Below are 55,424 nucleotides of genomic sequence, written 5' to 3'. Positions count from 1 at the left end.
TTGCAGCGCTATCCGTACGGCTGCACCGAGCAGCTGGTCTCGACGGCCTATCCGCTGCTCTACGCCCAGACCTTCTCGACCGATCCGAAGCTGAAACGCACGCCGGCGGCCCTCGCCGGAGCCGTGGGCAAGCTGCTGGATCGCCAGACCCTGGACGGCGCCTTCGGCCTGTGGCGGGTCGGCGACGGCGAGGCCGATCCGTGGCTCGGCGCCTATGTCGTCGACTTCCTGCTGGAGGCGAAGGCGCAGGGCGTGGCCGTGCCCGACAACGCCATCGACAAGGCGGTCGGCGCCATGCGCCAGGTCAGCCGGCCCGAGGGCTTCTCGTCGGTCGCCTACCGCATGGAATATCCGGGCTGGTGGGCGAGCAACGAGGACGCTTCGAAGAAGGCGACGGAGCGGATGCGCCGCCGCGCCTCGGCCTACGCCCTCTATGTGATGGCCAAAGCCGGCAAGGGGGATCTGGCCCGCCTGCGCTGGTGGCACGACGTGCAGATGAAGGACGAGGCCCAGCCGATCGCCAAGGCCTATGTGGCGGCCGGCCTGGCCCGCATGGGCGACAACGCCCGCGCCCGCTCGGCCATGCGCCAGGCGGTGTCGAGCCTGGGCTACAAGGACGAGCAGGACTGGTACCAGACGCCGCTGCGCGACACGGCCGTGCTGACCGCCCTGGCCGCCGAGTCCGGCATGATGGATGTCGCCCGCCAGCTGCAAGGCCGGCTGGAGAACGTCAGCAAGGATCCGGACGCCCTGAACACCCAGGAACAGGCGGCGCTGCTGCACGCGGCCAACGCCCTGATCCAGGCCTCGGGGCCGATCTCGATCACCGCGACGGGCGCCAACCCGCTGCCCCCGGCCGGCGGTGCGCCGCGCTGGGCGGTTGGCAAGCTGGCCGACGCCCACTTCGTCAACGCCGGCAAGGGCGCGATCTGGCGGACGGTCAGCGTGCGCGGCACGCCGGTCGCCGCGCCGGGCGCGAGCGCGAGCGGTCTGTCGGTCTCCAAGCGCCTGCTGTCGATGGGCGGCGGCGCGATCGACCCGGCGACCATCCGCCAGGGCGACCGGATCATCGTGCTGGTCTCCGGACGCTCGATGCAGGCCCGCTCGACCGCCCTGGTCGTCGACGACGCCCTGCCGGCCGGTTTCGAGATCGAGACGACGCTCGGCGCCGACGACGCCCAGAACGGTCCGTTCAAGTTCCTCGGCGAGCTGACCGCCGCCGATGTTCAGGAAAGCCGCGACGACCGGTTCATCGCCGCGCTGGACCTGGAAGGGAACAAGGGCTTCGCCCTGGCCTATGTGGCCCGGGCCGTGACGCCGGGGAGCTTCTTCCTGCCCGGCGCCGTGGCCAAGGACATGTACCGTCCGGCGGTCAATGCGCGCTCGGAAGCCTCGCGCGCGACGATCGCGCCGGGGCAGTGATGATCGGAAGCTCTCCCTTCCCCCTCGATGGGGGAAGGGCGGGGTTGGGGGTGACAGCGCGTCAGGATAGGGCGCGTCGTTGATGCCGTCCGATCCCTTAGTCACCCCCACCCCCGGCCCCTCCCCCATCCAGGGGGAGGGGAGAATTCGGCTGATCACCAAAATCCTCGTCGCCGTGCTCGCCGCCGAGGTCGTCCTCGCCACCCTCGGCGCCGTGTTCCCGCCGGACATGACCCGCGCCAGGCATTCCTCGCCGGTCACCCTGGATCGTCGCGGCGCCTGGCTGCGGGCCCTGCCGGTCGAGGAAGGCCGCTGGCGGATCCGCGCCGACCTCTCGCGCACCGACCCCACCTTCCAGAAGCGCCTGATCCGCACCGAGGACGCGCGGTTCTGGTGGCACCTGGGCGTCGATCCGCTGTCGCTGGTCCGCGCCGTCGGCTCCGCGGTGGTCCATGGCCGCGTCACGTCCGGCGCCTCGACCCTGACCATGCAGACCGCGCGCCTGCTGGAGCCGCGCCCGCGCAATCTGGGCTCGAAGCTGATCGAGATGGTCCGCGCCGTGCAGCTGGAATCGCGGCTGTCCAAGCGCGAGATCCTGGCGCTGTATCTGACCCTGGCGCCCTATGGCGGCAACCTGGAAGGGGCGCGGGCGGCCAGTCTCAGCTATTTCGGCCACGAGCCGACCAGCCTGACCGACGGCGAGCAGGCCCTGCTGATCGCCCTGCCGCAGTCGCCCGAGGCCCGCCGTCCCGACCGTCGTCCCGACGCCGCCAAGGCCGCCCGGCGCGCGGTGCTCGACAAGCTAGTTCGTTCCCACACGATCACGGAGGCGGCCGCCTTCGAGGCCGAGAACGAGCCGCTGCCGCGCCGCGCGCCGTTCCCGGCCCTGGCCTGGCACGCGGCCGGTGAGCTGGCCCGCAACGCGCCGCAAGGCCAGGCCAGCGTGGTCTCGACCCTCGACGCCGACCTGCAGTCGCGGCTGGAGCCGATGGTCGCCGCCGTGGCGGGCGCGCAAGGTCCGGACGCCACCGCCGCCGTCCTGGTGGTCGAGATCAAGGGCCGCGCCGTCCGCGCCGCTGTCGGTTCCGCTGGCCGCGACCGGGCCGGCGGCTGGGTCGACATGACCCGCGCCCTGCGCTCGCCGGGCTCGGCCCTGAAGCCGTTCATCTACGCCATGGCCATGGACGACGGCCTGGTCGCGCCCGACACCCAACTGCAGGACAACGCCACCCGCTTCGCCGACTACCAGCCCGAGAACTTCGACCGCGTGTTCCACGACAAGGTCACGGTGCGCGAGGCCCTGGCCCATTCGCTGAACGTGCCGGCCGTCGCCACCCTGGAGAAGCTGGGCCCCGAGGCCTTCGCCGGCCGCATCGAGGCCGCCGGCGCGCATCTGGCGCGGCCCAAGGCGCAGCTGAAGGAAGCCGGCCTCGCCCTGGCGCTGGGGGGCGAAGGCATCACCTGGCGCGATCTCGTCATGCTCTATGCCGCGCTGGGCGACGGCGGGATCGCCAAGCCGCTGGCCTGGACGGAAGAGGACGCCAAGGCCCGCGAGCGCTCGGTGGGAACGCGGCTGGTCCGGCCCGAGGCGGCGCGGCAGGTGCTGGATATTCTCCGCGAGGCCCCGGCGCCGCGCGGCCGCGCGCCCTCGGCCCTGACGCGCGGCGGGCCGTCGATGGCGTTCAAGACCGGCACCTCTTACGGGTTCCGCGACGCGGTGGCGGCCGGGGTGGTCGGCGGCTATGCGATCCTGGTCTGGACGGGCCGGGCCGATGGCGGCGCGCGCGGGGGTCTGACGGGCCGCGACGCGGCCCTGCCGCTGCTGTTCGACGTCGCCGACGCCATCGGAACCCAGTCCTCGGCCCCGCGCCCGATCGCGCCGAAGCTGGCGCCGCTGGCCTTGCGGAAACTGCGCGCCGCCGACGAAGGCCCGCGCCTGATCTTCCCGCCCGACGGCGCGTCGGTGCAGGTCGACGCCTTCAATGCCAAGGCGCGGGGCCTGGTGCTGGCCGCCGAGGGCGAGGGCCTGACCTGGTACGTGGAAGGCCGGCCGCTGGACCTGGATCCGGTCAGCGGCCGCGCGATCTGGAGGCCGGCCGCGCCGGGCTTCTACAAGCTGTCGGTGGTCGACGCGCAAGGGCGCAAGGCCCAGGCGCGGGTGCGGATCAGGGGCGGTTAGAGTCCGCCATCATCCGCTCGTAGTCCGCCAGGCTGCTGATGCCGATGTTGAGATCGTTCACCAGGCCGTCGTGCAACGAATAGACCCAGCCGTGCACCGACAGGTCCTGGCCGCGCGCCCAGGCGTCCTGGACGAAGACGTCGGCGGCCACGTTGCGGACCTGGCGGGCGACGTTCAGCTCGGTCAGGCGGTCGAGCATGGCGCGCTGCTCGGGGATCGCTTCCAGTTCGTGCTTGTGCTCGGCGTGGATCTCGCGGATCGGGTGCAGCCAGTGATCGACCAGGCCCCGGCGCTGGCCGTCGATGGCCGCCGCCACGCCGCCGCAGCCATAGTGGCCGACGACCATGACGTGCTTGACCTTCAGCACCTCGACCGCGAACTGCAGCACGGACAGGTAGTTGGCGTCCTGCGGCGGGGCGAGGTTGGCGACGTTGCGGTGGACGAACAGTTCGCCCGGATCCAGGCCGACGATCTCGTTGGCCGGTACGCGGCTGTCGCTGCAGCCGATCCAGAGGTATTCCGGGCTCTGCTGGCCTTCCAGGCGCTTGAAGAACTCCGGATCGACCTGGGTCTTGCGTTCCGACCAGGCGGCGTTGTTGGCTTTGAGGTCCTCAAGCATCTAGCGCTCCGGATGGTGGTCGGGATGGGCGGCTTCGATGGCCGGGTGCCTGGCCGCGCGGGCGGCGGCGGCGACGATCGAAGGGAAGGGCGACAGGTCGAGGTTGAAGCGGCCGGCGTTGAACACCTGCGGCACCAGCAGACAGTCGACCAGACCCGGCGCGTCGCCATAGGCGAAGCCGCCGGAATGCGCGGCGACCATCGGCTCCAGGGCCCGGAAGCCGTCGCTGATCCAGCGGGCGACCCAGGCGTTGCGGTCGGTCTCGCCGATCTCCAGCGCGGTCAGCTGGCGCAGGACGCGCAAATTGTTCAGCGGATGGATGTCGCAGGCGATGATCTCGGCCATGCCGCGCACGATGGCCCGTTCATAGGCGGTGTGCGGCAAGAGGGCGGGCTCGGGCGAGACCTCGTCCAGCCATTCCAGAATGGCCAGGCTCTGGGTCAGCGGCCGGCCGTCGACCTCCAGGGTCGGGACCAGCTCCTGAGCGTTGAGCGCCCGATAGGCGTGTTCATGATGGCCGTTGGCCACCAGGTCGACGGGGCGCAGTTCGTACGCGAGGCCCTTCAGGTTCAGGCCGATGCGCACCCTGTAAGGCGCGCTGGCGCGCTTGGCGCTGTGCAGGACCAGCTTCACTTCCAGCTCCTAGACGAGCGTGAATTCAAGGCGGCCGACGCCCTCGACCTCGCCGACGATCTTGTCGCCGCGGGCGATGGGGCCGACGCCTTCGGGCGTGCCGGTGAAGATCAGGTCGCCGGCGGCCAGGGTCCACAGTTCGCTGGCCTTGGCGATCACCTCGCCAACGTTCCAGATCATGTCGCCGACCTCGCCGCGCTGGCGTTCCTGTCCGTTGACCGACAGGGTGACGGCGGCCTCGGGGGGCGGGGCGTCCATCACGCGGATGGCGGTGATCGGCGCGCTCTCGTCGAAAGCCTTGCCGGCCTCCCAGGGATGACCCTTGGCCTTGGCCGCGCCTTGCAGGTCGCGGCGGGTCAGGTCGACGCCGACGGCGTAGCCGAACACGGCCTCAAGGGCTTGGTCGGGGGTCAGGTTCGCGCCGCCGCTCTTGAGGGCCACGACCAGCTCGATCTCGTGATGCAGGTCGTTGGTGGCCGGCGGATAGGCGATCTGGCCCTTCAGCGGCGCCACCGCATCGGCGGGCTTGCTGAAGAAGAACGGCGGATCGCGGGTGTCGGCGCCCATCTCGCGGGCGTGAGCGGCGTAGTTGCGGCCCACGCAGAGGATCCGGCGGACCGGGAAGACCGCGTCCGATCCCTCCACCGGAACCGTCGGGATGGCGTGCGGGGGAAAGGCGTAGGTCGTCATGGCGCTTCGTTTAGACCCAAAAGCCGCCGCCCAAAACCCCTGTGCGGTTCAAACAGCGCCGGCGAACCCCAAGAGCCGCAAAGTGGCCGCTGTTCAGAAATCCCGCGGTTGAACCCATGGCCTAAACGTTCTTTCACTTGCCCCAGTCGTCACCGTCGAGTCATGTCGGCGCTGGGGTAGTGGGCGCGTTTATATTCGGGGGCCGTTATGCTGATCATCGAGAACCTGACCCATGTCTATGGCAACGGCGTGCGCGCCCTGGATGAGGTCAGCCTGACGATCCCCCGCGGCATGTACGGGCTGCTCGGTCCGAACGGCGCCGGCAAGTCGACCCTGATGCGCACCATCGCCACCCTGCAGGCCCCGACCTCGGGCCATATCCGCTTCGGCGACATCGACGTGCTGAAGACGCCTGAGGAACTGCGCAAGACGCTGGGCTACCTGCCGCAGGACTTCGGCGTCTATCCGCGGGTCTCGGCCTACGACATGCTCGACCATATGGCGGTGCTGAAGGGCATCGCCAGCGCCAAGGATCGCAAGGAAACCGTCGAAAACCTGCTGAACCAGGTCAATCTGTGGAACGTGCGCAAGAAGGCCATCGCCGGCTTCTCGGGGGGGATGCGCCAGCGCTTCGGCATCGCTCAGGCCCTGATCGGCGATCCGCGCCTGATCATCGTCGACGAGCCCACGGCGGGCCTCGACCCCGAGGAGCGCAACCGCTTCCTGAACCTGCTGGCCGAGATCGGCGAGAACGTGGTGGTGATCCTGTCGACCCACATCGTCGAGGACGTCTCCGATCTCTGCCCGGCCATGGCCATCATCTGCGACGGCCGTATCGTGCGCGAGGGCGCGCCGATGGACCTGGTTGGCCAGCTGAAGGGCCGGATCTGGAAGAAGCTGATCGACAAGACCGAGCTGGAGGCCGCCAAGGCCCAGTACAAGGTCATCTCCACGCGCCTGCTAGCCGGCCGCACGGTCATCCACATCCTGTCGGACGATAATCCCGGCAATGGCTTCACGCCGATCGAGGGCGGGCTGGAGGACGTCTACTTCTCCACCCTCTCGACCACCCGGCGGGCGGCCTGACGGGGAGCGACGGCATGTTTCGCAAGATCGCGGGCTTCGAGCTCCGCTACCAGCTGAAGTCGCCCGTCTTCTGGGTGGTGGCGGTCATCTTCTTCCTGCTGACCTTCGGGGCGGCGACGATCGACCAGATCCGCATCGGCGGCGGCGGCAACATCCACAAGAACGCCCCGTTCGCGATCGCCCAGACCCACCTGATCCTGTCGATCTTCTACATGTTCGTGACCACGGCCTTCGTGGCCAATGTGGTGGTGCGCGACGACGAGACGGGCTTCGGGCCGATCCTGCGCTCCACGCGAATCCGCAAGTTCGACTATCTGTACGGCCGGTTCACCGGGGCCTTCCTGGCGGCGGCGATCTCGTTCCTGGCCGTGCCGCTGGCGATCTTCATCGGCTCGTTCATGCCGTGGATCGACCCCGAGCGCCTGGGCCCGAATGACCTGCACGCCTACCTGTTTTCCTATTTCGCCCTGGCCCTGCCGTCGATCCTGCTGACCTCGGCGCTGTTCTTCGCCCTGGCCACGATCACCCGCTCGATGATGTGGACCTATGTCGGCGTGGTCGCCTTCATGGTGCTGTGGATCATCGCCAACATCGCGCTGGACAAGCCCGAGTTCGAGAATATCGCCGCCTACTGGGAGCCGATGGGCACCGCGGCCTACGGCCTGGCGACCAAGTACTGGACCGCCAGCGAGCGCAACGCGGTGATCCCGCCCTTGGCCGGGGCGCTGCTGTTCAACCGCGCACTGGCGGTCGTGCTGTCGGCCGGCTTCCTGACGCTGGCCTACAGCCTGTTCCGCTTCCAGTCGGCCGATCTTTCGGGGCAAGCCAAGGTCAAGAAGGGCAAGGCCGAGGACAAGGCCGCGCCGGTCCTGATCGCCGGTCCGCTGCCGCAACCGAAGTTCGACCGCGCCACGGCCTGGGCCCAACTTGTGGTCCGCACGCGCCTGGACATGGGCCAGGTGTTCAAGAGCCCGGCCTATTTCGTGCTGCTGTTCCTGGGGCTGGCCAACGCCATGGGCGCCCTGTGGTTCGCCACCGACGCCGGTCGCTACGGCGGGGTGATCTATCCGGTCACCCGCGTGCTGCTGAGCCCGCTTCTGGGCTCGTTCGGCCTGATCCCGATGATCATCGCCATCTACTATTCCGGCGAGCTGGTCTGGCGCGAGCGCGAGCGCAAGACTCACGAGATCATCGACGCCACCCCCGTGCCCGACTGGGCCTTCGTGGCGCCCAAGACCCTGGCCATCAGCCTCGTCCTGGTCTCGACCCTGCTGGTCAGCGTGTTCGCGGCCATCCTCAGCCAGATCTTCCACGGCTATTTCAAGCTGGAGCTCGACAAGTACCTGATCTGGTACGTGCTGCCGCAGGCGGTGGACTGGATCCTGCTGGCCGTGCTGGCGGTGTTCCTGCAGACGATCAGCCCGCACAAGTTCATCGGCTGGGGCCTGATGGTGATCTATCTGGTCACCACCATTACGTTCGTGAATCTGGGCTTCGAGTCCAAGCTCTACAACTACGGCTCGACCACCGACACGCCGTTCTCGGACATGAACGGCCTGGGCAAGTTCTGGATCGGGGCCTGGTGGCTGCGGGCCTACTGGACGGCCTTCGCGGTGGTGCTGCTCGTGCTGGCCTACGGTCTGTGGCGTCGCGGGACCGAGAGCCGCCTGTTGCCGCGCCTGCGCCGACTGCCGCTGCGCCTGCGCGGCGTCGCGGGCCTGCTGATCGGCGGCGCCCTGGTCGCCTTCGTCGGCCTGGGGGCGTTCATCTACGTCAACACCAATGTCTGGAACGACTACCGGACCAAGATCGACAACGAGAAGTGGCAGGCCGACTACGAAAAGACCCTGCTGCCGTTCGAGAACACGCCGCAGCCCAAGATCGTCGCCATGACCCTCGACGTCGACCTGAAGCCGCACGAACCCAGCCTTGAAACCAAGGGCTCGTACGTCATCGAGAACAAGACGGGCGCGCCGCTGAGGGAGATCCACGTCCGCTTCGACCGTGACCTGGCGGTCAAGGGCCTGTCGATCGAGGGCGCGCGACCCAAGAAGACCTTCGAGCGCTTCAACTACCGCATCTTCGCCTTCGACACGCCGATGCAGCCGGGCGAGCGGCGCAAGATGAGCTTCATCACCCTGCGCTCGCAGCGGGGCTTCCCCAACAGCGACCAGGAAAGCCGGGTCGTCGACAACGGGACCTTCGTCAACAACCTGGAGATCGCGCCGATCCTGGGCATGGCCCGCGACGGCCTGCTGCAGGACCGCGCCAAGCGCCGCAAGTACGGCCTGCCGCCCGAGCGCCGCATGGCCAAGCTGGGCGACGTTCCGTCCCGCCAGTTCAACGGCCTGCGCAAGGACGCCGACTTCATCACCTCGGACATCACCGTCACCACCGAGGCCGACCAGACCCCGATCGCGCCGGGCTACAAGGTCTCGGACACGGTCAGGAACGGTCGCCGCGTGGCCCGCTTCGTCACCGAGGCGCCGATCATGCCGTTCGTCTCCATCCAGTCGGCCCGCTACCAGGTCGCCGAGGAACGCTACAAGGGCGTGAAGCTGGCGGTCTATTACGACGCCCAGCACCCCTGGAACATCGAGCGCATGAAGACCGCGATGAAGCGGTCGCTGGACTATATGGGGACCAATTTCAGCCCGTATCAGTTCCGGCAGCTGCGCTTCCAGGAGTTCCCGGACTACGCCCAGTTCGCCCAGTCGTTCGCCAACACCATTCCGTGGTCGGAGGGGATGTTCTTCATCTCCGACTATCGCGACCCGACCAAGATCGACATGGTCACCTATGTCGGGGCGCACGAGATCGGCCACCAGTGGTGGGCCCACCAGGTGATCGGCGCCGACCAGCAGGGCGGGGCGATGCTTTCGGAGACCTTCGCCCAGTACTCGGCCCTGATGGTCATGAAGCGGAGTTATGGCGAGGCTCAGATCCGCAAGTTCCTGAAGTTCGAGCTGGACAGCTATCTGCGCGCGCGGGGCGGCGACGTCATCGACGAGCAGCCGCTCTACAAGGTCGAGAACCAGCCTTACGTCTATTACCGCAAGGGCTCGCTGGTCATGTACCGGCTGCAGGACCAGATCGGCGAGGAGACGGTCAACCGCGCCCTGCGCAAGCTGATCGCCGACCACGCCTTCAAGGGCGCGCCCTATCCGATCACCACCGACTTCCTGACCGCCCTGCGCGCCGAGGCCCCGGCCGACAAGCAGGCCCTGATCACCGACCTGTTCGAGAGGATCACGCTCTACGACCTGAAGACCAAGAGCGCGGCGGTGAAGAAGCGGGCGGACGGCAGGTTCGACGTGACGATCACGGTCGACGCCCAGAAGAAATACGCCGACGGCAAGGGCAAGGAGACCAATGCCGCGCTGAACGAGACCATGGATATCGGCCTGTTCACGGCCAAGCCGGGCGACAAGGGCTTCGACGCCAGGGACGTGGTGGTCTATGAGCGCCGGCCGATCCACTCGGGCGTCCAGACCTTCACCTTCACGACCGCCAGGGCGCCGACGTTCGCGGGCGTCGATCCGTACAACACGGTGATCGACCGCAACGGCGACGACAATACGGTCAAGGTCGGCGGATGAGCGGGCCGGCGATCCGGATGGACGCGGGGGCGCTGAACGCGTTCCTGCGGTCCGCGTTTCCGGAGGCCGACGCCGAGCACATGCCCTCCGTCGTGGAGGTCGAGGCCGGACGCGTCCTCTTGAAGCTGCCGTATCAGACCCGGCAGTTGCGGCCGGGCGGGGTGATCTCAGGACCGACCCTGATGACGCTGGCGGACACCGCGGCCTATGCCCTGGTCCTGGCGCATATCGGCGAGGTGGCCATGGCGGTGACCACCTCGCTCAACATTCATTTCCTGAGAGGTTGCCAGCCTGGCGATCTCTACGCCGAGGGGACCCTGCTCAAGCTCGGCCGCCGCATCGCGACGGCCGATGTCCTGATGTGGACGGAAGGGCGCCAGCGGGCCGCCGCCAAGGCGACGGTCGCCTACGCCATTCCCTGACCGTTACTGACGGGCCTTGGCGACGTCCTCGCCGGTGTCGAAGCCCTTCTTCAGGCCCTCGGCCATGTTCAGGTGTTCCTGGACCTTCGGGGCCGTGGCGGCGGCGAAGGCCTTGATGGCGGCGGTGTCGCCGTCCTGGGCGTAGCGCTGCAGCAGGTTCAGGGCCGACTGGTGAGCGTCGACCTGGCCGTCGGCGTACTTCTTGTCGAAGTCCTTGGCGTCGGCCTTGGTCAGGTCGTCGATCTTGCCCTGGGCGTCTTCCGACAGGACGGTCGGCAGGGTGATGGCCGCGCCCGAGGCGGCGATGGCCGACTTCAGCTCGGCGCTGGTGGCCATGTGGGCCTTCTCCATCGCGGCGGCGAACTTCTTCACCGACGGATTGGTCGAGCGCGTGGCGGCCAGCTTGGCGGCGGCGATCTCGAACATGTCGCTGTCGGCGGCCTTCATGGCGAAGACGTCGGCCTTGGTCTCGTCCGCCGGGGTCGGGACGGTGGCCGCCGGATTGGCGTCCGGGGTCGCGGCCTGTTCGGCCGGGGTGGCGGCGCCCTTGGTCTCTTCGGCCTTCTGGCCGCAGGCGGCCAGGCTGAGGGCGGCGATGGCGGCGGCGCCGAACATGATATGACGGTTCATGGCTCTGTCTTTCCCTGTGCGTTTTTCTTAGAGGTTGGTGGACAGGCGACGCGCGCGACGCCGTGTGACCAACAAAACTTCACGGGGCCGTGAACGGTTCCGGCAAGGGTGGGGGAAGAATCGCATGACGCAGGGTCCGCTAGCCGGATTGCGGGTGATCGAGATGGGCTCGCTGATCGCCGGGCCGTTCTGCGGTCAGGTGCTGGGCGACTTCGGGGCCGAGGTCATCAAGCTGGAGGATCCCAAGGTCGGCGACCCCATGCGCCAATGGGGGCGCTCCAAGCCTCAGGGCCTGTCGCCCTGGTGGCCGGTGATCGGCCGCAACAAGAAATCCGTCACCGTCGATCTGCGTACGGACGAAGGCCGGAACATCGCCCGCGCCCTGATCGCCAAGGCCGACGTGGTGGTCGAGAATTTCCGCCCCGGCACCCTCGAGAAGTGGGGGATGGGCTATGAGGCGCTGGCCAAGACCAATCCGGGTCTGGTCATGGCGCGGGTGTCGGGCTTCGGCCAGACGGGGCCCTATGCCAGCCGCGCCGGCTACGCCCTGGTCGGCGAGGCCATGGGCGGCTTGCGCCACATCACCGGCGAACCCGACCGGCCGCCGGCCCGGGCCGGAATCTCCATCGGCGACAGCCTGTCGGGCCTGAACGCCGCGCTCGGCGTGATGATGGCCCTGCACGCCCGCCAGAGCACCGGCAGGGGCCAGGTGGTCGACGTGGCCATCTATGAGAGCGTGCTGACGGTGATGGAGAACCTGATCACCGAATACGACCTGACCGGCTATGTCCGCGAGCGCTCGGGGGCGGTGCTGCCCGGCATCGCGCCGTCGAACGTTTATCCGACCAAGTCCGGCGAGTTGGTCCTGATCGGCGCCAACCAGGACACCCTGTTCAGGCGGCTCTGCGACCTGATGGGCCGGCCGGATCTGGCCGACGATGTCCGCTACCGCGACCATGCCGCGCGTGGCGCGCACCAAGCCGAACTCGACGCCCGCATCGCCGCCTGGACGGCCGACCAGGAGATCGACGACCTGCTGCCTAAGCTAGAGGCCGCGGGCCTGGCCACCGGCCGGATCTACCGCGCGCCCGACATGATCGCCGATCCGCAGTTCGCGGCGCGGGAGTCGATCGTCACCACGCCGCACCCGGTGTTCGGGCATATCAAGATGCAGAACGCCTTCCCGAAGCTGACGGAGACGCCGGGCGGGGTGCGCTGGACCGGACCGACGCTGGGCGAGCATACGGAGGCGGTGTTGACGCAGGTGGCCGGGATGAGCGCGGAGGCGGTGCAGGGGCTGCGGAAGCGGGGCGCTATCTGAGGGCCCGTCCTCGCCCTTCGACAGGCTCAGGGTGAGGACTACTTTCGGGGCGGTTCAGTAAGAAACCTCATCCTGAGCTTGTCGAAGGACGAGGTGTCGGTCCCGCTGATGATCAAGCCCGCCCCGTGACCCCCGCCACGGCCCGCGCGATCTGGTGCACGTTGTAGGGCTTGCGCACGATCGGGGCGTCGAACCCCATCGGCGCGGCCTTGTCGGCATAGCCCGTGGCGAACACGAACGGCCGGCCCATGGTGCGCAGGATCTCGGCCACCGGCGCGACCGACTGGCCGTTGAGGTCGGCGTCCAGGACCGCGACGTCGAAGTCCATCTCGACCATCGACAGCGCCTCGTTGAGTTCCGCCGCGCAGCCGACCACCACGACACCGGCGTCCTCCAGGCCGGCTTCGAGCTCCAGGGCCAGCAGCAGCGAGTCCTCGACGATCAGCACCTTCAGGCCGGCGATGGCGCCCGGACGAACGGTCTCGTCGGCGGCGACCACGGTTTCGACGATGCGTTCGGGAGCGACCTCGGCCGGCTCGATCGGCGGCGCGTCGGCCAGGGCCTCGGCCGCGCCCTGGATCATGGCGGTGACGCCGCTGGAGCGGTAGTTGATCTTGGCCGACCCGCCCAGTTCGCGGCCGGCGACGTCCTCGATCAGGGTGGCGCCGAAGCCCTTGGCGACTGGCGCGGTGGCCGGCGGACCGCCGGTCTCCAGCCATTCGAGGGCGAAGCCGCCCTCGGGCGTGCGCCGCCAGACGACCTCGACCTTGCCGTTCTCGGTCGAAAGCGAACCATAGCGCATCGCATTGACCGCCAGTTCGTGCAGCGCCAGCGACAGGGCCGAGGCCGCGCGCGGCGTCAGGAACAGTTCCGGCCCGTCCCAGCGGGTCTGGGTCGGGGCCAGACCGCCCAGTTCGGCGGCGGCGATCCGCGCCAGGGTCGCGCCGCGCCAGCGGGCGGCGGTCAAGAGGTCGTGAGCCGAGCTCATCGACTTCAGCCGCGCGGCGAAGGTCTTGAGGAACACGTCCAGCGAGGCCGACTTGCGCGCCGACTGGGCCGCCACCGACTGAACCACGGCCAGCAGGTTCTTGATGCGGTGGTCCAGCTCGGCGACCAGGTTTTCGCGCTGATCCTCTTCGGCCCTGCGCTCGGTGATGTCCTGGACGACGCCGATCAGATAGGCCGGCTCGCCATTGGCGTCGCGCACGATGACGCCCGAACCATGGTTCCAGATTTCGCGGCCGTCGGGGCCGCTGGGTCGGCGGTACTCGGCCTCGTAGCGATCGCTTTCCGCCAACTGCTCGTCGATCGATTCCTTCAGCCAGGCCCGATCGTCGGGATGCAGGTATTGATAGAGCGCGTCGCCGTCCTCGGCAGGGATCTCGCCGGGCTCGACGTTCGAGATCTTGGCCAGGCGGGGGCTGATCTTGAAGACGTCGCGTTTGATGTCCCACTCGAACTCGCCGAGGCTGGCGGCCGAGATGGCCAGGTCCAGGCGCTCGCTCTCGAGATTGCGGGCCAGGCATGGCTGGTCGGCCAGGCCTTCCGCGGCCAGGTCGGCCAGGTCTTCCAGGGCCTGCAGATCCTCGTCGGAGGCGGGGCCGCTCGCGCCTGGGCCTTCCACCACCAGGGCGCCCAGCACATGGCCCTGCTTGTCGCGGATCGGCGCGCCGAGGGCGACGGGGCCGTTGGCGGTCACGACCTGGTCGGCCAGGTCGCCGGCGCGGGGTCCTTCGGGGCCGGCGTAGCCAACGAAGGCCTTGCGCCAGACCCTGTCCTCGTCGACCAGGACGACGGCGGCCTTGGGCGCATCGAACAGCCGGGCGGCCAGACGCGCGAGGCGCAGGAAGCGAGGCTCGTTGACCGCGCTGTCCAGGATGTTCAAGGCCTTCAAGGCGTTGAGCCGGGCGGCTTCCTGGCGCTCGTCGCTGACGATGGGGGCGTCCTCCATGATTCGACCTTAGACCCGCTTCGCGTCTAGCGCGAGCGCCTTTGGACGCTTCTTTTCGGGCCTCGCCCGCGCTCAACCGGGGATTCCACAGTGGTGAAGCTTGGGCCCTTGCGCTAACGTGGAACCCCGACGTCGAGCAGGCGTTGACGAGGCGCAGCTTCAGCGCCCCAGGTCGGTCGCGTCGCGAACAGGAGATGATCATGCCCGCCAGTCCCGCCGCCGCCAAGGAAGCCGAGAAGGCCAAGTCGGCCACGCTCGAGGCCGTCGAACACGCCGAGCGCAGCTTCGCCCACGCCGCCGACGCCGCCCGCGTCTCGCTGACCGAAGCCGCCAAGCGCGTCGAGAAGTCGGTTTCGGAAGGCTTCGAAACCCTGCGCGCCCAGAGCCGCACCTATACCGACACCGCCGGCCAGCAGATCGAGGACGCCCAGCGCTATGCCTCGGAGCGTATCCGTGAGCGTCCGATCACCGCCACCCTCGCCGGTCTCGGCGTCGGCGTGCTGATCGGCCTGCTGCTCTCCGGCGGCCGCAGCAACAACCGGTGATCTTCGAAAAGACCCTGATGACGCTGGCCGCGGCCGCGGCGATCGCCGCCGCCGCCGCGGTGGCCGTCGTATCCGCCGCCTTCGCGATCTACGCCGTGCTGGTTCCGCTGGTGACGGCAGCCGGCGCGGCCGCGATCGTCGCGGCCGTCGCGGCCCTGATCGTCGCCATCGCCGGCATGATCGCCGCCCGCAAGGTCGAAGGTCGTCATCATAACAACCAACAGGCCCCGCAGCAGGGCTTCGACATGACCAGCAAGGTCATCGAGATCGTGCGCGACAGGCCGCTGATGTCGATCGGCATCGGTCTGGCCGCCGGGATCTTCGCGCTGAAGAACCCGACCCTGACCGCCTCGCTGGCCAAGGCGTTCCTGGACCCGAAGCCGCCGCAGCGCTGATCACGCCAATGTTGTTCAAGACAGACGCCACCGGATCCGTTCGGTGGCGTTTGTCTTGGAGCATTGGTCTTCGGATTCCCGGAAACCCTAAGTTTTCAAGGGAATCTATCTCGAAAATTTGAGCGCGCCTTGGCGGCTTGCGGCGGTGAAACCGCTTACGCTTTGTCCTGGTGGGCTCTAGATGCTTCCCGCGCGTTCCCTCCTCCCTGGAACGCCTTCCCATGGAGTGAACATGACGTACAAGCTGCCGGACCTGCCCTACGCGTACGACGCGCTGGAGCCGACGATCTCCGCCAACACCCTCCATTTCCACCACGACAAGCACCACGCGGCCTATGTGACCGCGCTGAACGGCCTGCTGAACGGCGACGACAAGGGCTCGCTGGAAGCGGTGATCAAGGGCGCCGGTCCGGGTAAGGTGTTCAACAACGCCGCCCAGGCCTGGAACCACGCCTTCTTCTGGGACGGCCTCTCGCCCACCAAGACCGCCCCGGGCGCCGATCTGGCCGCCGCCATCGACTCGACCTTCGGCGGCCTGGACGCCCTGAAGGAAAAGTTCGTCGCCGAGGGCATCGGCCACTTCGGCTCGGGCTGGGTGTGGCTGGTCTCGGACGCCTCGGGCGCGCTGAAGGTCATCTCGACCCACGACGCCGAAAGCCCGGTCACCCAGGATCTCACGGCCCTGGTGGTCGCCGACGTCTGGGAGCACGCCTACTATCTGGACTACCAGAACCTGCGGAAGGGCTTCCTGGAAGCGGTCTTCGACAACCTGATCAACTGGACCCTGGCCGACAGCCAGTACGCCGCGGCCAAGTCGGGTTCGCAAGGCTGGGCCTATCCGGCTCCGGAATAGGGCCATGCTCGGCGACTAATTTCCGGAACGCCCGGGAGTCGGGTGCGTTTTCTCGAAGCGGGGCCATGGCCTTGATTAAAGACAACGCCCCGGCTCGAAAGGCCGGGCTCATCCGGAGAGACCCATGCTGAACTGGGCCGTGACCTTCCTGGTGGTCGCCCTGATCGCCGCCCTCCTGGGCTTCACCGGCATCGCCGGGACCGCGATCGGGATCGCCAAGATCCTATTCTACGTCTTCCTGATCCTGTTCCTGGTGTCGCTGGTCAGCCACCTCTTCCGAGGCGGGCGCGGCGCGCCACGCTAGGTAGGACCGAGACAAAACGGCGGAACGGCGCGGTTCAGGCCGCGCCGTTTTCGTTTGGGCTTCTGCGGTCGCAGGCCCAGGTGCGCCAGACCTCGAACTTGCCGTGCGCGTAGGCCAGGGCCTGTACGCGCACGCAGCCGGGCTCGACCTCGATGACATTGAAGCCTGGCGCCGCGCCCCGCTCCCGGTGCGAAAGGGTGCCCGAGCCGATCGCCTGGGTCTTGCCGTCGCCGAACGGGACGGCGGTGACGAACGGCAGGTGGATATGGCCCGACAGGATGACGTCGGCCCCGGCCTGGACGAAGCGGTTGGCCGCGTCGACCCCGCCATGGACCTTGGCGGTCATCGGTCCGCCCAGAACCTCCATCAGCGGATGATGGCAGACCACCACCTTGAGGTCGTCGGCGGGCGCGGCCTCCAGTTCGCGGACGACGCGGCGGATCTGGCCGCGCGACACCGCGCCCTTCGACCAGTTCCAGCGCACCTGGGCGGCGCGGGCGGTGTTCAGCGAGGTCACGGTGATCCCCGGCGTCCGCCAGGCCGCGCCGTCCTCGTCGCCGAACCGGTCCCTGAACCGCCGCCAGGTGCGGGTGAAGCGCTCGAAGAGCTCGCCAAGGCCGACGAAGGGCGTGTCGTGGTTGCCGGGCACGACGATCATCGGATCGGGCAGGCGCTTCAGCCAGGCCGAAGCCGCGTCGAACTCGGGGGTCTTGCCGTCCAGGGTCAGGTCGCCGGCCACCACCACCAGGTCGGGCCGGGCCTCGGCGATCCAGCCTGTCGCGGCCTCGACGGCCTCCTGATTCTCGCCGCCAAAATGGATGTCGGAGAGCTGGACCAGTCTCATCGGTCTAGGCTCACTCTGGCGTCCCGTCCTTTGAGGTCTCATCTGGCGGAACCAGGGCTCGGAAGGCCTTGGGGCGGAAGCGGACAGACACCTCGGGATCGAACCGCGCGGGCTCGCCGTCCAGGATCGCCGGGATGCGGCCGTGAGCCCGGATCTTGCCGGTGCGGCAGCGGCCGGCGTTGACCGACGGGTCCTCGCGCCACTGGCCTCGCGCGGCGTTGAAGCCCAGGCGAAAGACGTCCAGGGCGCTGGACGGATCCAGCGCCGCCGCCTCCAGAGCGCGCTCGTCGGCGTCCAGGGCGGTCGAGACCAGCGGGCACATCAGGGTCAGGGCCTCGGTCTTGATCTCGGGTCGGCCGTCCAGCGAGACGCGCAGGCGGCCGGAGAAGGCGCGGCGGAAGGCGCGGCGGGCGCGGGCCAGGGCGATGTTGAAGCGGCCTTCGCGGGCCGCCTCGCGGGCCGTGGCCCACAGGGCCGGGCTACCCAGGATGGCGGCGACGAAGAAAAGACGTCCGCCGACCTCGCCGCCGGAGATGGTCCGCGCCTCGCCGCTCTCCAGGCAGGCCTTCATCGCCGCCTGCCAGTCGCGTTCGCCATAGAGGGCGTGCGGCAGCATGTTCATGGTGCCGCCGGGCAGGGGGGCGATCAAGGGACCGTCGGGCCCGGCCATTTCGGCGGCGGCGCGGGCCGTGCCGTCGCCGGCGATCACCAGCACCGCGTCCGGCGCGCTGTCGATCACCGTCCTCAGGCAGTTGATCAGCTCGCCCGGCCGCGGCGCGTGGACGACGCCGGAAACGCCGTATTCCGCCAGCAGCTGTTCGGCGATCCGCGGCGCGTCCGGGCCGACGGATCCGGACGCGGTGTTGGCGATGACCTCGATACGCTTCACGCGCTCCCCTCTTCTCGTCAAACTCGTCGACGCAACGGGCGGAGCTCGACCGTGGTTCCCCGCCAAACGGAACCGTCGTGCCCGGGAGTCGTTAGCAGCGGCAGGGGACAGGAAGCTTGGAACGGAGAGCCAGGATGAAGATGACCATGATCGCCCTGATGGGCGTGGGTGTGCTTGCCGCGGCGTGCACCTCGACCGGCAATGTGGAGCGCAACGCTGCCGGCGGGGCGGCCATCGGCGCCCTGGCCGGCGCCGTGATCGGCAACAATGTGGGCAGCGGCAGCGCCGGAACCGGGGCCGCGATCGGCGCCGCCATCGGCGGGACCGCCGGGGCCGTCAAGGGCTGCCGCGAAGACGGCGGCTGCGGGGCGACCGACACCAACCGCCGCCAGTACTATGACGAGCGGGCGGGCCGTTATTACTATTACGACTCCCGCAGCGGTCGTTACTACTGGGAAGATGGCGCGCGCCGCTACTAAGCTGGACGAGACGCGACGACGCCCCATGGAAGGCGATCGGCCCAGCCGATCGCCTTTCTTGTGTTCGCAGGTTCGAGGAGGAGGGTTCGAATGAAGACGATGAAGATCACCTATGCCGTGCAGGCCATCAGCGTGGCGGGCGTGGTCCTGGCGCTGGCGGGCTGCGCCACGTCCGAGAGCCCATGGCGGGTGTTGCGCAAGCCCGTGGCCGCCGCGCCGGCGGCCTGCGCCGACTTCCAGTCCTCGGTCTATTTCGAGCAGGACAGCGCCGATCTGACGAAGGAGGCCCGCATGCTGCTGGCCAACGCCCAGACCCAGGCGAGAGGCTGCGCCGTGAAGTCCGTGCGGGTGACCGGCCTGGCGGACGCCGTGGGGACCACCGGGGCGAATCTGGTCCTGTCACAGCGGCGCGCCGCGACGGTGACCGCCGCCCTGGCCAAGGCCGGCTTTGGCAAGGTCGAGATCGATACGACCGCCGTGGGGGACGCCGGGGCCGTTGCGGCGTCGGGCGCATCCGCGCCGCTGCGCCGTCGGGCGGACATCCTGTTCGACCTGGAGAGCAAATAGGCCAGGACGGGCGGGCCGCTCAGGCCGTTCGCTTGAGCGCAGCCGAAGGAAAGGCGGGCCGGTCGCCCGGTCCGCCCAAGTTCGCATCAACAAAGGGGGGTGCGAAGGCGGCAGGCTGGCTATCGCCAGCCTCAAGTCGGGGGGGCGTCGCCGCCTTCGCAAGGATGAAAACGACGTTTCGCGCGAACGGTTCCGACCTCGCGCGTTTTTTTTCGCGAACGACCGAAAGGGGCGGGCGGCGGGAACGGCGGTGTCCGGAACACGTTGAAATCCCAGGCGGACATGTGGTCCGCCGAGGCAGGGGAGCAACGTCGTGATCCGGACTTATCAGGCCGAGCATGGCGGTACGGTTTTCGTCTCGACGCTCACGCAGCGTCAAAGAAGGGTGCGCTCGCGCGTCATGGCCTTGGTCGTGATCGTGGCGGTCGGAGCCTCCGCCGGGATGGTGCAGGCCTTCAACGACCGCGACCACGCGGACGCCACCCGTATCTGGACGCCATAAGGAGGTATGACATCATGCCCGCCGACATTCATCACGACGCCGCGCCAGACCCGCAGGGCCCCCGCCTGAACGCCACCCGCGCCCGCCAGGGTCGCTGGGGCCGCCAGGTGTTCTGGGTGCTGATCATTTCCACCGTGCTCGCGGCGCTGGCCCTGTTCGGGGCCTGGACCTTCCGCGCCCGCGATCTCGCCGAGGTCGAGGTCAACAACGGCGCCAAGACGCCGGCCGAGGCCCAGCGTTACGACACCCAGCAGACGCCGGCGCGCCAGACGCCCTAGGGTTCTGTCTGGACGCATTTTCCGGCGACAAATCGGTCCGCGCTTCGTCGGAAATGCTCTAGCCTTGGCGATCGAAGGCGGCCTTCTGAAAGGAGGCCGCCCCTTCTCCATGTCCGTAGGAGCTCCGTCCTTCCCGCCAGGGGCCGAAAGAAAAACGGCCCTCCTTTCGGAGAGCCGTTTCAAAGGGTCTTGTCGGGAGCGACCCTGAGATCAGGCCGCCTTGGCGGTCCGGCGCGGGTGGAAGAACAGCGCCTGGCCGATCGCCGCCTTCACCGTTTCCGGCTGGAAGGGCTTGGTGATCAGGAAGGTCGGTTCCGGGCGCTCGCCGGTCAGCAGGCGCTCGGGGAAGGCGGTGATGAAGATCACCGGCACGTCCATGCGGCCCAGGATGTCCTTGACCGCGTCGATGCCCGACGAGCCGTCGGCCAGCTGGATGTCGGCCAGGACGAGTCCCGGGGTGCGGCGGGCGACCGCCTCGACCGCTTCGCTGCGGGTGGCGGCGATGTCGGTGACCTGGTGGCCGAGTTCCTTGACCAGGGCCTCGATGTCGGCGGCGATGACCGGCTCGTCCTCGATGATCAGCACGTCGGTGGCCAGTTCGGCGTCGATCTCGGCCTGGGCGTCGGAGATCAGGCGTTCGACCTCGCCGAAGTCGCAGTCCAGGATCTGGGCGGCTTCGGACGGGGTGAAGCCCTCGAGCGCGGTGAGCAGGAAGGCCTGCCGCGAACGCGGGGCGATGCGCATCAGGCGCTGGGCGGCGTCGTCGCCAGCCGTCAGGCCTTCGTCGCGGCGCGCCTCGAGCTGGGCGCCGGAGCTGAGCCAGATGGCGTGGAAGACGCGATACAGCGCCACGCGCGGCGACAGATCGTCGTCCAGCGAACGCTCGCCGGCCGCGAGGGCCTCGAGGGCCACGCGGACATAATGATCGCCGGTCGACTGATCGCCGGTGAGGGCGCGGGCGTAGCGGCGGATGTAAGGCAGATGCGGCGCCAGCCGAGCAAGAAGACTCATGACCCCTCCCGATGCGGTGTCTTCGAAAACTAACGAACGAACGGCAAAGCTATGCCGTTCCGTCGATGGTCGATAACGCCTCCTCAACTGAGCGGTTCCGTCCGGTGCGGATTTTTGACATCTTAAGCTCAAGCTTATGGAACCGGGCACGGAAAACCACGTTGTCGTCTGGCGGAAAGACATTCGGCCAAAGGGGGCGGACGCCGATGCAAATGCAGTTCGGTGTCGAGGACATGATCGAACACGTACCCATGGAAGACAAACGCAAGAGCGCCGCGGCGCTGGATGAGGCGCGTCTGCGCCAGCAGGCCATCGGCGTGAAGCTGCGCCAGATGTTCGATGAGGTGGTCAACGAGGCGGTGCCCGACGAATTCCTCGAGATTCTCCGCAAGGCCGAGCCTCCGAAGGGAGAGCGCTGAGCATGAGCGAACCGCAAGTCGGCCGCTCGCCGCCCGACCCCGTCCGTGACAACCAGTTCAAACGCGAACTGGTCACCTTGATTCCGCATCTGCGCGCCTTCGCCCGCACCCTGACCGGCGACCCCACCGCGGCCGACGATCTGGCGCAGGACGCCATGATGAAGGCCTGGGACGCGCGCGCCAGCTTCCAGCTGGGCACCAACATGAAGGCCTGGACCTTCATGATCCTGCGCAACCAGTTCTATTCGGAAAAGCGCCGCAGCTGGCGCCAGAGCCAGCTGGACCAGGAAGCCGCCGAGCGGACCCTGGTGGCGGTCGACGATCCCGAGGCGCCCGTCGCCCTGGACGAGCTGCGCCTGGGTCTGGCCATGTTGCCGGCCGAGCAGCGCGAAGCGCTGATCCTGGTCGGGGCCGGGGGCTTCGCCTACGAGGAAGCGGCCGAGATCTGCGGCTGCGCCGTGGGCACCGTCAAGAGCCGGGTCAGCCGCGCCCGCCGGGCGTTGCAGGCCATCCTCGAAGCGGGGGCCTATGATCGTGACGGCGCATCGGCGGGTGACGCCATGCATGCGATCCTCGCCGACGCGGAGCGGTTGAGCTCTCTGCGGTGAAGACTTTCGCCGGCCGCGCCGAGCAGGCCGTAACCTCCATCCGAGTCCGCCTGGCCTTCGCGCTGTGCGTGGCGTTGCTTCCCGTGCTGATCATCGGCGGCGCGCAATCGATCTTCGCCTTCCGAGCCGAGGCCGACTCGCGTCGCCAGAGCCTGGAGCTGGCCGCCGGACAGAGCGCCGCCAACGCCCGCGCCCGCATCGAGGCGGCCGGGGTGCTGCTCCAGACCCTGGGCCCAGGCTCGGTCGGGCTGGAATGCGCCCAGCGCCTGGCCGACGTGCGCGCCCGCCTGCCGGGCTACGCCAACCTGATCCGCTTCGACTCGCGCGGCCGCGTGGCCTGCGCCGCGGCCACCACGCCGTTCGACGCCGAGCGGGGGCAAAGGCCTTGGTTCCAGGAGCTGCGCGACGGCGCAAGCATGGTCGTGGCCTCGGATCCCGGCGCGGTCTACGCCAACGAGCCGGCGGTGCTGGCCGCCGTCCGCGCCGGCGCGCCCGACAAGTTCGAAGGCGCCATGGCCGCCGTCCTGAACCTGCGCGATCTCAAGGTCGGCACGGTCAACCGCTTCATGCCCGACGGGGCCGAGGTGGCGCTGGCCGATTCGAACGGCGCGATCTTCGCCGCCACCGACCCTTCGGCCTTCTCGGCGCCGCCGCGCGGCTGGCGCGAGCGCGCGGCCAAGAGCGGCGCGGCGATCTGGAGCCACGAGGACGCGGCCCACCACGAGCGCACCTACTCGGCCGCGCCGCTGGTCAATGACGATGTCTTCGTCGTGCTGTCGGCCCCCACGCCGGGCCTGGTGTCCTGGGCCTGGATCAATCCGATCTCGCGCCTGTTGCTGCCGCTTCTGGCCTTCTTCCTGGCCTTGGGCGCGGTGCTGATCGTCGCCGAGCGGGAGGTGATCCGCTGGATCGTCTACCTGCAGCGCGTGGCGGCGATCTATGCGCGTGGCCGCTTCACCGTTCGGCCGCTGCAGGCCGAGCGCGCGCCGCCGGAGATCCGCGAGCTGGCGGCGACCCTCGACGCCATGGCCGGCGGCATCGTCGCCCGCGACGCCTCGCTGCTGGACAGCCTGGCCGAGAAAGACGCGCTGATGCGCGAGATCCATCACCGGGTGAAGAACAATCTGCAGATCATCACCTCGCTGCTGAACATGCAGCAGCGGGCCCTGGCCGATCCCGCGGCCAAGGCGGCGATGAACGACACCCGACAGCGGATCACCGCCCTGGCCCAGATCTACCGCGCCCTCTACCAGGGGCCGGATCTCAAGCGCGTCGATCTGCGGCCGTTCCTGGAGGAGCTGACCGCCCAGCTGCTGGCGAACGACATGTCCACCTCGCCGCTGGTGCGGACCGAGGTCCATGCCGATCCGCTGGTCATCGATCCCGACCGGCTGGCCCCGATCGCCCTGTTCGCGGTCGAGGCGATCACCAACGCCCAGAAGCACGCCTTCGGTCCGGCGGGCGGCATGCTGAGCGTCGGCTTCCACGTGCGTGGCGAGGAGGCCGAGCTCTCCATCAGCGATGATGGTCCGGGCGCGCCCGACAGTGTCGGCGGCGGGGTCGGCCGCACCCTGATGACCGCCTTCGCCCGTCAGCTGCGCGGCAAGGTGACGTTCGAAAGCCACACCCCGCGCGGTTTGACCGTACGCCTGACCTTCCCGACCCCGCAGGCGGTGATTCCCCTAACCTAGGCTGGAACCGAGCTTCGCCGCTGACGTTCTTGAGGGGCAATCGTTTCAAGCGCCCCTTCCCCATCCCTTCGGGGGCGAACATCGGAGAAGACCATGCGTAAGCTCGTCATTATCGCCGCCGCCCTCGCGTCGCTGTCGGTCGCCGCCTGCAACACCGTCGAGGGCGCTGGCAAGGACGTTTCGTCGGCCGGCAAGGCCGTCAGCGAGACGGCCAAGGACGTCAAGTAAGGCGTTCAGACCTGTTCTAGCGAAAGGCCCGCCGGTTCCGCCGGCGGGCCTTTTTCGTTCGCGCCATAAAACGTCGCAGTATTGCGCGAATGCGACCTTGGGTGGCTTCGTCGATATCCGACTGCAAGATTGCCAAGCCAGACTTGTCCCCGTCGAGGGGCGCGCTTGTCGTTACACACCCACACCGTCTTCGTGCATAGCGGCTGGCGTTGCTCCAGCACCTATGTCTGGCATCGCTTCAGGGCGCTCGCGGGCGTGCGCGCTTACTACGAACCCTGGCACGAGCAGCTGGCCAGGCTGACGGCGCGGACCATCGATGTCGAAGCCCCCGACAACAGCGGCTTGCGCCATCCGGGCGGGACCGAGCCCTACCTGAAGGAATTCGAGGTCGTCCTCGACCCCGCGGGCGGCGTGCGGCGCTTCGAGCCCGGCTTCGCCCTCGATCGCTTCTGGATCGAGCCCGAAGCCAGCGACCTGGCCCAGCAGGCCTATGTCGAGGAACTGGTCTCCGCCGCCAGGGTCCGGGGTGAGACGCCGGTGCTGGCCTGCTGCCGCACCCTGGGCCGGGCGGGATGGCTGAAGCGCCGGTTCGGCGGCTTCCACGTAGTGCTGATCCGCGATCCGGTGCAGCAATGGCTGTCGTTCTATTCGCTGCGCAAGCGACCGCGCCCGACCTATTTCGAGCTCTGCCACTATGTTCTGCTGTCCGAGATGGCCGGCTGCGGCGACGTTTCGCGGACCCTGCTGGGCCGCGACTTCGACGCCGGGGGCCAGGGAGGCGGGACCTTGGACGCGCGCGTCGCCGCCGTCCGCCGGCGCCTGAAGCGCGCCCCGGCCAGCGTTTCGTTCCAGGCCTTCCTGGCGGTGTGGCTGCGCTCGTACCTGAAGGCCCTGCCGGAAGCCGACCTGGTGGTCGATGTCGATCGCCTGGCCCGTGACCAAGCCTATGCTCGTGAGATCGAGGCGGCGATCGAGGCCGGCTGCGGGCTGAAGCCGGACTTCTCCGACTGCCGCGCCCCGGCGCCGCACGGCATCGTCCCGCCGATCGCGTGGCGCAAGGCCGCCCGCCGGGTGGTGGATCTGATGGACCTGCACGGCGCCATCGTCGGTCCGGAGGCGCCGCCGATCCTGTTCCGCAAGCTCGCGCCCGCCTTCGCGGCGGTGACGCCGGCGCCGGTGCGCGGAATGACCAAGCTGGGAGAGGCGCTGGGCGGCCTCGTCGGTGGGGCGACGGTGACGCGCGCGCCCGCCAAGGCCTACGCCGCCGCGGCGACTCGCACGGACGGATCGCGCAGGTAGATACCGACCCCGCCGGGCGCGGCGGTCAGCACGTCGTCGAATTCCGAGACGTCGTCTTCAGGATCCAGGGCCAGCACGCCGTCGCCCGGCAGTAGGGCGACCAGGGCCTGGACCACCTTGGCCCGCAACGCGCCGTCCATGTTCCGCAGCACGCCGCGCAGCAGGATGACGTCGAAGCGGCCCATGACCGACAGGTCGGACAGCAGGTTGATCCGCTTCCAGCGCACCATCTGACGGATGCGCGGTGAGATCGTCCAGGTGTCGTCCTGGTTCTCGAAATACTTGATCAGCATCCGGATCGGCAGGCCGCGCTGGACCTCGAACTGGGTGTAGATGCCGGCCTGGGCCTTTTCCAGCGAGCGCTCGGAGAGGTCGGAGCCGAAGAACTCGAACCGCGTCCCGGTGGCCAGGGCGTTGGCCTCATTGGCGGCGATGGCCAGCGAATAGACTTCCTGGCCGGTGGCGCAGGCCGCGCTCCAGATGCGGATCGGAGCGTCGGGGCGGCGATGCGACAGGGCGGGCAGCACCTCGTCGCGCAGCTGGGCGAAGGCCTCGCGGCCGCGGAAGAAGGTGGTGTCGCTGCGGCACAGGGCCTCGACCACGGCCCAGATCAGCCGGTCCTCGCGCTTGGCCCGCAGGGCCGCGATCAACGCCTCGATCGAGTCATAGCCTTCGCGTCTCGCCAGCGGCGAGAGACGGCTTTCGACCAGGTAAGGCTTTTCGGTTTCGACCCGCACGCCGGCGCGGGCGCGGCCCAGGGCCGCCAGCAGGTCCATGTCCTCGGGCGTCACAGCAGGCCCGCCTCGGCGAACTTCGCCTCGATGATGTCGCCGTCGAACGGCTTCATGATGTATTCGTCCGCCCCGGCCTCGATGGCGGCGCGGATGTGATCGGGACTGTTCTCGACCGTGCAGAAGACGACCTTGGGCGCGGCGCCGCCGGGCTCGCTGCGCAGCTGGCGCAGGAAGTCGATGCCGTTCATCACCGGCATGTTCCAGTCGAGCAGCACCGCGTCGGGCATGGCCGCGCGGCACCACGCCAGGGCCTCCATGCCATCGGCGGCCTCGGCGATCTCGAAGCCGATGTCCTCGAGGACCCGGCGGGCGACCTTGCGGATCACCCGGCTGTCGTCGACCACCAGACAGGTCTTCACGGCATGCTCCAATTCAGGCCGCCATCGTGTGAGCGGTCTGGTTAAGGAGCGGTTTGCCTAGACCCGGATCGGGGTGCGGCAAATGTAACTTTTATAGTGGAGCTTCCGCCAGAGAACCCTAGGCGGGGACCCAAGCCGCGATACAGGCGCGTTCCTCGCCGATCTCGACGGCGATCTGGCCGCCGGCCGCGCGGACCAGGGCGTTCAGATAGGCCGCCTGAACCCACGGACCGCCCAGGCCCTCGGCCAGGGGCTCGCCCTTCAGGCCGGCCAGGACCTCCGGACGCAGGCGGGCGCGGGGGCCCACCGAGTCGGCGATGATCGAGAAGCGGCCGTCGGCGGCCACGCCCTTGACCGTGGCCACGCCGCCCGCCGGCAGGGCGCTGGCGGCGATCTGGGCGATGTTGAGGATGGCACGCGACGAGGACTTGTTCATCGCCTGCGGCTCGATCTGCCAGTCCAGGGTCGGGCGCACGTGGGCGAACACGCCCTGGGCCAGCTTTTCCAGCTCGCGCGAGTCGAAGTTCTCGGCCGAGGCCGAGGCGCCGAACGCCACGCGGGTGAACTGCAGCAGGTCGGCCAGCTTGCGGGCCGACGAGGCGATCAGGTTCATGGCGTCGTCGCGCATGTCCTGGGCCGCCGGGTCGTCCAGCAGATCCAGGCCCGAGACGATGGCGCTGGCCGGGCTGATGAAGTCATGGCACAGGCGCGCGGCCAGCATGGCGGCGAAGTCGGGACCCTGGACGTCCGTTTCGGGGGACGCGGAAGCGGGGGCCGCAAGGGAGGTCTCTGGGACGATGTCGGTCATGGCGGCGGACTCTGCCGTGATTTGAGGCTTTGGCAAACGGGGCCCGCCGCTCTAAACGAAGCCCGTGGTCGATCCGTTTCTAGAGCCCGGCGTTTTGGTGCGCCATCCCGGCCAGCCCGACTGGGGTCTGGGGCAGGTTCAGTCCGTGATCGGACACCGCGTGACCGTCAATTTCGAAGAGGCCGGCAAGCAGACCATCGACGCCAACCGCGTGCGTCTGGTCTTCGTCGGCGACGACCCCAGAGGACTGGGGTGAGGGGACAACAATGAGCAGCGAAAATCTCGCGGATTGGGGCCGCGCCCTGGCCACGATCACCGATGAGGCGGCGGCGGTCATCCTGCCGTTCTGGCGCACCGAGCTGGCCGTGGTCCAGAAGGCCGACGAGAGCCCGGTCACCGAAGCCGACCGCGCCGGCGAGCGCCTGATCCTGCGGCGACTGGCCGAGCTCTATCCGGACGTGCCGGTGATCTCCGAGGAGGACGCCAGCGAGTTCGGGACTCCCGACGCCGTGGGACCGCGCTTCTTCCTGGTCGATCCGGTCGACGGCACCAAGGCCTTCGTGCGCGGCGACCCCAACTTCACGGTCAATATCGGCCTGATCGACAACGGCGCGCCGGTCGCCGGCGCGGTCTGCGCCCCGGCCACGGGCGAGGTGTGGTTCACGACGGCGCAAGGGGCGGTGAAGCGCTCGGGCCCGGACGGGGCCGAGACGCCGGTCCACGTGCGTCCTTGGCCCACGGGCGAGGCTCTGGGTCTGGTCAGCCACACCATGCGCGAGGAGAACGCCGCGGAACTGGCCGCCCAATACGGTTTCGACCTGCGCGCGCCGATGGATAGCTCGATCAAGATGTGCCGCATCGCCGAGGGCTCGGCCGACATCTATCCGCGCCATGGTCCGACCTCGGAGTGGGACACCGCCGCCGCCCACGCGGTGGTGGTCGCGGCCGGCGGGACCTTCACCCAGCCGGACGGCTCGCCGTTCCTCTACGGCAAGGCCGACCAGGGCTTCCGCAACGGCTGGTTCGTGGTGCGCGGCGGGCCGGCGGCCTAGAGCGCGTTAGGTTTAAGTGTGAGCGGTTAAACCGCTCGAACGCGCTCTAAGTGTATGAAGATAGAGCCTGTTTATCTGGTTTAGATGGTTCCATCTAAACCAGACAGGCTCTAGGGAACCTCCTCCGTCACGGTCTCGCCGGGCGTCGTCATGATCGTCCCGGCCGAGGCCGCGACGATCGCGGCGATGGCCAGCCATTGGGTCAGGGCCAGGTGTTCGCGCAGGATGACGAGGCCCGCCAGCGCCCCGGCCGCCGGCTCCAGGCTCAGCATGACGCCGAAGCTTCGCTTGGGGATGGCGCGCAGGGCGATCATCTCCAGCGAATAGGGGATGGCGCTGGACATCACCGCCGCCACCAGGCCCAGCGCGATCAGCCTGGGCTGGAAGAGCGCGGTCCCGGCCGAGGCGACGCCGATCGGCACGACGATCAGGGCCGCGGCGGCCATGCCCAGCGCCACCGAGCGCCCGGCGTGCAGGTGGCCGGTCCGCTTGCCCAGGATGATATAGAGCGCCCACATCACCGCCGCGACGCAGGCGAAGCCGACCCCGACGGGATCCAGCGGCTTGGCGCCGGGATCGATCGGCAGCAGCAGGGCCAGGCCCAGGACGGCCAGGCCGATCCAGACGAAGTGGATCAGCTTGCGCGAGCTGGCGACCGAGACCGCCAGCGGCCCGATGAACTCGATGGCCACGGCCACGCCCAGCGGCACCGTGCGGATGGCCATGTAGAAGCTGAGGTTCAGCACGCCCATCACCGCGCCGTACAGCGCGACCCGGCCTAGATCTGCGCGCGAGATCGGATGCCGCCAGGGCCGCCAGACGAGCATCAGGATAAGCGCCGCGAACCCGACCCGATAGGCGCTGGTCCCCTGCGCGCCGACGACCGGAAACAGGCCCTTGGCCAGCGACGTGCCGACGCACAGCGTGACGATCGCCCCGATCAGGGCCGCATAGGGCAGGAAGCGTTGGCGGGCGGCGGACATCGGCCGCTTTTAGGGCCGCGAACCCTTCCCGTCATCCCGCGCACAAGGCGCGGGATGACGGTTTAGATCAGGCGCTTACTTCTTCACCCAGCCGCCATCCAGCGGCTTCCAGTATTGGCCCGGCGCCAGGCGGCTGTAGAGCTGCTTGGCGGTGGCCTGGCCGGCGGCGTCCTGGGTCACGCCGGTCTTGGCGGCGATGTCCTTGTAGGCGGCGGCGCGGCCGGTGTTGATCTCGGCCACCGAGGCGCGCAGGGACGCGTCGCCGCCGGACACGATGCCCAGATAGCCGTCGGCTTGCTCGCCGACCGTGCCAGCGGCCTTGGCGGCGTCCACGGCGGCCTTGGCGGCGGCGGATTGGGCCATGGCCAGGTTGGCGCCGGCGGCGGTCATCGCCAGGCCAAGGGCCAGAACCGTCATCGTCTTGCGGATCATGTCGGCTCTCCTTCTAGAACAGGTTGGGGTTTTGCTGGATCAGCGACTGGACTTCCTTGTCCAGCCGCACGCGCACATCGGCGTCCAGCTTGGCGTAGATGTTGATCGGGTCGACCTTCACGCGGACGGTGGGCGTGCAGGCGGCCGCGCCGAGCGCTCCCGTCGCGGCGAGGGTTAGCAAGAGGGCGCGCGTCTTCATGCGTGAAGTCTCCAGTTCGTATTCAGCTTGGCGGGTCAAGGTTGAACCGCGCCTGAACGGGTTTGGGCCGGCTTCGAGAAGGCGAGCTTCCAGGCATTGAGAAGCTCGTCGAAGTTCAGCGACGTGTCGAGGGTCAGATCGACGGGCGTCTTGGCCGGCAGGGCGATGCGCTTGTCGAAGGCGCGGCCGCGCAACAGGTCCAGGATACCGACCCGGGCCTTTTCGGGGACCTTGGGATCGTGCCGGCCCTTGATGTGGAAGAGCACGCCGAGGCGACCGTTGTCGGTGCTGTTCACGCCCGCCTCCATCTGGTCGAAGGCCAGGTTCTCCATGGCCTGATAGGCGAAGTCCTGGATGGCGTTGACCTGGGCCGGCGCCGGCGGCGGCGCGCCCGGGCTGTCGGCGGGGCTGGCCGCGACCCCGGTCAGGGCCGTGCGCGACAGCTCGACCCGGCCCGGCTGGATGGCGGTGATCCTGCCCTCGTGGAAGCGCAGGCCCTCGGGACCGAAGGTGAAAGGCAGGCGACCGTCGACCACGGCCTGCACCGTGACCTTCTCGGCCAGGGACGAGGCGGCGATCACCTCGCCCAGGTCCAGGTGCTCGATGACGATGACCCCGTTGAGCGGCTTGTCGACGCCCAGGGGCACGTCGATCGGTTCGATCGAGATCCGGCCCTTGGCGGCCTCGAACGTGGTCTTGGAGATCTTGAGGCTCTCGGCGGCAAGCTGGAACACCGACTCCACGGCCGTCAGCGGCACGATGGAGTCGATCTTGACGATCCTAAGGGTCTGGTCCGGGGCGGTGGTCAGGGGCGCCAGGCTGTCGAAGGCGACGGCGCCGTCCAGGGTGGCGACGAAGCCGATCGGACTGGTGAAGTCGATCTTGTCGGCGACCAGACGGCCCCGGCTGGTCGCCCCCCCTCCATTCGGATTTTGGGCGTCCCAGGCGAAGACGCCGGTGAAGCTGGCCGGGCCTCGCGCGTCGGTGGCGAAGGCGGCCATCGGCGACAGGTCGGCGGGCTGCAGGCCGTCCTTGGCGAAGGTCAGTTTCGAGGCGTCGATATCGGCCTGGCCGACGCCGGTCGCCACCACGTGGCGCAGGCGGATCTCGCCCAGCGGCGCGCCGACGGGCGTCGCGGCCTGGAAGGTCCCGTTCCAGAGACCGCCTGACAGCGTCAGGCCCCCCTTCGCCAGGATCGCATTGAAGCGGCGCTCCGGCGCGGCGTCGGTGACGGCGGCGCTGGCGACCTGAACGCTGGCGCGCTCGAAGCCGCCGGCCCCGCCCAGGGTCGCCTCGCCCTTGACGCCCCGGAGTTTGGCCTGGGCGAGGGCCAGTTCGCCTTCGGCGTCCTGGAAGCGCAAAGCCGCGTTCCAGCCGTTGGCCCCGGCCGTGACCAGCGGGGCTCTGGCTGGGCACAGGGTCGCCTTGATCGCGGTGACCGGGGCGTCGCCGAGGGCATAGGCCTTGGCGGTGATCGGCGCGCACTTGGGCGTGGTCAGGGTGAAGCGGCCGCCGGCGATCCGCGCCTGGCCATCGATCTGGCCGGTGACGCCCTGGATCGGCGGCAGGTCGAAGCTCTCGGTGGCGATGGTCAGCGGCGAGGTCATGATCCCGCCCGCGGCGCGCCAGTCGCTGGCCGTGATCCGCACCTTTGGCAGGCCGCCGCCCGCGAGCGCGACCTGCAAGGCGCCACGCGCCCCCTCCGGGCCCGCGTCCATCAGCAGGGCCTTCGGGGCGGCGGCGGTCAGCACGACGCCGTTGGACGCGGACAGGCGCGCCTCGCGGGGCAGGGTCAGCTTCGCGCGCGCGCCGCTGATCTCCAGCCCGACGGCGGGCAAGGCCAGGTCGAAGGTCCGCAGGGCCTGGCTCAACGGCTTGCCGTAGTCCGGGTTGGGGATCAGGGCCGCCAGGCGCTCGGCGTCCGGGCCCGAGACGGCGCTGTGGCCGCCGGCTGAGCCGTTCAGGGTCAGGAACAGGCCCTTGGCGCTCTGGTCGACCCGGCCGCTGGCGTTCAGCCGCGCCGAGGCCACGGCCAGCGCGCCGGCGGCCAGACGGTCGGCGCCGGCCTCGATCTTCAGCGGACCGTTGACGCTGGCGCCGTTGGCGTCGGCGATCAGGCCCAGATTGTCGGAGGTCGCTCGAGCGCGAAAAGCGCGGAGCGCGGTTCCGGCGGCCACGGCCTCGCCGACCCGCAACTGCGCGCTGGCGGCGCCGCGCAGGGTCAGCCGGCCGTCCTGGCGGCCGCCGGCGATGCGGGCGAGGTCGACGGCGAGGCTGGCCTCGCGGGCGTCCAGCGCCGGCGCCGACAGTCGCCCGCCGCGCAGGGCCGCGCGGCCTCGACCCAGGAAGGCGAAGCTCTCCAGCCCGCCGTCCAGGCGTCCGGTCAAGGAGAGGTCGCCGGTCACCGCCTCGCCCTGGGCGTCGCCGAAGCGGCCGTCCTCGGCGCGCAGGGTCAGCCGCGCTTCCAGCGGGCCGCTGGCGGTCATCCTGGCCAGGTCCGGATAGGGCAGGTCGGCGGAGAGCCTGACGGTGGTCCCGGCGAGGTCGGCGGCCTCGGCCTCCAGGCTGTCGAGGGCCAGCGAGACGTCTATGGTCAGCCGGTCGCCGCGCTTGCGGGCCGTGACGGTCGCGCCCTTGGCGTCGAGGACCAGGTTTCGCGCCGCATAGCGCAGCGGCGCCAGGCGGCCGTCGAAGCGCAGCAACTGGCCGTCGTCGAGGCTGGCGTCGCCGGTGATCCGGGCGCGGCCGCCGGGGGTGATCAGGTCCAGCCGCGCGTCCTCGACCAGCACGGCCGGTCCCGGGACGTTCGGCGTCTTGGGCGACTTCAGGAAGTCGTCGATCAGCGGCTGCAGGGCGCCGAAACGCACCTGGCCCTTGTCGTCGATGCTGGCCAGCACCCGCGGGCGGACCAGCCGCACGGCCTTGGTCTGGATGCCGAATTTCTCGCCGTTCCACGGCGCGGACAGGTCGTAGGCGACTTCCAGCCGGTCGGCGGCGAAGACGGGGTTGTCGCGCGAACCCAGGCGGACCTTGCCGGTGAAGCCTGTGGCGTCCAGGTCGTCCAGCTCGACGGCGGCCTCGACGCCATGCTCGCGCAGCCAGGCCTCGGCCAGCTCGCGGCTGATTTCGCGTCGGCCCGACCAGACCACGAGGCCGGTGGCGATCATGGCCAGCATCGACAGCGACAGGGCCTCGAGGCCGAGGTCGATCAGGCGCGCGCGATCCCAGGCCTTCCGGGGCGTCTTACGGGTTTCGGGGGCGGTCGGGGGCTCGGCCATCAGGTCCTTGGCAGTCCAGATCCTAGAAAAAGCCCCCCGGCTCAGCTTAGATCCCTACTTCGAAAAGCCCAGCACGTCCTGCATGTCGTAGAGGCCGGGCGGCTTTCCCTTCACCCAGACGGCGGCGGCGATGGCCCCGCGCGCGAACAGGCCCCGGTCGATGGCCGAGTGCGACAGGGTCAGGCTCTCGGACTCGCCGGCGAAGATCACGCTGTGCTCGCCGATGATCCCGCCGCCGCGCACGACCGAAAAGCCGATCGCGCCCTCCTTGCGGGGACCGGTGACGCCGTCGCGGCCGCGGTCGGCGACCTGGCCCAGGTCCACGCCGCGCCCTTCGGCGGCGGCTTCGCCCAGCATCAGCGCCGTGCCGGAGGGGGCGTCGATCTTGCGCTTGTGGTGGGCTTCGAAGACCTCGATGTCCCAGTCCTGGGCCGGCAGGGCGGCGGCGGCCTGACGCACCAACCCCATCAGCATGTTGACGCCCAGCGAATAGTTGCCCGAGCGGACGATGGCGACCTTCCGGGCGGCGTCGTCGATGCGGGCCAGCTGGTCGTCGGAGAAGCCGGTCGAACCGATGACCAGGGCCGGGCCGCCCCCATTCTTCTTAAACAAGACGGCGGCCGCCTCGGCTAGCAGCACCGAGGCTTCCGGCAGGGTGAAGTCGATCACGGCGTCCGTCGTCGCCAGGGCCTCGTCGCGTGAGACCAGACCGGCGCCATCCACGCCCGGACGTTCGAAGCGCGCGGTCACGACCGCGTCGGCGCGGCCCTCCACCGCCTTGGCCACGGCCTGGCCCATGCGGCCGTTGGCGCCGGCGATCGCGATCTTCACGGGCTGGGACAAGTCAGGCTCCAGTACAAAATGTACTTGAGGCAAATCGCCCAATCCGCCCCCTCGGGTCAACCTCTCCCGGGCTTCCCGAACGTCAGCGAAGTTGACGCAAGGCCAAGTCCAACAAGCGTTTGCTGGGATTTTCGCGTCCTTCCCCGGTTGTGACGCTCGGCGCCCCTCGCTACGGTGATCCCACATAAGGGCGTGTTCGCATCGATCGGCGCGTCCCTTCTTCAACTTGCGCAGCAGGAATGGGAAACGCCGGATGAGCGACGCGGAACGCAAGACCTTCACGGACGAGGAGGCCCTGGCCTTCCATCGCTATCCGACCCCCGGCAAGATCGCCATCGTGCCGACCAAGCCGATGGCCACCCAGCGCGACCTGTCGCTGGCCTATTCGCCCGGCGTCGCCGTGCCCGTCCACGCCATCGCCGCCGATCCGGACCTGGCCTACGAATACACCTCCAAGGGCAACCTGGTGGCGGTGATCTCCAACGGCACCGCGATCCTGGGCCTGGGCGACCTGGGCGCCCTGGCCAGCAAGCCGGTGATGGAAGGCAAGTCCGTCCTCTTCAAGCGCTTCGGCGACGTCGACAGCATCGACATCGAGATCAGCTCCAAGGATCCCGACGAGATCATCACGGTGGTCAAGAACATCGGGATCACCTTCGGCGGCATCAACCTGGAGGACATCAAGAGCCCCGAGTGCTTCCGCATCGAGACCGAGCTGCAGGAGCTGCTCGACATCCCGGTGTTCCACGACGACCAGCACGGCACGGCGATCATCTGCGCCGCCGGCCTGATCAACGCCTGCCACATCACTGGCAAGAAGCTGGAGGACGTGAAGGTCGTGCTGAACGGCCCCGGCGCGGCGGGCATCGCCTCGCTGGAGCTGATCAAGGCCATGGGCGTGCGTCCCGAAAACTGCATCGCCGTCGACTCCAAGGGGGTGCTCTACCAGGGCCGCACCGAGGGCATGAACCAGTGGAAGAGCGCCCACGCGGTCAAGACCGACAAGCGCACCCTGGCCGAGGCCGTCGCCGGCGCCGACGTGCTGCTGGGTCTGTCGGCCAAGGGCGCCTTCACGCCGGAGATCATCGCTTCGATGGCCCCCAACCCGGTCATCTTCGCCATGGCCAATCCCGATCCGGAGATCACGCCCGAAGAGGTGCACGCCGTGCGTCCCGACGCCATCATGGGCACCGGCCGCAGCGACTATCCCAACCAGGTCAACAACGTCCTGGGCTTTCCCTACATCTTCCGCGGCGCGCTTGACGTTCGCGCCAAGCGCGTGAACCACGAGATGAAGATCGCCTGCGCCCAGGCCCTGGCCATGCTGGCGCGCGAGGACGTGCCGGACGAGGTCGCCGCCGCCTATCACGGTCGCCAGCTGAAGTTCGGCCCCAACTACATCATCCCCTCGGCCTTCGATCCGCGCCTGATCTGGTACGTGCCGCCGTTCGTGGCCCAGGCGGCCATGGACACCGGCGTGGCCCGCAAGCCGATCGCCGACATGGACGCCTATCGCGCCGGCCTGGCCCAGCGCCTGGATCCGACGGCCGGCTTCCTGCAGAAGATCTCCGGCTCGGTGCTGGCCAATCCCAAGCGCATCGTGTTCGCCGAGGGCGAGGACCCCAGCGTCATCCGCGCGGCCTATGCCTATCAGACCGGCGGCTACGGCGCGGCCATCCTGTGCGGCCGCGAGAACCTGGTGCACGAGAACATGAAGCTCGTGGGCCTGGATCCGGAGACGGCGGGCCTCGAGATCGTCAACGCCCGCCTGTCCGACCGCAATCCGGACTATGTCGACGCCCTCTACGCCCGCCTGCAGCGCCAGGGTTACCTGAAGCGCGACGTCCAGCGCCTGATCAACCAGGACCGCAACAGCTTCGCCGCCTCGATGGTCACGCTGGGCGAGGCCGACTGCATGGTCACCGGCGTCACCCGCAGCTTCGACCAGGCCCTGGAAGAGGTGCTGCGCGTCGTCGACCCCGCCCCCGGCGGCCGGATCATGGGCATGTCGGTGGTGCTGGCCAAGGGCCGCACGATCTTCGTGGCCGACACCAACGTCACAGAGCTGCCCGAGGCCGAGGAACTGGTCGAGATCGCCTGCGAGGCCGCTCGCGCCGTCCGCCGCCTGGGCTTCAAGCCGCGCGTGGCCTTCATGAGCTATTCGACCTTCGGCAACCCGATGGGCCTGCGCTCGGAAAAGGTGCGCGAGGCCGTGGCCATGCTCGACGAGATGGACGTCGACTTCGAATACGAGGGCGAAATGCCGCCCGAGCTGGCCCTGGATCCTGAAAAGCGGGCCAACTATCCGTTCATGCGCCTGACCGACAGCGCCAATATCCTGATCATGCCGGCCATCCACGCCGCCTCGATCTCGACCAAGCTGGTGCAGTCGCTGGGCGGGGCCACGGTGATCGGCCCTGTGCTGCTGGGCCTGTCCAAGTCGATCCAGATCGCCCCGCTGTCGGCCTCGGTGTCCAAGATCCTGAACATGGCGATGATGGCGGCCTACGACCAGCCGGAGGAGGAAGTGGCTGACTAAGCTTCGCCGGGCGCCTCCGCGTCAGGGCGTCACAGGGCCTTTTGGGCCTGTCTGGCGTACCCATCTTGTTCTCGTCGGCAACAGTAAGCCGACGCGTAAGCCCTCCGGCCGGCGTCATCCCCTTGCGACGCCGGCCGGCCCTTACGCGACAGCGCCCCCGGTCGCGGGAGGGTTCACGGGGATAGAGGGCGTTGTATCCCCGGCGTTGGCGGCGTCGAACCCCACGAAATCAACAACTTCCCACTTTTATACGCCCCTGAATGATCCGCGTTGAATCCGCCGCGATACTCAATGCGTCCCCGTCGCGGGGGAGGGCGTTTGGATCCGGCCCAAAACGGCGGCGGGGATAGGTTGAGCGGGGCCGCTGGCGGTTCCTGGAGGCTCGAAAGTCGCCCCGTCCGTACTCTTCAGGCGGATCGGTTGGCGAACGGGCGGTCTCCGGGATCAAAGCCATCAGCGGAGCGACAGGGCGGTGATCGTACAAGCCGCCTATCGTGGACCGTCGGGCTGGAGACGGATGTAGCCGATCCAGTTGGTCCGCGCCCGTCCGGGGGCTAGTGGGGTCCCGAGCTGAAAGACGCTCACGCCCCCCATCCTCACGGGCAAGAACAGCCTGGCGGAGCGGTCAAGCGAGCCGAAACACAACAAACCTCACGGTCTCCGGGTTCGCCCGGCCGCTCCGTCGCCTCCCCATCCCACTCGCAGCCGCACGGCGCGAGGTCGATGAAACACGTTCCCTCTCCCTGGACGGGGGAGGGGGGTGTCTTCAGAAGCCCAGGGCTTGCATCCTGCCTGCCCCGCACGTAACTCCCCCGCACCATGAGCATTCCCGCCCTTGGGGCCAAGATCTGCGGACTGTCGACGCCCGAGACGGTGAAGGCCGCCTTCGATGGCGGGGCGGCGTTCCTGGGCTTCGTCTTCTTCGACAAGAGCCCGCGCGACGTCGCGCCCGAGACCGCCGCGCGGCTGGTCGAGCCGGCCAAAGGCGAAATGTGGCGCGGTCGCGGCGTGAAGACCGTCGCCGTAACGGTCGATCCCGACGACGCCCTGATCGACCGCCTGATGTCCACGATGCGGCCCGACCTGATCCAGGTTCACGGCAAGGAGACGCCCTCGCGGGTCCGCGAGATCGCCGCCCGCGCCGGCGTCGGCGTGATCAAGGCCTTCTCGGTGTCGTCCTCCGCCGATGTCGACCAGGCCACGGCCTTCGATGGCGTCGCCGAACACCTGATGTTCGACGCCAGGCCGCTGGAAGGCTCCGCCCTGCCCGGGGGCACAGGCGCACGGTTCGACTGGGGACTGCTGGCCGATCGGCGCTTTTCTCGCCCGCATTTCCTGGCCGGCGGCCTCGATCCGTGGAACGTGGCGGACGCGATCCGGGTCTCCGGAACCCCGCTGGTGGACGTTTCCTCTGGCGTGGAGCGCGGTCCGGGCCTAAAGGACCCGGCTCTGATCGCGGCGTTCCTCGACGCCGTCAAACGCGTCTAGCCTTTGGTGAGCTCTTGAACGCCCCCGCAAAGCCTAACGACTGGTCGGCCTATCCTGACGCCAAGGGCCGCTTCGGCGACTACGGCGGCCTCTATGTGGCCGAGACGCTGATGCCGCTCGTGCTGGAGCTGGACCGCGCCTACACGGAAGCCAAGAACGATCCGAGCTTCCAGAACGAGCTCAAGGGCTACCTGACGCACTATGTCGGCCGGCCCAGCCCGCTCTATTTCGCCGAGCGCCTGACCCGCCACCTCGGCGGCGCGAAGATCTATTTCAAGCGCGAGGAGCTGAACCACACCGGCGCGCACAAGATCAACAACTGCATGGGCCAGATCCTGCTGGCCCAGCGCATGGGCAAGACCCGGATCATCGCCGAGACCGGCGCGGGCCAGCACGGCGTGGCCAGCGCCACCGTCACGGCCCGCTTCGGCCTGCCTTGCGTGGTTTATATGGGCGCGGTCGACGTCGCCCGGCAGAAGCCCAACGTCTTCCGCATGAACCTCTTGGGCGCGGAAGTCCGCCCGGTGACCTCGGGCGCGGCGACCCTCAAGGACGCCATGAACGAGGCGATGCGCGACTGGGTCACCAATGTCGACGACACCTATTACATGATCGGCACCGCCGCCGGCCCGCATCCCTATCCGGCCATGGTTCGGGATTTCCAGGCGGTGATCGGCACCGAGACCCGCGAGCAGATCCAGGAAATGGAAGGCCGGCTGCCCGACGCGGTGGTCGCCTGCGTCGGCGGCGGCAGCAACGCCATCGGCATGTTCCACCCGTTCCTGGCCGACGAGAGCGTCAAGATCTACGGCGTCGAGGCCTCGGGCCACGGCCTGGAGACCGACAAGCACGCCGCGTCCCTGACCGGCGGCCGTCCGGGCGTCCTGCATGGCAACAAGACCTATCTGCTGCAGGACGAGGACGGCCAGATCCTGGACGCCCACTCGATCTCGGCGGGCCTGGACTATCCGGGCATCGGTCCCGAGCACTCGTTCCTGCACGACATCGGCCGGGCCCAGTACCTGACCTGCACCGACGACGAGGCCCTGAAGGCCTTCCAGCTGTGCGCCGAGCTCGAGGGCATCATCCCGGCCCTGGAAAGCGCCCACGCGATCGCCAAGCTGCCGCAGCTGGCCAAGGAGATCGGCGAGGGCGGCGTGATCGTGCTGTGCCTGTCGGGCCGGGGCGACAAGGACATCTTCACCGTGGCCGACGCCCTCGGGCGGACGATCTAGGGTACAGACCGCTTGACCAAAGACCGCATCGACCGTCGCTTCGCGGCGCTGAAGGCCGAGGGCCGCGCCGCTTTCGTGGCTTACGTCATGGCCGGGGATCCGGACGCGGCGACCGCGCTCGAGATCGTCAAGGGCCTGCCGGCCGCCGGCGCCGACCTGATCGAGCTGGGCTTTCCATTTTCGGACCCGATGGCGGAGGGGCCGACCATCCAGCGCGCCAGCCAGCGCGCCCTGGCCCAGAAGATGACGCTGAACGGGACGCTGGACATCGTCCGCGCCTTCCGCGAGGGCGACCAGGACACGCCGGTCATCCTGATGGGCTATCTGAACCCAGTGCTGAACCGCGGCTTCGAAAGCTTCGCCGTCGCCGCCGCCAAGGCGGGCGTCGACGGCCTGATCATCGTCGATTGTCCGCCCGAGGAAGCCGATCCGCTGACGGATGCGCTGGAGGCCGAAGGTATCGCCCTGATCCGTCTGGCGGCGCCGACCACCGACGATGCGCGCCTGCCGATGGTGGTCCGCCGCACCTCGGGCTTCGTCTACTACGTCTCGGTCGCCGGCGTGACCGGGGTGAAGTCGGCCGACGCCGCCGATGTCGCGCCCGCCGTCGAGCGGCTGCGCAAGGCCTCGGGCCTGCCGGTCGCGGTGGGCTTTGGCATCCGCACCCCTGAGCAGGCCGCCGCCGTCGCCCGCGTGGCCGACGCCGCCGTGGTGGGCTCCGCGCTCGTCGACGAAATCGAGTCCGCGGCCCAGTTGAACGAAAACGTGACCGAGAAGGTTCTTCTCAAGGCGTCGGAGCTGGCTAAGGCTGTGTGTTCGGCGCGAGTCGGGACGAAGTGAGGCTCTAAGGCTATGGCTATGGCTGAACCCCAGGACCCGAAAAAGGGCGACAAGAAAGTGGCGACGGACCGCCGAGGCGGCTGGCTGTCGCGGATCGCGCCGGGCGTGCGCGGCGCGTTCGCCAAGCGCGAGACGCCCGAGAACCTCTGGGTCAAGTGTCCCGACACGGGCGAGATGATCTTCCGCTCCGACCTGGAGGCGGCCCTGTGGGTCACCCCGGCCGGTCGCCACATGCGGATCGGGCCCGAAGCCCGCTTCAAGTTCACGTTCGACGACGGCCAGTACGAGGCCCTGCCGACCCCGTCGGTCGCCGAGGATCCGCTGCATTTCTCGGACGGCAAGCCCTACAAGGATCGCCTGGCCGCGGCTCGCAAGGCCACCGGCGAGCCCGACGCCATGGCCATCGGCTATGGCAAGGTCGCCGGCGTCGACGCCGTGGTGCTGGTCCAGGACTTCGCCTTCATGGGCGGTTCGCTGGGCATGGCCGCGGGCGAGGGCTTCATCGCCGCCGCCAAGGCCGCGCTCGAGCGTGAAGTCCCGATGATCGCCTTCACCGCCGCCGGCGGCGCCCGGATGCAGGAAGGCGCGCTGTCGCTGATGCAGATGGCCCGCACGACCCTGGCCATCAACGAGCTGAAGGACGCGGCCCTGCCCTATGTCGTGGTCCTCACCGACCCGACCACCGGCGGCGTCACCGCCTCCTACGCCATGCTGGGCGACGTTCACCTGGCCGAGCCGGGCGCCCTGATCGGCTTCGCCGGTCCGCGCGTCATCGAGCAGACCATCCGCGAGACCCTGCCGCCGGGCTTCCAGCGCTCGGAATATCTGGTCGAGAAGGGCATGGTCGACCGCGTCACTCACCGCAAGGACCTGCCGCAGGTGCTGGGTTCGATCCTGGGCACCCTGATGATGGGCCGCAACCGCAAGGCGGCTTGAGCTCGAACTTGGCCGAGCATCTCCGCGCTCACGACGCCGCGCTCGAGCGGCTCAAGGCGCTGCATCCCAAGCTGATCGACCTGTCGCTGGACCGGATGCGGCGGCTTTGCGCGGCGCTGGGCGATCCGCAGGACCGCCTGCCGCCGGTGATCCACGTGGCCGGCACCAACGGCAAGGGCTCGACGGTCGCCTATCTCCGGGCCATGGCCGAGGCGGCCGGGCTCAAGGTCCACGTCTTCACCTCGCCGCATCTGGTGCGCTTCGCCGAACGGATCCGCCTGGCCGGAACCCTGATCACCGACGCCCATCTGGCTGATGTGCTGGACCGTGTCGAGGCCGCCAACGCCGGCCTGCCGATCACCTTCTTCGAGATCACCACGGCCGCCGCCTTCGTCGCCTTCGCCGAGGTTCCGGCCGATCTGTGCATCGTCGAGGTCGGGCTGGGCGGCATATTGGACGCCACCAACGTCATCCAGAGGCCGGCGGTCTGCGTCATCGCCCCGGTGGACATCGACCATCGCGAGTTCCTGGGCGACACCATCGCCAAGATCGCCGTCGAAAAGGCCGGGATCATCAAGCCGGACGCGTCGGCTGTCTCGGCCCGCCAGCATGGCGAAGCCGAAGACGTGCTGGAGACCACGGCCGCCCTGGCCGGCGTCGAACTGACCCTGATGGGCCGCGATTTCGACGCCTGGAACGAGCGGGGCCGGCTGCTGGTCCAGATGCAGGACCGTCTGCTGGACCTGCCGGCTCCGTCCTTGCTCGGCGAGCACCAGTTCGCCAATGCCGGCCTGGCCGTCGCCGCCCTGCTGGCGCTGGCCGATCCCCGCATCGACGAGGCGGCCATGGGGCGGGGGATCGCAAGCGCGGTCTGGCCGGCCCGCTTCCAGCGCCTGACCGCCGGCCCGCTGGCCGAGCGCGCCAAGGCCGCCGGGGCCGACCTCTGGCTGGACGGCGGCCACAATCCGCACGCCGGCCGCGCCGTCTCCCGCGCCGTCGCCGATCTGGCAGCCCGCGACGGCCGGCCGGTGGCGCTGATCTCGGGCCTGCTGGCCAACAAGGACGCCGCCGGCTTCTTCGGCCCCTTCCGGGGCGTGGCGGCCAAGGTCTTCACCGTCACCTTCGAAGGCGCCGCCGCCGCCAGCGCCGCCGATACGGCCGCCGCCGCCGAGCTGGCCGGCCTGAGGGCCTGCGCCTGCGACTCGGTCGAGGACGCCCTGGACCGGGCCCTCAAGCTGGAGCCGACGCCCCACGTCCTGATCTGCGGCTCGCTCTACCTGGCTGGCGAGGTCCTGGCGATGAGCCCAGAGACTTGGCCGACCTAAAAGCGTAAGGCTGAGCCCACGCCGATAGGGCGGCGCGGCCCGCTGGACATCCTCGGCGAGCGCACCCGTCCTGGCAGGAACCGCCGATGGCCAAGGGTCAGAAGAAGTCGAACAAGGAAGTCCGCAAACCGAAGGCCGAAAAGAAAGCCCCTCCGGTCTCGGTCTCGCCGTTCATCGTGACGCCCAAGAAGTAGGCCGACACGAAAAACGCCCGCCCCGGAGACCGGAGCGGGCGTCTTCAATTCAGCCGCGAAAGCCGCTTAGGCCGGTTGAACGCCGGCTTCGTTCAGCCATTCGAGGATCTTCTGCTTGGGCATGGCGCCGACCTTCATCGAGGTCATCTGGCCATCGCGGAACAGCATCATGGTCGGAATGCCGCGAACGCCGTAGCGCGACGGGGTCGTCGGGCTGTCCTCGATATTCACCTTGGCGACGGTGACGACGTCGGCCAGCTCTTCCGAGATCTGCTCCAGGGCCGGGGCGATCTGCTTACACGGACCGCACCACTCGGCCCAGAAGTCCACCAGCACGGGCTTGCTGGCCTTCAGGACGTCGGATTCGAAGGTGGCGTCGGTCACCACAACGGTGCTCATGGCTTGCTCCAGTCTGGCGTCACGCGTTCGGCGCGGAGGACGCGATAAGGTCAATGTGCCCGGATTCGTTCCGAGCGCTCGCAGCAGATGTAGGAGGACGGAGCGCGTCCGGCAACGGCCTTAGGTCAGTCGCGCCAGAGCCTGGGCCATCACCTTTTCTGGAACCGGCATCAGCTTGGGGCCGTCCGTCCATACCAAAGCCGCTTCGACCGTTCTGCCGGGGAACACCTCTCGCAGTACGGCGGCATAGACCGCCATCTGGGCCAGATAGGCCGGGTCGGCGTCCTCGATCCGGTCGGGCGAGGGGCGATTGGTCTTGTAGTCGACCACCAGCACGCGACCTTCGTCGACCACCAGCCGGTCCACGCGACCCGAGACGGCCAGCCCTTTCGGCAGATGGGCGCTGGTCCCCGCCAGGGCGACCTCGGCGCGAGAGCCGGGGCCGAACACGGCGGCGAACCGCGAATCATCCAGCACGCCGAAGGCGGCTTGGGCCATCTCCTCACGCTGCGCGTCGGTCAGGTCGCGTTCGGCGGTCAGCAGGCGTCGGGCGGCGGTGGCGCGTTGGTCCGGCGCGACCTCGGGCAGCAGCTGCAGCAGCTTGTGGACGATCTCGCCCCGCCGGTAGCGGCCCAGGCCCGAGACCCTGGCCAGCGGCGAGGGGGCCGGGACGCGGGCGTTGTCCTCGATCCGCGACGGCGCGGCGTAGCGGGCGGCGGCGGGCTCCGGCGGCGCGTCGACCTTGATCCAGGCCGGCGCGGACGCCGAATCGCGGACGGTATCCTCGACGCGCGGGGCGCTGACCGGATCGGGACCGAAGCGCAGGAAGGCTGTTTCATCCTCGCCAATTGACCGCACCTCCGGGGCGATGTCGGCATGCCCGAAGGCGGCGCGGGCGGCGGCGTACCAGCCGCCGACCTTGTCGTCCTTGGTCCGGGCGTCGATGCGGCCGCACAGGATCAGCCGGTCCCGGGCGCGGGTCAGGGCCACGTACAGCAGGCGCAGGGCCTCCTGACTTTCCTTGTCCTCGCGCAGTTTGCGAGCGCGCGCCGAGGCGTCGCAGTCGCCCTTGCCGCTGGCGCACCACAGCAGGCCGCCATCCTCGGTGACCAGCAGCGGTGAACCGCCGGCCCCGCGCTTGACCGTGGTCTCGGGCAGGAAGACGATCGGCGCCTCCAGGCCCTTGGAGCCGTGGGCGGTCATCACTCGCACCTCGCGCCGGGCGCCCTCCATCTCGCGCTTGACCACGATGTCCAGCGCCGCGAAGTCGGCGACCAGGGCCTCGAGGTCGCGCACGCCGCGCTGCTCGGCCTCCATCACCTGGGCCAGGAACTCGTCGAGCGCCTCTTCGGCCTCGGCCCCCAGGCGGGTCAGCACCTTGGCGCGGTGCGAGCGGCCGGTGGCGTCGGCCAGGCCCAGCCAGCCAGCGAAGAACTCGAATGGCTGGCGCTTGCGGCCTTCCGTAAGCGCCCAGTCCAGCACGGTCCGCGCCGTGGTCCATTCCGGACGTTCCTCGGCCCGGCGGCGCAGTTCGGCCCACAAGGTGGCCCGGCGGCCCTTGGCCAGGGCGTAGACGTCCTCGTCGGTCAAGGCGCAGAACGGCGACTTCAGCAGCGCCGCCAGGGTCAGGTCGTCATCCGGGAACAGGATGAATCGCCCGAGCGCCAGCAGGTCCTCGAAGGCGATGTGGCTGGACAGCGACAGCCGGTCAGCCCCCGCCACCGGCACGCCCCGTCGCTTCAGGGCCCGGATGATCTCCTCGAACAGCACCTTGCGGCGGCGAACGAGGACGAGAATGTCGCCGGCGTGGGCGGCGCGGTGGCGGCCGATCTCCTTGTCGAACACGGCGTCGCCGCGCTCCAGGATCGCTTTCGTCTCGGCCGCGATGGCCTCGGCCAGGCGGCGGTTGGCGCTACGCTCGCCTTCCGAGTCGACGGGCGCCTCCCAAGCCTCGCGCTCCTCGCCCGGCAGCTCGCGGGTCAGGGGCCAAAGATCGACGCAGCCAGGATGGCCGTGGCGAAACAGCTCATGGCGGACAAGGTCCTGGCCCACGGGTGGCGGCACCCCCTCGCGGGTCTCGGGATCGGAGAACAGGGCGTCGACGAAGCTCAGCACCTCGCGGGTCGAGCGATATGACACCGTCAGCGGCACGCCCTTGCCGACCGCGCCGACGGCCTCGATGCGGGTGATGTAACCCTGCGTCTCGACCAGTAGTCTTTGCGGGTCAGCGCCCTGGAACGAATAGATCGACTGCTTCTCGTCGCCGACCACGAACAGGGTCCGCTCGGCCCGGCGACCACTCCAGCCCTCCGACGTCTCGCCGACGAAGAAGTCGGCGGTCAGGGCGGACAGGATTTCCCACTGCTCCGGCGCGGTGTCCTGGGCCTCGTCCAGCAGGATGTGATCGATGCCGCCGTCCAGCTTGTAGAGCACCCAGGCGGCCTCGACTTTTTCGGTCAGCAGTACGCGGGTCTTGTCGATCAGGTCGGTGAAGTCCAGCGCGCCGCGGGCGTCCTTTTCGATCCGGTGGGAGGTCACATAGAGCACCGCCAGCCGCAGGGCGTCGGCGGTGTCCTCGGCCACCTTGGCGGCGCGGACCCGTTCGCGGGCGGCCTCCAGCTTGGCCTGGTCAAGCAGCAGGGCCTCCCGAAGGCCCTCGCGGCTCTTCAGGCCCGAGGTCTTGCCCGGCCAGGTCGCCGGCGCGCCCTCGCCGCCCTCGGTGAACAGGGCGCGGAGGGCAAGATCCAGCGTGGCGTCCGGATCGCGGGCCACGGCGGCCAAGCCTTCCGCGTACTTGGCGTCCTGCTTGCCGCCGCCATCGAAGAGCACCGTGGCCGCCGCTCGCCAGGCGCCGAGGTCCAGCCGCGCCATGGCCTGGGCCGCGAGGTCGCCGGCCGAGGTCGGCGTATCAAAACCGCAGCGCTCCCAGGCGTCAGCCACGGCTTCGGACAGCCCGCCGCATCGCGCCACATAGGCCATGATCTGGCCGCGTCGGGCCTCGAAGCCCGCGAACATGTTCTCGAAGCTCTGGAAGTCCAGCGCCACGGAGAAGCGGGCGTAGGCCTCCGAGAATGCGTCTTCGTGCGTATCGACCCATTGGGCCGTGGCGCGGCGGGCGGCGCGGGCGATGGCGGCGCCCGCCTGGTCGTCCATCACCGTGAAGCCGGGCGAGACCCCGGCCTCCAGGGGGAAGCGCCGCAGCAGCTTTTCGCAGAAGGCGTGGATCGTCTGGATCTTCAGGCCGCCCGGCGTTTCCAGCGCCTTGGCGAACAGGGCGCGGGCGTCCGACAGGCCCTTGGCGTTGTAAGCTGCATCCGTTTCGCCCACGAGCTTGATCAACTCGGCCCGCAGGTCGGCGTCGCTGGTCACCGACCATTTGCCCAGCCGCTCGAACAGGCGGCGCTGCATCTCGGCGGCGGCGGCCTTGGTGTAGGTCACGCAAAGGATCGCCTGGGGCTCGACCCCGGCCAGCAGCAGGCGCGCGACCCGGTCGATCAGGGTCTTGGTCTTGCCCGAGCCGGCATTGGCGGTGACGAAGGCCGAGATCGTCGGGTCGGCCGCGATGCGCTGATGATCGGGCGCGCTCATTCGCCGTCCCCGTCGTCGCCGCTGGTCGACCATTCGAACACCCGCGCCAGGTGGGCGTAGTCGCCGGGATGCTCCTTGACGAACTGCGGCGCGACCCGCGAGCGGTAGGGCTCTGTCGGATCGTCATAACGGGCGATCAGCGTGGAGAGGCCCTCCAGCGCCTTGGCGGCGGCGGCGCTGCTCTCCTCGCCGGCCAGGGCGCGGACCTGCTCCTCGCCAGCGGGGCGGCGGCCCGTGACGCGGACATAGGTCAGGTCGCCGGGCGCGGGGCTGCCCAGGTCGGGGAACCCGCCGTGCATCAGGATCGCCGCCGTCAGGGTCAGCTGCGGCGAAAAGCCGGTGTCGACCTGCTTCTGCGACGGGGCGGCGCCGGTCTTGTAGTCGAGGATGTGGGCGGTCCCGTCGGCGGTCGGCTCGATCCGGTCGGCCTTGGCGGTCAGGGTGAAGGGGCGGCCGTTGATGCTGAGCGACAGCTCGCCCGCCGCCTCGACCACGACCTTGCGCGCCGTGACGCGGCGATGACGCTCCCAGTCGGCGACCCACAGGGCGGCCTCGCGGGCCAGGGCCTTCTCGCGGGTCAAGGCGGTGGGCGGCATGCCCGCCGCGACCAAGGCGTCGATATAGAAGCGTTCGAACACGCCGGCGGCCTCAAGGGGCACGGCGTCGGGATAGGTCTCGGCGAATGTCTCGAAGGCCGCGTGGATGGCGGTGCCCCGGGCGCGGGCCTCGACCGGCTCGTCGGGGCGTTCCAGCGGATAGAGCTTGAGGATGTCGCGGGCCCAGACGGCGTAAGGGTCGCGGGTCAGGGCCTCGACGCGGGTGACGGCCATCCTGCGCGGGCGGTCCTCGACCGGCGGGGTCGGGGCCGGGCGGCCGATCGGTGCGTAGGGATCGGGGGCGTCGAGGGCGCGGACCCAGTCCAGCACGTCGTCGCGGCGGGGCAGAGACAGCCCTGCGCCGGCGGCCAGGGTCTTCAGCCGCCACAGCCAGCGCGACTCGACGGCCGGCGCGCCGCCGCGTCGCTCGCAATGGACCAGCACCACGTCTGGCGCGCTGGCGGCCTGGGCGAAGTCGTGGGCGGTCAGGCCGATCTTGCGCTCGGGCGGCGGCAGGCCCAGGCGCGAGCGCATCGGCCGCGACAGGAACGGGTCGATCGGCGCGCCCTGCGGCCAGACGCCTTCCTCCAGCCCGGCCAGCACCAGGCGGTCGGCGCGAACCAGGCGGGCCTCGATGGCGCCCAGGATCCGCAGACGCGGATGGGTGGCGCCGCCGACGCGCACGGTCTCCTCGTTGACCAGCCGGTCGAGGATGTCGGCGAAGGCCTGGGGCGAGGCGTCCGGCAGGGGCTCGCCGTCCTGGATCAGGGCGGCCATCAGGGCGCCCAGGCACTCGCCCGCGCCACCGGCCCACAGGCGACTGACCGCGATCAGGCCTTCCAGCGCCTCGACCAGGGCCTGGGCGGCCCGGCAAGGCGGAGCGAAGCCGTCCGCATAGGGCCCTGCGGCGTGGTCGACGGCGGCCAGGACGCGGTCGCAAAGCGCGAGGGCGTCTGGCGCGTCCCTCAGCCGGGCGCGCAGCACCTCGGCGGAGCCCGGCGCGGCGCCGCGCAGGCCCTTGCGTTCCAGCATCGCGGCGGCGGGCGCCTCGTCCTCGCCCAGAACCAGGGGGTGCTTGGCGAAGGCCAGCAGGCGGACCGGGTTCAGCGGCTCCTCGACCAGCCGCGCCAGGTGCAGGGCCAGGATCGCCGAGCCGGCTGCGGCCAGAGGCGCGCCGGCCGAGCTGTCGGGGATCACGCCCCAGCGTTGCAGGCGGGTCATCACCCGGCGGGCCAGGGTCTGGTCGGGCGTGACGAGGGCGGCGGTCTTGTCCGGCGTCTCCAGCGCCTCGCGCAGCAGCAAGGCGCAGGCGCCGGCGGCCTCCTCCTCGGCGCGCGCGGCGATGACCGAGAAGCCGGTCAGGCCCTCGGCGACGGGGTCGAGGTCCGGGGCCTCGGCGCGCAGGGCGGCGATCTGGGCCAGCCAGTCGGCGGTGGCCTCGGCCGGACGCAGGGCCTCGTTGACGATCCGCCGCCGCCAGCGGCCGCGGCTGTCGACATCGGGAACCCAGGCGCGGACATCCGAACGCGCGACGCCGGCGCGGTCCAGAAGGCGCTTCATCGCGCCTTGCGGATGCTGCTCGCCCTGGGAGCCTTCGATCTGGGTCCAGGCGCTGTCGGCCAGGTCCTCGTCGAGGCCTGGCAGCACCACGGCGCCCTTGGGCGCGGCGGCGATGACGCGCAGCAGGTCGGCGGTGGCGGGCGCGGTGCCAGTCGAGCCGGCGGCGACCAGCACCTCGGTCGGCGGATTCTCGGCCCATTGTCTTTCCAAGGCCCGCAGCAGCTTCACCCGGCGCTCGGAGACGTCGATCAGGCCCAGGGTTTCCAGGCGCTCTGGCCAGGCGGTCAGCACGCCCTTCAGGAAGCGGGCCGAGACCTGCCAGTGCTGGGCCAGGTCGCCCTCGGCCAGGCCGTCCAGCTTGTCGGCGAACGGAACCTCCTCGATCTGACAGCTGTCGAGGAAGTCGGACAGGGCCTTGGCCAGTTCCAGGGCCTGAACCGGGCCGGGCTTGAACGACAGCTTGTCGCCATGGTCGATCACCAGCCGCGCCAGCTCGAACCGGCGGCGACGCGACGATATGGCTGGCGGAAAGTCGAGGGACAGCTCACCGGGTTCGAAGGGCGGCTCGCCTTCGTCCAGGTCGCCCAGCGGTCGGATCTGCGGCAGCAGCAGCGCCCGACCGCCGCCGACCGCCAGGAAGGCGTCGGCCAGGGCGCGGGCGCCGCGGCGGGTCGGGGTCAGGACGGTGGCGCGGGGCAGGGCCTCGGGCCCCAGCGGCTCCAGCGTGTTCAGTAGACCGCGCGCCAGGTCATCGACGAACGGCCGATGGGCGGGGATCGAGAACCAGCGCGGCCCCGGTCTTTCGAAGAAGGGGGCCGGTCCGCTCATCGTTCGGCCAAATCGCCTTGGGAGAGCCTGGCTTCGGCCGCCAGCCTGGCGTCGGGATCGCCGACGTGCATCCACAGGCCATCAGGCGCGACGCCGTGGACGCGGTGGTCGGCGGCCAGACGTTTCCATAGGGGCAGCAGAGAGAAAGGGCCTTCCGGCCCGTCGGCGGTGATGGTCGGCTTGCAGATATGGACGCCGACATAGACCAGCGGCGCGGTCTCGCCGGGATTCTTGAAGCGGACGACGCCGTCTTCGAGGAACACGTCGCCGCTGTCGTGGAAGCCTAGTGAGGCCGAGGTCGAGGCCAGCATCAGGCAGACGTCCATCGTCTCGGGGTTCCAGGCGGCGGCCACGGCGTCGATGGCCGGACCGGCGTGCTCGATCCACACGGAGTCGATATTGGCCACGAAGACCGGACCCTCACCCAGCAGCGGCAAGGCGTGCTTGACGCCGCCGCCCGTCTCCAGGGCCTGAGGCCGCTCGTCGGAGATGACGATCTTCGGGCCAAGCCCCTTGGCCTGGCGAGCCTTGAGGTGAGCTTCGACCAGATCGGCGAAGTAGTGGACATTGACCACGGCGGTCTCGACCCCGGCGGCGGCCAGGCGGTCCAGCATGTGGTCGATCAGCGCCTTGCCGGCGACCTCGACCAGGGCCTTGGGCCGGTCGTTGGTCAGCGGGCGCATGCGGGTGCCGAGGCCGGCGGCCAGCACCATCGCGACCTTGGGCCCAACGGGGGGAGCGCTCATCGGCGGCCCTCGGCGGGAACGTGCTGGTCGAACCAGGCCTTCAGGCCGGCCAGCGCCGGATCGTTCAGGTTCCGCTCCAGATAGCGCCAGGTGCGCGGCATGAAGGCCTCGTACTGACGACGGCCCAGCAGGGCCTGGCGGGCGAAGACCCGGCCCAGGATGCGGGCGGCGTTCGAGGCGGCCAGGGCGCGGTAGTCGGCGATGAAGGCCTCGCGGTCGACTTGCGGCCGGGCGGCCAGATAGCGGTCCAGCATGGCCGCTTCCAGTTCCGGCGACACGTCGCGGCGGGCGTCCTGCAGCAGGTGGGTCAGGTCCCAGGCGGGGTGGGCGCGCAGGGCGTCCTGGAAGTCCAGCAGGCCGACGCGGGCGACGCCGTCGCGCTCGGGCAGCCACAGCAGGTTCTGGGCATGGTAGTCGCGATGGCTGAAGACGCTGGCCCCGGCCTCGCCGCGCACCCAGACGGGCGCCCACAGCGCGCCCCACGCGGCGACGGCCTCGGGGCTGAAGGCCGGAAGGCCGGCGAACTGGGGCCACCATTCCAGGAAGGTGTCGGTGGCGTATTTCAGGGCCAGGGTGTCGTAGGTCAGCAGCGGCCAGCGGATCTCGTCGACGGCCAGAACGTCCGGAGGCGTCTCGGCGTGCAGGGCCACCTGCAGGTCGACGGCGGCCTCGTACAGCGGGCGCTCATCCTGGCCCTCCCCGATCAGGGTAGCGTAGAGGCCGTCGCCCAGGTCTTCCAGCACTGCCAGGCCCTGAGCGACGTCGTAGGCGAAGATGCGCGGGGCCGAGAGACCGCGGCGGCGCAGATAGTCGGCGGTGGCGACGAAGGCGGCGACCGAGCCGGCGGCCAGGCGCGCGGCGGCGTTGTAGCCCAGGGCCAGGCGCTCGGCGTCCGTCGCGCCCGGCGGGCAGACGACGCTTTCCAGCGCCGGCGGCTGGTCCATGAAGATGAAGCTGGGCCCGTCCTCATCTGCGTTCTTGGCGCGGTGCAGGCGTTCGTACGACCGCGTCGAGGCGTCGCCGCCCAGGCTCTCGCGGCGGACGTCGCCGAAGCCGTGGGTTTCCAGGAACGCGGCCTTCGCCACTTCTCTCTCAGAACTCAAGATCACGTCCCTCGAAATCGCCGTGCCGTGTGATGACGGCGCGCCGCGCGTCGCCGTCGAGGGCGATGTCTATATCGAGCCGAGTCGCGGGCAAACGCCCTTCGAGCCGTTGGGGCCATTCGATCAGGGCGACGCCGCCGTCCAGGGCTTCGTCCAGCCCGATCTCATAGGCCTCTTCGGGATCCGACAGGCGATAGAGATCAAAGTGGGCGAGGGGGAAGCCGGCTGTTTCGTAGAACTGCACCAGCGTGAAGGTCGGGCTGGGCACCTCCTCGTCCGGCGTCGTCAGGGCGCGGATCAGGGCGCGGGCCAGGGTCGACTTCCCCGCGCCCAGCGGACCGGTCAGGCACACGGCGTCGCCCGGGCGCAGGGACGCGGCCAGCGCTCGGCCCAGCGCCTGAGTCGCGGCCTCGTCGGGCAGGTGGAGGATATTCATCCCCCTCCCATAGCGCTTCGCTCCCTCGATGTTGAGAGGCGCAAGGCCCTTCCCCTTGAGGCGCTCACGCGCTAACCGCAGTCCCCGATGCCGACTTCTCTTCGCACCGCCTATCGCGAGCGCCTGGCTCTGGGCGAGATCCGGCCCGACGTGGCCCAGGCCGCCGCCGTCGACGCCCTGTCCCGGCTGGAAGCCGATCTCGACAACGCCGGCGAGCCCGGCTTCTCGCTGTTCGGCCGCAAGCCCAAGAGCCAGCGCGGCGTCTACCTCTGGGGTCCGGTCGGGCGCGGGAAGTCCATGCTGATGGACCTGTTCTTCGACAGCGCGCCGATCAACAAGAAGCGCCGCATCCACTTCCACGCCTTCATGGCCGAGGTCCACGCCGACATCGACGCGTGGCGCAAGGGCGATGCCGTAACGCGCAAGGCGCGGTTCGGTCAGTCCAGGGGCGATGATCCGATCGCCCCGACCGCCGAGCTGATCGCCACGAACGCTCGCCTGCTGTGCTTCGACGAACTGCAGGTCACCGACATCGCCGACGCCATGATCCTGGGGCGGCTGTTCGAGGCCCTGTTCGCGCGGGGCGTAACCCTGGTGGCCACCTCGAACCGGCCGCCGGACGACCTCTACAAGGACGGCCTCAACCGTCAGCTCTTCACGCCGTTCATCGCCATGCTGAAGGACGCCATGGACGTCGTGGCCGTGCGCGGGCCGGTCGACTTCCGCCTCGACCGCTTGCGGGCGGCCCGGACCTGGCTGGCCCCCAATGACAAGGCCAACCAGGACGAGTTCGAGCGGCTGTGGACCGACATGCTGGACGGCGGGGCCGAGACGGGCGCGACGCTGGAGGTGCTGGGCCGCAAGATGCGCCTGCCCCGCGCCGCCGGCGGCATGCTGCGCTCGTCCTTCGCCAGTCTGTGCCAGCAGGCCCTGGGGCCGCAGGACTACCTTGCCGTCGCTGAGCGGTTCCACACCATCTTCCTGGAAGACGTGCCGCGCCTGACCCCCGCCCGGCGTGACGCGGCCAAGCGGTTCAACACGCTGATCGACGCGCTCTACGAAGCCGACGCCAAGCTGGTGGCCCTGGCCGACGCCGAGCCGGAACAGCTCTATCCCGAAGGCGATGGATCCTTCGAGTTCGAGCGCACGGTCTCGCGCCTGCAGGAAATGCGTTCGGCCGACTATGTGGCGCGGGTGCGGGACTAGGAGAATATCATGAGCGTCAAGGATCGGGTCCGCGTCCGCGAGACCAAGCTGCTGTCCGACAACTGGTACGTCCTGAAGACGACCACCTTCGACTGGAAGCGGCGGGACGGGACCTGGCAAACCCAGCATCGCGAGCACTACGACCGGGGCAATGGGGCGGTGCTGTTGCCCTACAATCTGGAAAGCCGGACGGTGCTGCTGGTCCGGCAGTTCCGCTGGCCGGCCTTCGTCAATGGCTATGACGATCTGCTGATCGAGGCGGCGGCCGGCCTGCTGGACAACGCCGAGCCGGAGGTTCGCATCCGCGCGGAGGTCGAGGAGGAGCTGGGCTACCGCCTGGGCGACGTGCGCAAGGTGTTCGAGGCCTTCATGAGCCCAGGCTCGGTGACCGAGATCCTGCACTTCTTCGTCGCCGAGTACGATGCGGCCATGCGGATCGGCGACGGCGGCGGCCATCCTGACGAGGGTGAGGACATCGAGGTTCTGGAGCCGACCATCGACGAGGCCCTGGCGATGATCGCCGACGGCCGCATCCGCGACGCCAAGACCATCATGCTGTTGCAGCACCTGGCCTTGACGGTGTTCAAGGCTTAGCGGGACCGCGGATCCGGGGAATTAGCCGAAGTCCCGCGCAAGCGGCACGTCGAACCGGACGAACAGACCGGCCGGGCTGTAGTCGGCCGCGATCGCGCCGCGGAGTTCGCCGGTAATGCTGCGCTCGATCAGACGTGAGCCGAACCCGCGTCGGGTGGGCTGACAAGCTGGCGGGCCGTCGAGCTCGCGCCAGTCAAAGACGAGACGCTGGTCATCGCGCACCGACCAGGCCAGCGCCAGTCGGCCGGCGTTCGACAGGGACCCGTACTTGGCGGCGTTGGTGGCCAGCTCGTGGAACACCATCCCCAGCGACAGGGCAACGCGCGCCGGCAGGTGGACATTCGGGCCGTCCATGACGATGCGCTCCGGGCCATAGGGTCCGAGTTCCTGGATCAGGAGCTGGCGTAGTCCCGCGCCGGCCCACTGGCTGTCGGTCAGGGCGTTGTGCGTCTGGGATAGGGCCAGCAGCCTGGCTTCGAACGCGGCGGCGAAGTCCTCGGGCGTCGTGGCGCCGCGCAGGGTCTGCTGGGCGATGGCCTGGACCGTGGCCAGGGTGTTCTTCACGCGGTGGTTCAGCTCGTCCAGCAGCAGGCGCTGGCGTTCGTCCGCCTGGACCTGATCCGTCATGTCCACGCCCTCGACGAAGACGCCCGAGGCCGTCCCGTCCGCCTCGATGATCGGCTGGTAGACGAAGTCGAGATAGCGCTCTTCCAACGCCGCGTCGGGGTTGCGCTGCAGGGCGATCTTCACGCGCCGGCCGACGAACGCCTCGCGGGTCGCCAAGACCTGATCCAGCAGATCGATGACGCCTTGGTCGACGATCTCCGGAAGCGCGGTTCGCACCGGTAGGCCGGTAACCTCTCGGTGGCCGATCAGCTGGGCGTAGGCGTTGTTGGCGAGGTCGAAGACGTGATCTGGGCCGCGCAGCACCGCCATGAAGCTGGGCGCCTGCATGAAGAGATTGCGGAGCTGCCGGCTCTGGGACTGCACGGCTTCGGCCCGCCGAAGAACTTCGTCGCTCAGCATGGTCGTGGATCGCGCGCCGAAGGCCGCGTCCTTGAGGCGCTGGATCGCGGTGACGTCCTGAGTGTGCTGTAGAATATAGCGGGTCGCGCCGGTCTGGTCGGGGATCGGCGTGTGGGTGGCGCTCCAGAGGCGGTCCTCGAAGCCGCCGCCCAGATGGGCCGGTCGTTCGATCGCGTAGTGGATCAGCGGCAGCTCGGTCACTTCGCCGCGGTCGCGGGCGTGGGCCAGGGAGGCTTCGAGCTGGGCCCGCGTCTCGCCTTCCGAGGGGAAGGCGTCGAAGATGTTGCGCCCTTCCAGCTCGTCCCAGCCGCGCTGCAAGGTGCGCAGATAGGCGCTATTGGCCGCGACATATCGAAAGTTACGGTCCAGCAGCATGTAGGGCGAGGGAATGCGATCGAAAATCTCGCCGAAATCGATCGGACCCGTCATGCGCACGCCTTGCTCCCCTCCCTAAAGCGACAGACCGTAACGCAACCTTGGCCTTGGGGGTTCCTTAACCCACCGAGGCCGTGTGGAAACGCGTCTTCCAAGCCGGTGAACACAAGGCCGGGCAAGCGCTTCGCGTGACGATGA

General features: G+C 69.4%; 53 protein-coding genes and 1 pseudogene (1 of these 54 running past the window's edge). 31 read left to right on the top strand and 23 right to left on the bottom strand.

Translation table 11 applies throughout. From position 1 onward, the window contains the following. On the top strand, positions 1-1,422 hold the final stretch of the coding sequence (locus AC1RJ9_RS26010; RefSeq protein ID WP_492841278.1) for an alpha-2-macroglobulin family protein. It extends 3,645 nt beyond the left edge of the window; the window shows 1,422 of its 5,067 coding nt (coding positions 3,646-5,067); its start codon lies beyond the left edge, outside the window; it ends in the stop codon at positions 1,420-1,422. A gap of 82 nt (positions 1,423-1,504) precedes the next feature. After that, the gene (pbpC, locus tag AC1RJ9_RS26005) at positions 1,505-3,601 is read left to right on the top strand and encodes a penicillin-binding protein 1C (protein ID WP_492841276.1); all 2,097 of its coding nucleotides are present in this window, start codon (positions 1,505-1,507) and stop codon (positions 3,599-3,601) included. Here the strand turns inward: pbpC and AC1RJ9_RS26000 are convergent. Genes AC1RJ9_RS26000 through AC1RJ9_RS25990 form a run of 3 tightly spaced genes read right to left on the bottom strand, consistent with a single transcriptional unit; the run spans position 3,588 to position 5,543 of the window. After that, positions 3,588-4,220, bottom strand: a complete 633-nt coding sequence (locus AC1RJ9_RS26000) for a carbonic anhydrase (protein WP_492841274.1) — start codon at positions 4,218-4,220, stop codon at positions 3,588-3,590. The two genes, pbpC and AC1RJ9_RS26000, sit on opposite strands and share 14 nt — an antisense overlap. Next, positions 4,221-4,853 (bottom strand): maleylacetoacetate isomerase, encoded by a 633-nt coding sequence (maiA, locus tag AC1RJ9_RS25995; protein ID WP_492841272.1) that lies wholly within the window; start codon positions 4,851-4,853, stop codon positions 4,221-4,223. Between the two features lie 9 nt (positions 4,854-4,862). Next, entirely contained in the window at positions 4,863-5,543 is a 681-nt protein-coding gene (locus tag AC1RJ9_RS25990) for a fumarylacetoacetate hydrolase family protein (protein ID WP_492841270.1), read from the bottom strand. Between the two features lie 207 nt (positions 5,544-5,750). Between AC1RJ9_RS25990 and AC1RJ9_RS25985 the strand changes: the two genes are divergently transcribed. The 3 genes from AC1RJ9_RS25985 to AC1RJ9_RS25975 are packed head-to-tail and all read left to right on the top strand — an operon-like array spanning position 5,751 to position 10,650. Next, positions 5,751-6,629, top strand: a complete 879-nt coding sequence (locus AC1RJ9_RS25985; protein WP_492841268.1) for an ABC transporter ATP-binding protein — start codon at positions 5,751-5,753, stop codon at positions 6,627-6,629. A 14-nt stretch (positions 6,630-6,643) separates the two neighbouring features. Then, positions 6,644-10,228 carry an ABC transporter permease/M1 family aminopeptidase gene (locus tag AC1RJ9_RS25980; protein ID WP_492841266.1) on the top strand — a complete coding sequence of 1,195 codons (3,585 nt, stop codon included), beginning with the start codon at positions 6,644-6,646 and terminating at the stop codon, positions 10,226-10,228. Then, positions 10,225-10,650 (top strand): PaaI family thioesterase, encoded by a 426-nt coding sequence (locus AC1RJ9_RS25975; protein ID WP_492841264.1) that lies wholly within the window; start codon positions 10,225-10,227, stop codon positions 10,648-10,650. Before AC1RJ9_RS25980 ends, AC1RJ9_RS25975 begins: the two co-directional genes overlap by 4 nt. 3 nt (positions 10,651-10,653) lie before the next feature. Here AC1RJ9_RS25975 and AC1RJ9_RS25970 read toward each other — a convergent pair whose 3' ends face one another. Then, the gene (locus AC1RJ9_RS25970) at positions 10,654-11,280 is read right to left on the bottom strand and encodes a DUF4142 domain-containing protein (protein ID WP_492841262.1); all 627 of its coding nucleotides are present in this window, start codon (positions 11,278-11,280) and stop codon (positions 10,654-10,656) included. A gap of 124 nt (positions 11,281-11,404) precedes the next feature. Here AC1RJ9_RS25970 and AC1RJ9_RS25965 point away from each other — a divergent pair, with 124 nt between their 5' ends. Both AC1RJ9_RS25965 and AC1RJ9_RS25960 read left to right on the top strand, forming a co-directional pair. Continuing rightward, a complete protein-coding gene (locus AC1RJ9_RS25965; RefSeq protein ID WP_492841260.1) occupies positions 11,405-12,601 on the top strand; it encodes a CaiB/BaiF CoA transferase family protein in 1,197 nt (398 codons plus the stop codon). A 4-nt stretch (positions 12,602-12,605) separates the two neighbouring features. Further along, positions 12,606-12,730, top strand: a pseudogene (locus tag AC1RJ9_RS25960) (hypothetical protein); the annotation flags it as partial. On the opposite strand, the gene AC1RJ9_RS25955 reads toward AC1RJ9_RS25960, so the two are convergent. After that, positions 12,714-14,552 (bottom strand): HWE histidine kinase domain-containing protein, encoded by a 1,839-nt coding sequence (locus AC1RJ9_RS25955; protein WP_492841258.1) that lies wholly within the window; start codon positions 14,550-14,552, stop codon positions 12,714-12,716. The pseudogene AC1RJ9_RS25960 and the gene AC1RJ9_RS25955 sit on opposite strands and share 17 nt — an antisense overlap. 200 nt (positions 14,553-14,752) lie before the next feature. Between AC1RJ9_RS25955 and AC1RJ9_RS25950 the strand changes: the two genes are divergently transcribed. From AC1RJ9_RS25950 to AC1RJ9_RS25935, 4 genes are all read left to right on the top strand, one after another. Continuing rightward, complete coding sequence (locus tag AC1RJ9_RS25950) at positions 14,753-15,097, top strand: hypothetical protein (RefSeq protein ID WP_492841256.1); 345 nt, start codon at positions 14,753-14,755, stop codon at positions 15,095-15,097. Beyond that, the gene (locus tag AC1RJ9_RS25945) at positions 15,094-15,492 is read left to right on the top strand and encodes a DUF883 domain-containing protein (RefSeq protein WP_492841254.1); all 399 of its coding nucleotides are present in this window, start codon (positions 15,094-15,096) and stop codon (positions 15,490-15,492) included. Before AC1RJ9_RS25950 ends, AC1RJ9_RS25945 begins: the two co-directional genes overlap by 4 nt. Before the next feature lie 232 nt (positions 15,493-15,724). Continuing rightward, positions 15,725-16,345, top strand: a complete 621-nt coding sequence (locus AC1RJ9_RS25940) for a superoxide dismutase (RefSeq protein ID WP_492841252.1) — start codon at positions 15,725-15,727, stop codon at positions 16,343-16,345. 124 nt (positions 16,346-16,469) lie between these two features. Then, positions 16,470-16,649 (top strand): DUF1328 domain-containing protein, encoded by a 180-nt coding sequence (locus tag AC1RJ9_RS25935; protein ID WP_125159561.1) that lies wholly within the window; start codon positions 16,470-16,472, stop codon positions 16,647-16,649. A gap of 34 nt (positions 16,650-16,683) precedes the next feature. Here the strand turns inward: AC1RJ9_RS25935 and AC1RJ9_RS25930 are convergent, their stop codons facing one another. Both AC1RJ9_RS25930 and AC1RJ9_RS25925 read right to left on the bottom strand, forming a co-directional pair. Then, complete coding sequence (locus tag AC1RJ9_RS25930; protein ID WP_492841250.1) at positions 16,684-17,493, bottom strand: metallophosphoesterase family protein; 810 nt, start codon at positions 17,491-17,493, stop codon at positions 16,684-16,686. Between the two features lie 10 nt (positions 17,494-17,503). Beyond that, positions 17,504-18,382: a diacylglycerol/lipid kinase family protein gene (locus AC1RJ9_RS25925; RefSeq protein WP_492841248.1), complete on the bottom strand. Its 879-nt coding sequence runs from the start codon at positions 18,380-18,382 to the stop codon at positions 17,504-17,506. 134 nt (positions 18,383-18,516) lie between these two features. On the opposite strand from AC1RJ9_RS25925, the gene AC1RJ9_RS25920 reads away from it, so the two are divergent. The 4 genes from AC1RJ9_RS25920 (at position 18,517) to AC1RJ9_RS25905 (ending at position 20,208) form a co-directional block, all read left to right on the top strand. Beyond that, positions 18,517-18,861: a YMGG-like glycine zipper-containing protein gene (locus AC1RJ9_RS25920; protein ID WP_492841246.1), complete on the top strand. Its 345-nt coding sequence runs from the start codon at positions 18,517-18,519 to the stop codon at positions 18,859-18,861. Positions 18,862-18,951: 90 nt separating this feature from the next. After that, entirely contained in the window at positions 18,952-19,428 is a 477-nt protein-coding gene (locus AC1RJ9_RS25915) for an OmpA family protein (RefSeq protein WP_492841244.1), read from the top strand. Positions 19,429-19,741: 313 nt separating this feature from the next. Then, entirely contained in the window at positions 19,742-19,930 is a 189-nt protein-coding gene (locus AC1RJ9_RS25910; protein WP_492841242.1) for a hypothetical protein, read from the top strand. A 14-nt stretch (positions 19,931-19,944) separates the two neighbouring features. Continuing rightward, positions 19,945-20,208: a hypothetical protein gene (locus tag AC1RJ9_RS25905; RefSeq protein WP_492841240.1), complete on the top strand. Its 264-nt coding sequence runs from the start codon at positions 19,945-19,947 to the stop codon at positions 20,206-20,208. A gap of 210 nt (positions 20,209-20,418) precedes the next feature. Here the strand turns inward: AC1RJ9_RS25905 and phyR are convergent, their stop codons facing one another. Continuing rightward, positions 20,419-21,219 carry an anti-anti sigma factor/receiver protein PhyR gene (gene phyR, locus AC1RJ9_RS25900; RefSeq protein WP_492841238.1) on the bottom strand — a complete coding sequence of 267 codons (801 nt, stop codon included), beginning with the start codon at positions 21,217-21,219 and terminating at the stop codon, positions 20,419-20,421. Positions 21,220-21,452: 233 nt separating this feature from the next. Here phyR and nepR point away from each other — a divergent pair, with 233 nt between their 5' ends. The 5 genes from nepR to AC1RJ9_RS25875 all read left to right on the top strand — a co-directional run bounded on the left by nepR (position 21,453) and on the right by AC1RJ9_RS25875 (position 25,464). After that, complete coding sequence (nepR, locus tag AC1RJ9_RS25895; protein ID WP_199743613.1) at positions 21,453-21,638, top strand: anti-sigma T factor NepR; 186 nt, start codon at positions 21,453-21,455, stop codon at positions 21,636-21,638. 2 nt (positions 21,639-21,640) lie between these two features. Next, a complete protein-coding gene (locus AC1RJ9_RS25890; protein WP_492841236.1) occupies positions 21,641-22,246 on the top strand; it encodes a sigma-70 family RNA polymerase sigma factor in 606 nt (201 codons plus the stop codon). Beyond that, positions 22,243-23,937, top strand: a complete 1,695-nt coding sequence (phyK, locus tag AC1RJ9_RS25885; protein ID WP_492841234.1) for a sensor histidine kinase PhyK — start codon at positions 22,243-22,245, stop codon at positions 23,935-23,937. Before AC1RJ9_RS25890 ends, phyK begins: the two co-directional genes overlap by 4 nt. Positions 23,938-24,030: 93 nt before the next feature. After that, positions 24,031-24,165: an entericidin A/B family lipoprotein gene (locus AC1RJ9_RS25880; protein ID WP_125159551.1), complete on the top strand. Its 135-nt coding sequence runs from the start codon at positions 24,031-24,033 to the stop codon at positions 24,163-24,165. A 165-nt stretch (positions 24,166-24,330) separates the two neighbouring features. Next, a complete protein-coding gene (locus AC1RJ9_RS25875; RefSeq protein ID WP_492841232.1) occupies positions 24,331-25,464 on the top strand; it encodes a hypothetical protein in 1,134 nt (377 codons plus the stop codon). Here the strand turns inward: AC1RJ9_RS25875 and AC1RJ9_RS25870 are convergent. From AC1RJ9_RS25870 to chpT, 3 genes are all read right to left on the bottom strand, one after another. After that, positions 25,422-26,255, bottom strand: a complete 834-nt coding sequence (locus AC1RJ9_RS25870; protein WP_492841230.1) for a CheR family methyltransferase — start codon at positions 26,253-26,255, stop codon at positions 25,422-25,424. The two genes, AC1RJ9_RS25875 and AC1RJ9_RS25870, sit on opposite strands and share 43 nt — an antisense overlap. Further along, positions 26,252-26,629 carry a response regulator gene (locus AC1RJ9_RS25865; protein ID WP_492841228.1) on the bottom strand — a complete coding sequence of 126 codons (378 nt, stop codon included), beginning with the start codon at positions 26,627-26,629 and terminating at the stop codon, positions 26,252-26,254. The genes AC1RJ9_RS25870 and AC1RJ9_RS25865 overlap by 4 nt, the downstream gene beginning before the upstream one ends. A gap of 106 nt (positions 26,630-26,735) precedes the next feature. Continuing rightward, positions 26,736-27,425: a histidine phosphotransferase ChpT gene (gene chpT, locus AC1RJ9_RS25860; protein ID WP_492841226.1), complete on the bottom strand. Its 690-nt coding sequence runs from the start codon at positions 27,423-27,425 to the stop codon at positions 26,736-26,738. A 64-nt stretch (positions 27,426-27,489) separates the two neighbouring features. On the opposite strand from chpT, the gene AC1RJ9_RS25855 reads away from it, so the two are divergent. Both AC1RJ9_RS25855 and cysQ read left to right on the top strand, forming a co-directional pair. After that, positions 27,490-27,681 carry a DUF3553 domain-containing protein gene (locus AC1RJ9_RS25855; RefSeq protein ID WP_492841224.1) on the top strand — a complete coding sequence of 64 codons (192 nt, stop codon included), beginning with the start codon at positions 27,490-27,492 and terminating at the stop codon, positions 27,679-27,681. Between the two features lie 10 nt (positions 27,682-27,691). Further along, complete coding sequence (gene cysQ / locus AC1RJ9_RS25850; RefSeq protein WP_492841222.1) at positions 27,692-28,477, top strand: 3'(2'),5'-bisphosphate nucleotidase CysQ; 786 nt, start codon at positions 27,692-27,694, stop codon at positions 28,475-28,477. Between the two features lie 110 nt (positions 28,478-28,587). On the opposite strand, the gene AC1RJ9_RS25845 is transcribed toward cysQ, so the two are convergent. The 5 genes from AC1RJ9_RS25845 to dapB form a co-directional block, all read right to left on the bottom strand. Beyond that, positions 28,588-29,460 carry an EamA family transporter gene (locus tag AC1RJ9_RS25845; protein WP_492841220.1) on the bottom strand — a complete coding sequence of 291 codons (873 nt, stop codon included), beginning with the start codon at positions 29,458-29,460 and terminating at the stop codon, positions 28,588-28,590. Positions 29,461-29,535: 75 nt separating this feature from the next. Beyond that, complete coding sequence (locus AC1RJ9_RS25840) at positions 29,536-29,892, bottom strand: YdbL family probable chaperone protein (protein ID WP_492841218.1); 357 nt, start codon at positions 29,890-29,892, stop codon at positions 29,536-29,538. Between the two features lie 13 nt (positions 29,893-29,905). After that, positions 29,906-30,091: a YnbE family lipoprotein gene (locus AC1RJ9_RS25835; protein ID WP_492841216.1), complete on the bottom strand. Its 186-nt coding sequence runs from the start codon at positions 30,089-30,091 to the stop codon at positions 29,906-29,908. A gap of 35 nt (positions 30,092-30,126) precedes the next feature. Further along, complete coding sequence (locus AC1RJ9_RS25830) at positions 30,127-33,369, bottom strand: intermembrane phospholipid transport protein YdbH family protein (RefSeq protein ID WP_492841214.1); 3,243 nt, start codon at positions 33,367-33,369, stop codon at positions 30,127-30,129. Positions 33,370-33,423: 54 nt separating this feature from the next. Then, positions 33,424-34,212 carry a 4-hydroxy-tetrahydrodipicolinate reductase gene (dapB, locus tag AC1RJ9_RS25825; protein WP_492841212.1) on the bottom strand — a complete coding sequence of 263 codons (789 nt, stop codon included), beginning with the start codon at positions 34,210-34,212 and terminating at the stop codon, positions 33,424-33,426. A gap of 253 nt (positions 34,213-34,465) precedes the next feature. Between dapB and AC1RJ9_RS25820 the strand changes: the two genes are divergently transcribed. The 7 genes from AC1RJ9_RS25820 to AC1RJ9_RS25790 all read left to right on the top strand — a co-directional run bounded on the left by AC1RJ9_RS25820 (position 34,466) and on the right by AC1RJ9_RS25790 (position 42,769). Continuing rightward, on the top strand, positions 34,466-36,751 hold the full coding sequence (locus AC1RJ9_RS25820) for an NADP-dependent malic enzyme (RefSeq protein WP_492841210.1): 2,286 nt from the start codon (positions 34,466-34,468) through the stop codon (positions 36,749-36,751). 819 nt (positions 36,752-37,570) lie between these two features. Beyond that, the gene (locus AC1RJ9_RS25815) at positions 37,571-38,239 is read left to right on the top strand and encodes a phosphoribosylanthranilate isomerase (protein ID WP_492841208.1); all 669 of its coding nucleotides are present in this window, start codon (positions 37,571-37,573) and stop codon (positions 38,237-38,239) included. 14 nt (positions 38,240-38,253) lie between these two features. Continuing rightward, positions 38,254-39,474, top strand: a complete 1,221-nt coding sequence (gene trpB, locus AC1RJ9_RS25810; protein ID WP_492841207.1) for a tryptophan synthase subunit beta — start codon at positions 38,254-38,256, stop codon at positions 39,472-39,474. Positions 39,475-39,486: 12 nt separating this feature from the next. After that, the gene (gene trpA / locus AC1RJ9_RS25805) at positions 39,487-40,314 is read left to right on the top strand and encodes a tryptophan synthase subunit alpha (protein WP_492841205.1); all 828 of its coding nucleotides are present in this window, start codon (positions 39,487-39,489) and stop codon (positions 40,312-40,314) included. Between the two features lie 12 nt (positions 40,315-40,326). After that, positions 40,327-41,250 (top strand): acetyl-CoA carboxylase carboxyltransferase subunit beta, encoded by a 924-nt coding sequence (locus AC1RJ9_RS25800; protein ID WP_492841203.1) that lies wholly within the window; start codon positions 40,327-40,329, stop codon positions 41,248-41,250. Positions 41,251-41,258: 8 nt separating this feature from the next. Continuing rightward, entirely contained in the window at positions 41,259-42,575 is a 1,317-nt protein-coding gene (locus AC1RJ9_RS25795; RefSeq protein WP_492841201.1) for a bifunctional folylpolyglutamate synthase/dihydrofolate synthase, read from the top strand. Positions 42,576-42,661: 86 nt separating this feature from the next. Beyond that, positions 42,662-42,769 carry a hypothetical protein gene (locus tag AC1RJ9_RS25790; protein WP_082009057.1) on the top strand — a complete coding sequence of 36 codons (108 nt, stop codon included), beginning with the start codon at positions 42,662-42,664 and terminating at the stop codon, positions 42,767-42,769. A 66-nt stretch (positions 42,770-42,835) separates the two neighbouring features. Here the strand turns inward: AC1RJ9_RS25790 and trxA are convergent, their stop codons facing one another. From trxA to tsaE, 6 genes are all read right to left on the bottom strand, one after another. Next, positions 42,836-43,168: a thioredoxin gene (trxA, locus tag AC1RJ9_RS25785; RefSeq protein ID WP_013077346.1), complete on the bottom strand. Its 333-nt coding sequence runs from the start codon at positions 43,166-43,168 to the stop codon at positions 42,836-42,838. Positions 43,169-43,288: 120 nt separating this feature from the next. Next, on the bottom strand, positions 43,289-46,756 hold the full coding sequence (gene addA, locus AC1RJ9_RS25780) for a double-strand break repair helicase AddA (protein WP_492841198.1): 3,468 nt from the start codon (positions 46,754-46,756) through the stop codon (positions 43,289-43,291). Continuing rightward, on the bottom strand, positions 46,753-49,740 hold the full coding sequence (gene addB / locus AC1RJ9_RS25775; protein ID WP_492841196.1) for a double-strand break repair protein AddB: 2,988 nt from the start codon (positions 49,738-49,740) through the stop codon (positions 46,753-46,755). Before addB ends, addA begins: the two co-directional genes overlap by 4 nt. Then, positions 49,737-50,486, bottom strand: coding sequence for an N-acetylmuramate alpha-1-phosphate uridylyltransferase MurU (gene murU / locus AC1RJ9_RS25770; RefSeq protein ID WP_492841194.1), 750 nt, complete (start codon positions 50,484-50,486; stop codon positions 49,737-49,739). The genes addB and murU overlap by 4 nt, the downstream gene beginning before the upstream one ends. Then, positions 50,483-51,589 carry an N-acetylmuramate/N-acetylglucosamine kinase AmgK gene (gene amgK / locus AC1RJ9_RS25765; RefSeq protein WP_492841192.1) on the bottom strand — a complete coding sequence of 369 codons (1,107 nt, stop codon included), beginning with the start codon at positions 51,587-51,589 and terminating at the stop codon, positions 50,483-50,485. Before amgK ends, murU begins: the two co-directional genes overlap by 4 nt. Then, positions 51,579-52,025, bottom strand: coding sequence for a tRNA (adenosine(37)-N6)-threonylcarbamoyltransferase complex ATPase subunit type 1 TsaE (gene tsaE / locus AC1RJ9_RS25760; RefSeq protein WP_492841190.1), 447 nt, complete (start codon positions 52,023-52,025; stop codon positions 51,579-51,581). The genes amgK and tsaE overlap by 11 nt, the downstream gene beginning before the upstream one ends. Positions 52,026-52,112: 87 nt before the next feature. Here tsaE and zapE point away from each other — a divergent pair, with 87 nt between their 5' ends. Beyond that, positions 52,113-53,231, top strand: coding sequence for a cell division protein ZapE (zapE, locus tag AC1RJ9_RS25755; RefSeq protein WP_492841188.1), 1,119 nt, complete (start codon positions 52,113-52,115; stop codon positions 53,229-53,231). 9 nt (positions 53,232-53,240) lie between these two features. Continuing rightward, positions 53,241-53,825 (top strand): GDP-mannose pyrophosphatase, encoded by a 585-nt coding sequence (locus tag AC1RJ9_RS25750; protein WP_492841186.1) that lies wholly within the window; start codon positions 53,241-53,243, stop codon positions 53,823-53,825. A gap of 21 nt (positions 53,826-53,846) precedes the next feature. Here AC1RJ9_RS25750 and AC1RJ9_RS25745 read toward each other — a convergent pair whose 3' ends face one another. Then, positions 53,847-55,280, bottom strand: coding sequence for a sensor histidine kinase (locus AC1RJ9_RS25745; RefSeq protein ID WP_492841184.1), 1,434 nt, complete (start codon positions 55,278-55,280; stop codon positions 53,847-53,849). Between the last annotated feature and the right edge of the window lie 144 nt (positions 55,281-55,424).

The organism is Caulobacter sp. GW822-FHT07D08 (assembly GCF_058798735.1).
The sequence above is the reverse complement of the archived record's forward strand: the minus strand, read 5'-3'. Positions and strand labels throughout refer to the sequence as shown.

Excerpts from the sequence above, each read along its gene's own strand:
- pbpC (WP_492841276.1), top strand. The coding sequence starts at position 1,505 with ATGCCGTCCGATCCCTTAGTCACCCCCACCCCCGGCCCCTCCCCCATC.
- AC1RJ9_RS26000 (WP_492841274.1), bottom strand. The coding sequence starts at position 4,220 with ATGCTTGAGGACCTCAAAGCCAACAACGCCGCCTGGTCGGAACGCAAG.
- AC1RJ9_RS25990 (WP_492841270.1), bottom strand. The coding sequence starts at position 5,543 with ATGACGACCTACGCCTTTCCCCCGCACGCCATCCCGACGGTTCCGGTG.
- AC1RJ9_RS25985 (WP_492841268.1), top strand. The coding sequence starts at position 5,751 with ATGCTGATCATCGAGAACCTGACCCATGTCTATGGCAACGGCGTGCGC.
- AC1RJ9_RS25980 (WP_492841266.1), top strand. The coding sequence starts at position 6,644 with ATGTTTCGCAAGATCGCGGGCTTCGAGCTCCGCTACCAGCTGAAGTCG.
- AC1RJ9_RS25975 (WP_492841264.1), top strand. The coding sequence starts at position 10,225 with ATGAGCGGGCCGGCGATCCGGATGGACGCGGGGGCGCTGAACGCGTTC.
- AC1RJ9_RS25970 (WP_492841262.1), bottom strand. The coding sequence starts at position 11,280 with ATGAACCGTCATATCATGTTCGGCGCCGCCGCCATCGCCGCCCTCAGC.
- AC1RJ9_RS25965 (WP_492841260.1), top strand. The coding sequence starts at position 11,405 with ATGACGCAGGGTCCGCTAGCCGGATTGCGGGTGATCGAGATGGGCTCG.
- AC1RJ9_RS25955 (WP_492841258.1), bottom strand. The coding sequence starts at position 14,552 with ATGGAGGACGCCCCCATCGTCAGCGACGAGCGCCAGGAAGCCGCCCGG.
- AC1RJ9_RS25950 (WP_492841256.1), top strand. The coding sequence starts at position 14,753 with ATGCCCGCCAGTCCCGCCGCCGCCAAGGAAGCCGAGAAGGCCAAGTCG.
- AC1RJ9_RS25940 (WP_492841252.1), top strand. The coding sequence starts at position 15,725 with ATGACGTACAAGCTGCCGGACCTGCCCTACGCGTACGACGCGCTGGAG.
- AC1RJ9_RS25935 (WP_125159561.1), top strand. The coding sequence starts at position 16,470 with ATGCTGAACTGGGCCGTGACCTTCCTGGTGGTCGCCCTGATCGCCGCC.
- AC1RJ9_RS25930 (WP_492841250.1), bottom strand. The coding sequence starts at position 17,493 with ATGAGACTGGTCCAGCTCTCCGACATCCATTTTGGCGGCGAGAATCAG.
- AC1RJ9_RS25920 (WP_492841246.1), top strand. The coding sequence starts at position 18,517 with ATGAAGATGACCATGATCGCCCTGATGGGCGTGGGTGTGCTTGCCGCG.
- AC1RJ9_RS25915 (WP_492841244.1), top strand. The coding sequence starts at position 18,952 with ATGAAGACGATGAAGATCACCTATGCCGTGCAGGCCATCAGCGTGGCG.
- AC1RJ9_RS25905 (WP_492841240.1), top strand. The coding sequence starts at position 19,945 with ATGCCCGCCGACATTCATCACGACGCCGCGCCAGACCCGCAGGGCCCC.
- phyR (WP_492841238.1), bottom strand. The coding sequence starts at position 21,219 with ATGAGTCTTCTTGCTCGGCTGGCGCCGCATCTGCCTTACATCCGCCGC.
- nepR (WP_199743613.1), top strand. The coding sequence starts at position 21,453 with ATGATCGAACACGTACCCATGGAAGACAAACGCAAGAGCGCCGCGGCG.
- AC1RJ9_RS25890 (WP_492841236.1), top strand. The coding sequence starts at position 21,641 with ATGAGCGAACCGCAAGTCGGCCGCTCGCCGCCCGACCCCGTCCGTGAC.
- AC1RJ9_RS25880 (WP_125159551.1), top strand. The coding sequence starts at position 24,031 with ATGCGTAAGCTCGTCATTATCGCCGCCGCCCTCGCGTCGCTGTCGGTC.
- chpT (WP_492841226.1), bottom strand. The coding sequence starts at position 27,425 with ATGACCGACATCGTCCCAGAGACCTCCCTTGCGGCCCCCGCTTCCGCG.
- cysQ (WP_492841222.1), top strand. The coding sequence starts at position 27,692 with ATGAGCAGCGAAAATCTCGCGGATTGGGGCCGCGCCCTGGCCACGATC.
- AC1RJ9_RS25845 (WP_492841220.1), bottom strand. The coding sequence starts at position 29,460 with ATGTCCGCCGCCCGCCAACGCTTCCTGCCCTATGCGGCCCTGATCGGG.
- AC1RJ9_RS25840 (WP_492841218.1), bottom strand. The coding sequence starts at position 29,892 with ATGATCCGCAAGACGATGACGGTTCTGGCCCTTGGCCTGGCGATGACC.
- AC1RJ9_RS25835 (WP_492841216.1), bottom strand. The coding sequence starts at position 30,091 with ATGAAGACGCGCGCCCTCTTGCTAACCCTCGCCGCGACGGGAGCGCTC.
- AC1RJ9_RS25830 (WP_492841214.1), bottom strand. The coding sequence starts at position 33,369 with ATGGCCGAGCCCCCGACCGCCCCCGAAACCCGTAAGACGCCCCGGAAG.
- AC1RJ9_RS25820 (WP_492841210.1), top strand. The coding sequence starts at position 34,466 with ATGAGCGACGCGGAACGCAAGACCTTCACGGACGAGGAGGCCCTGGCC.
- AC1RJ9_RS25815 (WP_492841208.1), top strand. The coding sequence starts at position 37,571 with ATGAGCATTCCCGCCCTTGGGGCCAAGATCTGCGGACTGTCGACGCCC.
- AC1RJ9_RS25800 (WP_492841203.1), top strand. The coding sequence starts at position 40,327 with ATGGCTATGGCTGAACCCCAGGACCCGAAAAAGGGCGACAAGAAAGTG.
- AC1RJ9_RS25790 (WP_082009057.1), top strand. The coding sequence starts at position 42,662 with ATGGCCAAGGGTCAGAAGAAGTCGAACAAGGAAGTCCGCAAACCGAAG.
- trxA (WP_013077346.1), bottom strand. The coding sequence starts at position 43,168 with ATGAGCACCGTTGTGGTGACCGACGCCACCTTCGAATCCGACGTCCTG.
- addA (WP_492841198.1), bottom strand. The coding sequence starts at position 46,756 with ATGAGCGCGCCCGATCATCAGCGCATCGCGGCCGACCCGACGATCTCG.
- addB (WP_492841196.1), bottom strand. The coding sequence starts at position 49,740 with ATGAGCGGACCGGCCCCCTTCTTCGAAAGACCGGGGCCGCGCTGGTTC.
- murU (WP_492841194.1), bottom strand. The coding sequence starts at position 50,486 with ATGAGCGCTCCCCCCGTTGGGCCCAAGGTCGCGATGGTGCTGGCCGCC.
- tsaE (WP_492841190.1), bottom strand. The coding sequence starts at position 52,025 with ATGAATATCCTCCACCTGCCCGACGAGGCCGCGACTCAGGCGCTGGGC.
- zapE (WP_492841188.1), top strand. The coding sequence starts at position 52,113 with ATGCCGACTTCTCTTCGCACCGCCTATCGCGAGCGCCTGGCTCTGGGC.
- AC1RJ9_RS25750 (WP_492841186.1), top strand. The coding sequence starts at position 53,241 with ATGAGCGTCAAGGATCGGGTCCGCGTCCGCGAGACCAAGCTGCTGTCC.
- AC1RJ9_RS25745 (WP_492841184.1), bottom strand. The coding sequence starts at position 55,280 with ATGACGGGTCCGATCGATTTCGGCGAGATTTTCGATCGCATTCCCTCG.